Source organism: Pseudarthrobacter sp. R1, assembly GCF_024494415.1.
GTDB lineage: Bacteria > Actinomycetota > Actinomycetes > Actinomycetales > Micrococcaceae > Arthrobacter.
Genome location: NZ_JAMKFI010000005.1, coordinates 336,044 through 392,040, shown reverse-complemented (window position 1 = coordinate 392,040; position 55,997 = coordinate 336,044). Strand labels below are relative to the sequence as shown.

Sequence of the window (55,997 nt, the reverse complement as noted above, 5' to 3'; positions counted from 1 at the left end):
CCGTGGTGACCAGCACCGAGCCGCCGGTCTCCGCGGCGCGCTGTTCGGCTTCGGCCACGATGTCTGCAGCGGGGAGGTAGCCTTCGGGGCCGGCAATGCGGACGTGCATGCCGGCGGTAACCCCGGCCAGCAGGTAGGAGTTGGCCATGTTGTTGGCGGCGTCGCCCAGGTAGCTCATGGTGAGGCCCTTGAGGTCGCCCTTATGCTCCTTTATGGCCAGCAGGTCCGCGAGCAGCTGGCACGGGTGGTAGTCGTCGCACAGGGCGTTGATCACGGGGACACTGGAGTTTTCGGCCATCGCCACCAGGCCGGCATGCGGCCCGGTCCGCCACACGATGGTGGACACCATCCGCTCCAGGACCTTGGCGGTGTCCTCCACGGACTCCTTATGGCCGATCTGGGCTTCACCCGGGTTGATGATGAGGGCGTTGCCGCCCATGTCCGCGATGCCGGTGGCGAACGAGACCCGGGTCCGGGTGGACGTCTTGTCGAAAATCACGGCGACGGTCTTGCGGCTGTTGCCCTCTGCAGCGTAGGGCTGCACGCTGTAGGGCGCGGCCTTCATACGCGCGGCGAGCTCCAGGACCTCTGCCTGTTCGGCCGGGCTGAGGTCGGTGTCCTTGAGGAAATGCCGGGTGGCGTTTTTCTCAGGGGCTGCGCTGGTGTGAACTGCAGAAGTCACTGGGCGTCCTTAGCTGTCTGGAGGATGGCCGGGAAGGCGGCCAGGAAAGAGTCCGCCTGGGCGATGGTGAGGACCAGCGGCGGCGCCAGGCGGATGGTGCGGGGGCCGGGGCTGTTGACGATGTAGCCGGCGTCAAGGCCGGCCTGCACCACTGCCGGGGCAACGTCCGCGTCCAGGTCGAAACCGATCAGCAGGCCTTCGCCCCGGACCTCGGTGATGCCCGGGAGGGCGGCCAGTGCGGAGCGCAGGTGTTCCCCGACCTTTGCCACGTTGGCCAGGACGTCCTGGCTATCGATCGCGTGCAGTGTGGCGAGGGCGGCCGCCGTCGCCACTGGGTTGCCGCCGAACGTGGTGCCGTGCTGGCCCGCAGCCAACAACGACGACGTCCCCGCACCGAAGGTGACCAGGGCACCAATGGGGAAACCGCCGCCCAGGCCCTTGGCGAGCGTGACCGCATCGGGCATGATTCCGGCGTCCTCGCTGGCAAGCCACTTCCCGGTCCGGCCGATCCCGGTCTGCACCTCGTCCAGGATCAGCAGGGCGCCCACCCGGGCGGTCAGCTCCCGCGCTGCCCGAAGATAGCCGGGCGGCAGGGGACGAACGCCCGCTTCGCCCTGGATCGGCTCCAGGAAGACTGCAGACACAGTTTCGTCAACAGCGTCCTTAAGCGCCTCGACATCGCCGAACGGGATGTGCACCACACCGCCGGGCAGCGGCTCGAACGGCGCCCGGTAGGCTTCCTTTGCGGTCAGGGCCAGCGCGCCCATGGTGCGGCCGTGGAAGGCGCCTTCGAGGGCGATGATTTTAGTCCGCTTCGTCCCGCTGCCACCGGAATTGCGGCGGGCCAGCTTGAAGGCAGCCTCGTTGGCCTCGGTTCCGGAGTTGGTGAAAAACACCTTGGAACCGGCCGGCGCACTGGTGAGCTCAAGGAGCTTTTCGGCCAGCGCAATCTGTGTGGGGCTGGTGAAGAAGTTGGAGACGTGGCCGAGGGTGGCCAACTGGCTTGAGATGACCGACGTGACGAACGGGTTGGCATGGCCCAGCGCGTTGACGGCGATGCCGCCGAGCAGGTCCAGGTACTCCTTGCCGTCGGCGTCCCAGACCAGGCAGCCGGCGCCGCGGACCAGGACGCGCTGCGGCGTGCCGAATACCCCCATGAGCGAGGTGGAGTAGCGGGCAAGCCATTCGGAGCCACTCCCTACTCCAGTCATAACGGAAGCTTTGGCGTTCGGCCCGGCGATGGGGGCCAGGGCGTGGTCGGGCACCGCGAAGCGGGCGGGGCCCCCATCGCCGGCCGGACTCACGTCAACAGTTTCGTTCATCCGTCAATCTCCTCGTCCGGGACGACCTGCGTGCCAATGCCCGCCGTCGTGAATGTTTCAAGAAGCATGGAATGGGGCAGGCGCCCGTCCACGATGTGCGCGCGTTCCACTCCCTCATCGATGGCCTTGAGGCAGGCGGCCATCTTGGGGATCATGCCCGACTCGAGCCTGGGCAGCATGTCCCGAAGCTCCGAGGCCGTGAGGGAGGAGATCAGCGAGGACTTGTCCGGCCAGTTGGCGTACAGGCCTTCGACGTCGGTCAGGATCACCAGCTTGGAGGCGCCCAGTGCCGAGGCGACGGCCGCCGCCGCGGTGTCCGCGTTGACGTTCAGGACCTGGCCGGTGGGCTGGAAGCGTGCCGTGCTGGCCACGCCGTCTCCGCCGTCCACGATCTCGGGGGCAACCGTGGAGATCACGGGGATGCGGCCGGCCTCAAGGATGTCCACGATGCCGGCGGGGTCCACGCCCACCACTTCGCCAACCAGACCGAGGTCAACTTCTTCGCCGTCAACCACAGTCCCGGTCCTGACGGCGCGCAGCAGGCCGCCGTCTTCGCCGGACATACCCACCGCGTAGGGGCCGTGGGAGTTGATCAAGCCCACCAGTTCGCGTCCCACCTGGCCGGTGAGGACCATGCGGACCACGTCCATGGCCTCCGGCGTGGTGACCCGCAGTCCGCCCTTGAACTCGGACTCAATGCCCAGGCGACCCAGCATGGAGTTGATCTGGGGGCCGCCGCCGTGGACCACCACCGGGTGGATGCCCACGTGGTGGAGGAACACGATGTCCTCCGCAAAGGCGCGGCGGAGATCGTCGTTGACCATGGCGTTGCCGCCGTACTTGATCACCATGATGGTGCCGGCGAACCGCTGGATCCAGGGCAGGGCCTCAATCAGGGTTGCTGCCTTGTCCTGGGCGTCGGACATGCTGGTGGTTTCACGCGTCTGGGTGTTCATGCTGTCACTTTCCGCAACGATTTTTAGCCGGGGCGCGGGGCTCCTAGCTGGAGTACGCGCTGTTTTCGTGCACGTAGTCGTGGGTGAGGTCGTTCGTCCAGATGGTGGCCTCGGCGTCGCCGGCCTGCAGGTCGATTTCCACCAGCACATCACGCGGTTCCAGGTCCACCAGGCTGCGGTCGTCGCCGATGCTGCCGTTGCGGCAGATCTGGACTCCGTTGATGGCCACGTTCAACTGGTCCGGTTCGAACGCCGCGTCGGTGGTGCCGACGGCGGAAAGCACACGGCCCCAGTTGGGGTCCTTGCCGAAGATGGCCGCCTTGAACAGGTTGGACCGAGCCACTGAGCGGCTGACGGTTACGGCGTCGGCTTCGCTCGCGGCGTTGAAGGTGCGGATGGCGATGTCATGGCTGGCACCTTCGGCGTCCGCGATCAGCTTCCGTGCCAGTTCGGCGCACACCTGGGTGAGGCCGGCACCGAAAATTTCTGCGGACGGCACGGCACCGGAGGCGCCGGACGCCAGCAGGACCACCGTGTCATTGGTGGACATGCAGCCGTCGGAGTCGGCCCGGTCAAAGGTGACGCGGGTGGAGTCGCGGAGGACGACGTCGAGCATTTCCGGCTCCACCGCGGCGTCCGTGGTGAGGACCACCAGCATGGTGGCGAGGCCGGGTGCCAGCATGCCGGCGCCCTTCGCGATGCCGCCGATGCTGAATTCCTGGCCGTCTGCGTCAGTGCCGATAAACAGGGCTGCCTTGGGCACCGAATCGGTGGTCATGATGGCCGTGGCCGCAGCAGGTCCGCCATCGGTGCTGAGGGCTTTGGCGGCCGCCTCCACGCCGGGCAGGATCTTGTCCATGGGCAGCTGCTCCCCGATCAGCCCGGTGGAGCAGACAAAAACGTCGGTGGCAGAGATGCCGAGGACGTCAGCTACTTTTTCTGCCGTGCTGTGGGTGTTCTGGAAGCCGGTAGGGCCGGTGCAGGCGTTGGCCCCGCCGGAGTTGAGGACCACGGCATCCACCCGGCCGTCCGAAACCACCTGGCGGGACCAGTGGACGGGAGCAGCAGCCACGCGGTTGCTGGTGAACACGGCGGCGGCTGTTTTGGCAGGCCCGTCATTGACCACCAGGGCAAGGTCCGGGTTACCGGAAGCCTTGAGCCCGGCGGTAACGCCGGCGGCCCGGAATCCACGGGGTGCGGTAATGGTCACGGGGCTACTCCCTGCAGGTCAAGGCCGGCCGTTTCAGCCAGGCCGAGTGCGATGTTCATGGACTGGACGGCGCCGCCGGCGGTCCCCTTGGTGAGGTTGTCGATGGCGCAGGTGACGATCACCCGGCCGGTGTGGGGGTCAAAGGCAAGCTGCATGGCGGCGTGGTTGGACCCCTGCACTGACTTGGTGGCGGGCCACTGCCCCTCCGGAAGGACGTGGACAAAGGGCTCGTCGTCGTAGGCGTCGGTCCAGGCCTGCCGCAGCTGTTCTGCAGTAACTCCGGCCGCCACCTTGGCGGTTGCCGTTGTGAGGATCCCGCGGCTCATGGGTGCAAGCGTAGGCGTAAAGGAAACGGTCACCTGCTCCCCTGCCGCATTGGACAGGCCCTGTTCGATCTCGGGGGTGTGCCGGTGCCCGCCGCCTACGCCGTAGGGGCGCATGGAGCCCATCACCTCGGCACCGATCAGGTTGACTTTCGCTGCCTTGCCCGCACCCGAGGTGCCGGAGGCGGAAACGATGACGACGTCGTCGGGCTGGAGGAGGTTGGCGGCGAACCCGGGCGCCAGGGCCAGCAGGGCCGACGTCGGGTAGCAGCCCGGCACGGCGATCCGGCTGGCTCCCTTGAGGGCTTCCCGCTGGCCGGGCAGTTCGGGCAGACCGTAGGGCCAGGTGCCGGCATGCGCCGAACCATAGAATTTTTCCCACGCCGCGGGGTCCTGCAGGCGGTGGTCGGCGCCGGCGTCAATCACCACTGTCCCTTCCGGAAGCTGGGCAGCGATGTCCGCTGAGGCGCCGTGGGGCAATGCGAGGAAGACGACGTCGTGGCCGGAGAGGTTCTCCACGGTGGTGTCCTCAAGGATCCGGCTGGCAAGCCCGAGCAGGTGGGGCTGCAGCTCGCCCAGGCGCGACCCCGCGTTGCTGTGCGCGGTGATCGCTCCGATGGTGACGTCCGGGTGGCCCGCGAGCAGGCGAAGCACCTCTCCCCCGGCGTAGCCACTGGCGCCTGAGACTGCAACAGAAATAGTCATGGCCTCCACCTTACAGCAAACTTATTCACTATGGCCGATATTTATGCATAAGGATATTCGCCGCAGCGGACAGTGACGCACTGCTGCGGGAGGACGCCACCACTTCTTCCCTGAAGCCTAGATGATTAAGTCCTATTGGATTTAGTGGTCGTAGGCAATGAGTGAGCGCTTGCGGGGCGCGTTGATGCGCCAGTTGTGCCAGATGCCTGCGGCGAGGGCGAGGAGTCTGGCTGCCACCCGGGCGTCCAAATAGACGTAAAGTGTGGTCAGGAGAGTGTTTAGTTGCGAGTTCACAACCCCGGCTTAACACTCTCCGCCCTACTTTAAAAGCTCCCGCGCCCCGCCACGGCAATAGGACTTACTCATCTAGGATGGGTGGACCGGGCAAGGAAACTCCGGCCCGCGGAAGGAATCCATGACGCACGCCATTGTCGCCGGGCAAGCCGGTGGTCCCGAAGTCCTCTCTTATGTACCGGTTGAGCGCCCCGTTCCCGGTCCCGGACAACTGCTGGTCCAGGTAGCGGCAGCGGGGGTTAACTTCATCGATACATACAAGCGCAGCGGCGTATACAAGGTCCAGTATCCCTTCATTCCGGGATCTGAAGCTGCGGGTACGGTCGTGGGACTTGGCGAAGGGGTTACGGGGTTCGCCGAGGGAGACCGCATAGCCACCGCGGAGGGCCATGACTGCTACGCCGGCTATGCCCTCGTGGACGCGGATAAAGCGCTGCCCGTGCCGGAGGGACTTGACGATGCCACCGCAGCCGCCCTGCCGCTGCAGGGCCTGACGGCCCATTACCTGGTCAATTCCACCTTCAAGGTTCAAGCCGGCCATAACGTCCTGCTACACGCCGGCGCAGGCGGGGTGGGCCTGCTGCTCATCCAGCTCCTCAAGGCCAAGGGAGCACAGGTCATCACCACCGTGTCCACCGACGAGAAGGAAGACCTGGCGCTCGGAGCCGGGGCGGACCACGTTCTGCGGTATGACGGCTTCGACGACGCCGTGCGGGACCTCACCGGCGGCAAGGGCGTTGACGTGGTTTATGACGGGGTGGGCAAGGACACGTTTGACGGCTCGCTTCGCGCCCTTCGCGTACGGGGCATGCTTGCCCTGTTCGGCGCAGCCTCCGGCCCCGTCCCGCCCGTGGATCCGCAGCGCCTGAATGCAGGGGGTTCATTGTTCCTGACCAGGCCCACGATGGCCCACTATTTGCAGGATGCCGCGGAACGGCGCTGGCGCTCGGACGAAATTTTCGCGGCGGCTGCCGACGGCAGCCTCAAAGTCCGGGTGGGTGGCCAGTACCCGCTGGCGGAGGCCGCCCAGGCTCACCGCGACCTCGAAGGGCGCCGCACCACCGGTAAGGTCGTGCTGATTCCGTAGGCTCCTGCCCACACGAAAACAGGAGGTCCCGCAGCCACAACAAGGCTGCGGGACCTCCTGTTTGCAGAAGCTGCGGGCTAGCGCTGGACCGCGCCGAAACGCTCAGCCGCCAGTGCCACAGCGCCTTCCCGTGCGGCTGACGCCTCGTCCGCCGTGAGGGTACGGTCATCGGCCCGGAACCGGAGTCCGAAGGCCAGGGACTTCTTGCCCTCTTCAATGCCCTTGCCGGCGTAGACGTCGAACAGCGCTACGTCCTCCAGCAGTTCACCGGCACCTTCGCGGAGTGCGGCCAGCACGTCGTCGGCCGGTACCTCGGCAGGGACCACCAGCGCCACGTCCTGGGTGGCCACCGGGAACGTGGAGATGTGGCGCGCCACGATCACGTCCGGCGCGGCCTCAAACAACGCGTCCGCGTTGATCTCCAGGGCAACCGAGCGGGCTGGCATATCGGAAGCAGCGAGGAGTTTGGGGTGCAGTTCTCCCGCATAACCCACCACTTCCCCTGTCCGCAGGGACAGCTTCGCCGCGCGTCCGGGATGGAATGCCTGGTGGCTGCCTTGGCTGACCACTACCTCCACGCCCAGGACGTCCCCGGCAAGGCGTGCGATGTCCAGGGCGTCTGCCCAGTCCCACACCCGCGGTGCATGCGCAGCCGCGGCAGGGGAATCGTGTCCCGTAAGGACCACGGCAAGGTGGAACGGCTGGGCGGGAACGCCGTCGTACAGTCCGTCCAGTACCTCATCGGCAGGCTTCACCCCGAGCGGCGGGATGGAGTCCGTGCCCATCCCCTCGGCCGGCAGGAACACCAGGCCTGATTCGAAGAGTGCCAGGTCGCGGAACCCGCGCGAGTGGTTGCGCTTCGCCACCTCGATGAGTCCCGGCAGGATGGAGGTCCGCAGGAAGCCCTGCTCCTCGCTGATCGGGTTTGCCAGCTTGACGGCGCTGCGGGCGGCACCCTCTTCAGGCATACCGAAGGTGTCGTTGGCCGCCTTTGAGACAAACGGGTAGGACAGCACTTCGGTGAGGCCGGCGTCCGCCAGGGCTTGGATCAGGCGGCGGCGCTGCTGCTGCACACGCGTGAGGCCGCGGCCTGGAGGAGCCACCGGCAGCGTGGCGGGGATCTGGTCGTAACCCACCAGGCGGGCGATCTCCTCGGAGAGGTCCTCCTTGGTTTCCAGGTCATGCCGCCAGCTCGGGGCAGTAACGCTCCAGCCGCCGTCGTTCTTCACCACGGCTGCGCCAAGGTCCTCAAGGGACGTAACGATCTGCTCTTCAGTGAAATCGATGCCGATCCGGGCGGCAGCAAAGGCCGCCGGAAGTTCAATCGTGACAGAGTCAGGGGCGGTCCCCACGTCGGTTCCGGCCTCGTCCGCCGTGCCACCGGCCAGTTCCACCAGGAGGTCGACCACCCGCTGTGCGGCGATATCGGCGATATGCCAGTCCACGCCGCGTTCGAAACGCTTGGATGCCTCGGACGGCAGCTTGTGCCGGCGGCGGGAGCGGGCGATGGAAACTTCATCGAAGTGTGCGGCTTCAACGAGGATGTTCGACGTCGAATCGCCCACCTCGGTTGCCGCCCCGCCCATAACGCCGGCGATGCCGATGGGACCGGAAGCGTCGGTGATCAGGAGGTCCTCGGCATCGAGCGCGCGTTCCTTGTCATCCAGCGTGGTGATCTTCTCACCCGCCAGGGCCCGGCGCACCACAATGTCACCGGACAGCTTGTCCAGGTCGTAGCAGTGCGTGGGCTGGCCAAGCTCGAACATGACGTAGTTGGAGATATCCACCGGCAGCGAGATGGAACGGACGCCGGCCAGCCGGAGCCGGGAAACCATCCACGGCGGGGTGGGCCGGGTGGCATCCACGCCGCGCACGGTGCGCGCCACAAAGCGGTCGCAGCCGGGCTTGCCGTAGATGGGGGCGTCGTCGTTGATCTTGACGCCGTAGCCGCCCGAAAGTTCAGCCGGAGCGTTGACGCGGGACGCGGGATCGGTGAAGGAGGTACCGGTGGCGTGGGCGTACTCGCGGGCAACGCCACGAATGGAGAAGGCGTAGCCGCGGTCCGGGGTGACGTTGATTTCCGCGGCTTCATCGTAGAGGCCCAGGAGTTCCATGGCGTCGGTGCCGATTTCCGGATCCAGCCCGATGCGGGACAGCACCAGGATCCCGTCATGGTCCTCGCCGATGCCCAGTTCGCGGACTGAGGCGATCATGCCGGCGGAGAGGTGGCCGTAGGTCTTCCGGGCGGAGATGTGGAAATTTCCCGGCAGCACGGCACCCGGCAGCGTCACCACTACCTTGTCGCCCTCCACGAAGTTGTGGGCGCCGCAAATGATGCCCTGCACACCGGAGGGATCGATGCCCTTGCCGGTGAGGGTCTGTTCCTGCCCCTCGGGAACAACACGGACCTGGCACCAGTTGATGGTCTTGCCGTTGGTCTGCGGCTCTTTCACGAGGCTCAGGACCTGGCCCACAACGATGGGACCCTGCAGGGTGTCCGTGGGACGGTGGACGTCCTCTTCTTCGAAACCGACCTTGACCAGCTCGGTCATTACCTCTTCGGCCGTAGCTCCGGCCGGTACCTCTGCGCATTCACGCAGCCAGGAAAGTGGGATACGCACTGTTAGATCTCCATCCCGAAGTGCTCGCTGAAACGTACATCGCCTTCGATCATGTCGCGCATGTCCCCCACCTCGTTGCGGAACATCAGGGTGCGTTCGATGCCCATGCCGAAGGCAAAACCTGAATAAACGTCCGGATCGATGCCGGCGGCGCGGAGCACGTTGGGGTTGACCATGCCGCAGCCGCCCCACTCGATCCAGCGCGGGCCGCCCTTGGCGCCGGGGTGCCAGATGTCCAGCTCTGCGGACGGTTCGGTGAACGGGAAGTAGTTGGGGCGGAGCCGGATCTGGGCTTCCTCGCCGAACATCTGCCGGGCGAAGTGCTCCAGGGTGCCGCGCAGGTCAGCCATGCTGAGCTTCTTGTCGATGGCCAGGCCCTCAAACTGGTGGAACACCGGAGTGTGCGTGGCGTCCAGCTCGTCGGTACGGAACACCTTGCCCGGGCACAGCACGTAGATGGGCAGCTCGCGTTCCAGCATGGAGCGGACCTGCACCGGAGAAGTGTGCGTGCGCATCAGGAGGTGGGCCTCGGGCGGCTCCACAAAGAAGGTGTCCTGCATCTCGCGGGCAGGGTGGTCCGGCTTGAAGTTCAGGGCGTCGAAGTTGAACCATTCCGATTCAACTTCCGGTCCCTCCGCGATTTCCCAGCCCATGCCCACGAAGATGTCCGCGACGCGGTCCTGGAGGGTGGAGAGGGGGTGGCGGGCGCCGGCACGACGACGGCGCGGAGCGGCGGTGACGTCAACCGTCTCCTCGAGGAGGATGCGTGCGTCGTTTTCCGCTTCCAGCTCTGCCGTACGGTCCGCGAGCGCCTTGTTGACGCGTCCGCGGGATGCGCCCATCAGCTTTCCGGCGACGGCCTTCTGGTCCTTGGGCAGCTTGCCGATTTCGCGGTTGGCGAGGCTGAGCGGCGACTTCTCACAGGTGTGCGCGAGCCTCACCGCCTTCAGCTCGTCAAGGGTGGCCGCTCCGGCGATGGCGGCGGTGGCCTGGTCTACAGCGGCAGTAATGGCGGCTTCATCCGTGGGGTTCGGGATGGCGGCGCCCGGCAAAGTTTCAGTCATCTACTGTTCTTAGCTACGAGTCGTGGCTGCCGGTGAACGGGCAGCCTGCACGGTTTCCCGGCGGCTCGTCCGTCACTGGCAGGTCATGGATGAATGCCCTTAATTCACGTGCAAATCTCAGTTCATTCAATGACCAGGTCAGGGCATACCGGCAAAGCCGGCGGCCACTGCCCTCCAGTCTAATTGAACGGTCCGGCTACCATGTCCTCATGACACCACGGCAGCCTGCGGAGCTTCGGGCGCCCCTGACTGTGCCGCAGCGGCTGCGGCTGGCAGCCAATGTGATCAACGGCAGCACTGTCCTCGGACTCGCCGTGGCCACAGCGGCCAGGACGGAGCTCAGCAACGGCCCGCGGGGCCTGATTATTGCCGCCGGATACCGGTGGCGGCTGCCGTTCGCCGGCGCGTTCACAGTGGGGAACGTGGTCTTGTGCCGCTGCACCGCAGCCGACTTGGTGTCCCGGCCGGCGCTGTTGGGGCACGAGGAAAAGCACTGCTCCCAATACGCGTGGTGCCTGGGTATCCCATTCCTGCCGTTGTACTTCCTCGCCGCCGGCTGGTCCCTGATCCGTACCGGCAATCCGGGCACGGGCAACATCTTCGAACGCCATGCCGGACTGCAGGCGGGCGGCTACCCTGCCCTCGGGACCCGGCGCCGGCGCCCCGATCCATCTGAAGTGGAGGCCTGACCCATGCAGACGGAACCGGACCGCGATTCAGCACATGACGACGTCGGGCGTGACGGGTACCAGCCCGGCGGCAGCATGCAACCCGGCGGCGCTCAGCCCGGCGGTTCTGGATCCGGGAGGGCCCACTCCGCTGACACTGGCTCCGGCGGCACTGGCTCCGGCGGCGCACGATCCGTGGGAACGGTGAGTGTCACCGGGACCGGCTCGGCGGAGGCTGCCCCTGACCTGATGGTGGTTTCGATTGGTGTGGAGTGCCGTGCCGACTCGGTGGAGGCCGCCTACTCCCGGGCCGGCTCCAGTTCCGAAGCAGTCTCTTCCGCCTTCAGCCGGCACGGCGTTGAGGGGTCCGACATTCGCACTACTGGCCTTAACGTGCGCGCGGACCTCGCGTGGAAGGAAGGCGAAGGGCAGCGCGTCACGGGATACATTGCCGCCAGCACCCTCACCGTAAGGCTGCGGGCACTCGATGCCGCCTCGGCCGCAATCTCAGAGGCCGTCGGGGCGGGCGGCAACGAGGTCCGCCTGAACGGCCTTGAACTGACCTTCACCGACGACGCGGCGGTGCGGGCACGTGCGCGGGAGGCTGCGTGGCTGGACGCATTGGGGACCGCCCGGCAGTATGCCCAACTCGCCTCCGCCCGGCTGGGACGGGTGGCTTCGGTAGCGGACAACACGCCGGTCCAGGGTCCGGTGCCGCTGGCGCGGATGCAGCGGGCTGCTGCTGTGGAATCCCTCACCGTGGAGGCGGGGAACTCCGAAGTGGCCGCGGCCATCACTGTCGTGTGGGAGCTCCTGACCGGCCCCTAGCCAGGCTTTGATGAGCCGCCGGTGCCGCGCAACGCTTGACTTAAGTTCGAACATACATTCGAATAGACCCTATGAGATGGGATGCCCAAGCACTGCTGCCGCCGCCGGCAGAAACTCTTGCCGCTGGCGCGCCAACTGCGCTGCTTCCCCTCGCCGGCCTGGTCAGGTCTGTCACCACACCTGATTTCGCGGGCATCACGTTCCATGAGGTCACTGCCAAATCGGTGCTCAACAAAATTCCGGCCGGTTCACGGATGCCTTTTGAATGGACCATCAACCCCTACCGCGGCTGCAGCCACGCCTGCGTGTACTGCTTCGCCAGGAAGACCCACACCTACCTTGATTTCGACGCCGGGCTGGATTTTGACAGCCAGGTAGTGGTGAAAGTCAACGCGGCCGAAGTCCTGCGGAAAGAGCTGGCCAAACCTTCCTGGACCCGCCAGCAGGTGGCTCTGGGCACCAACACGGACCCGTACCAGCGCGCCGAGGGCCGCTATCAGCTGATGCCCGGGATCATCAGCGCCCTGGCCGACTCCGGCACTCCCTTGTCAATCCTGACGAAGGGAACACTGTTGGCCAGGGACATACCGCTGTTGAAGAGTGCGGCCACGCAGGTGCCTGTGGGCGTCGGCATTTCGCTCGCCATGACCGACGAAGCGCTGTCGGAAGCCGTCGAGCCTGGCACGCCGGGACCACGGGCGCGGCTGAAACTGGTGTCCCGGCTCCGTGACGCCGGGCTGCCGTGCGGGGTTATGGCCATGCCCATCCTGCCGTGGCTCTCGGACAGTGACGAAGCCCTGGATTCACTCTTCGCCTCCCTCGCTTCCGCCGGAGCCACCGGTGTAACGGCCGGTGCGCTGTACCTCAAGCCGGGCACCAGGGAATGGTTCATGAAGTGGATCGCCGCGAACCATCCCGGGCTCGCCGGCCACTACCGGCGGCTGTACGGAACCGGTTCCTACGCTTCAAAGGAATACCGCGCCTGGCTCGCCGGGAAAGGCCGCTACTTCAAAGCACGGCACGGCTTTTCCCATTCGTCCGGCTTCAGCCACCGGGACCTGGACGATCCCCGCGGCGAGGAAGCGGAGTACCCGGCAGGCATCATCCCGGCCATGGCGTCCGAGGGCGGCACCGGAACAACTCCGCCGGGAAAGCCCGATTCGCTGTCGTCAACCACGTCGAAGGCAGCATCGCGTCCTGCGGCATCCGGTGCCTTGCCCGGCACATCAGGCCCGGCCGGACAGGAAACCCTCTTCTAGGAGCGCCCTTTTCCTGCCGGCAGGGCCAGCTCCGCCAGCAAGGCACGCACGATGGGAAAGTCAGCAGGAATCCACGGCAGGCCAAGGACCTCGTCGTGGTTGTCCAGGGACACCCACCGCAGCTCATCGTGGTCTTCGAGGGGCTGCGGCTCACCCTGGACGATTTCCGCGAACCAGACCCGCATACTGGCCCGTTCGTTCAGCGGCCAGCCGTGGCGGGCTTCGGCCTGAAGCTCCCCGCCCAGACGCGCCCCGATTCCCAGTTCCTCGGACAGCTCGCGGCAGAGCGCTGCCTCCGGCTCTTCGCCCGGTTCCACCTTGCCACCCGGGAACTCCCAGAGCCCGGCCAGCTTCTCCGGCGCACTGCGGCGTGCCACGAGCAGCATGGTAGGTTCCCGGAGGCGGTCAACTACGGCTCCGCCCACCACCTGTATCAGTCCAGTCACCGGCCCATTCTATGGGGGACAATGGAAGGGCCCGGGGCACTGATTCCATGCCCGGGGAATACCTGTACGCCACCGGAGGTTTTCCCGGGGGTCCAGGCCTCATCCCAGCCCCACAGCCGTGGCTGCAGCCCAACCTTGTATCACCAGCACTTCGAAAAGCAGGCACATGAGCAGCGTCCTACAGTCGCCCACGGCAAAAAGCACCCCCTCCCCCAACATCGCCATGGCGATCCTCGCCCTGGCGATGGGAGGGGTGGGAATCGGCGTCACCGAGTTCACCATGATGGGCCTGCTCAAGGAGGTGGAACAGGGCCTGGGCATCAGCACGCCCGAAGCCGGGCACCTCATCTCCGCCTACGCGCTGGGAGTGGTGGTGGGCGCACCGCTGCTTGCCGCCGTCGGTGCAAAACTTCCGCGCAAGAACCTGGCACTCGGACTCATGCTCTTCTTTACCGTCGCCAACCTCACGTCCTTCCTGGCGCCGGACTACGGAACCATGCTGGTGTCACGTTTCGCGGCCGGGCTGCCGCATGGCGCATTCTTTGGTGTTGCCGCCGTCATCGCTGCCTCGCTCGTGCCGCCCACCCGCCGCGGCTGGGCGATCTCCATGGTGATGGCGGGCCTGAGCATTTCCAACGTCATCGGCGTTCCGGCGGCAACCTGGGTGGGGCAGACCTACGGCTGGCGGCTGCTGTTTATCCTGGTAGGCCTTCTCGGAATTCTGACCCTGGTCCTGATTTGGCGGTTTGTTCCGTTCCATGAGGCCCATCCTGATGCCAGCATCCGGCGTGAACTGGGGGCTCTGAAGCGGCTCCAGGTGTGGCTCGCCATCATGATCGGCATCGTCGGCTTCGGCGGTTTCTTTGCCACGTACACGTACATCTCCCACACGATGACCCACGTGGCCGGACTCCCGTCAGCTCTGATTCCGCTGGTAGTGGCCCTCTACGGACTGGGCATGGTGGCCGGCAACGTCGTCGGCGGCAGGATCGCCGACAAATCCGTGATGGGTACGCTCTACAGCGTGCTGCCTGCCATCGCGGTGGCCCTGGTGGTCTACGCGATCGCTGCCCAGTGGCCCTGGTCAGCCCTGGTGATGGTCTTCGTGGTGGGCGCCGCGGGCTCCATGCTCGTACCGGCGCTGCAGACCCGCCTGCTGGACGCCTCCCCGGACGCGCCGTCGCTGGCGTCGTCCCTGAACCACGCCGCCCTGAACGTGGCCAACGCGCTCGGCGCTTTCCTGGGCGGCCTGGTCATCGCCTGGGGATGGGGCTACGTTGCCCCCGCGCTGGTGGGCGCATGCCTGGCCGTCCTGGGCCTTGGCGTCGCCGTTGTAAGCGGCGTGCTGGAACGCAAAAGGCCGCTGACCGCCTGATTGCATGCACCAGCACCAAACCATAAGCATGCTGACATTGTGCAGGCCCCTATGTTAGCTTGATGCTCATCGGGAGGGTTTATCCCGGTCACTATAAGGAGGAGACATGGGTTTTCTTGCTTGGATTATTCTCGGCCTGATTGTTGGGGCCATCGTTAAAGCCGTGATGCCCGGCAGGGTAGGCGGCGGTTGGGTCACCAGCCTGGTTCTTGGCGTGGTAGGCGCAATTGTAGGCGGCTGGATCGGCAGCCTGCTCTTCAACAGGGGCGAACTCGCCTTCTTCGATCTCGGCACGTGGATTCTCGCCATCGTAGGCGGCCTGGTGGTCGCCGGCATCTACGGTGCCATCACCGGGCGCGGCAAAACCTCCCGCGCGCCCTGAGTTCCGGGTACACCAAAATTTCACAGAAGCGAGGGCTCCGGAGAAACCGGGGCCCTCGCTGTGTGTCAGGGTCTGCGTGTCAGGGGCTGTGTGTCAGGGTACGTACGAATAGCTACGCCGTCAGGGCGGCCGGCAGGTGCTGCGAACGCGCACTGGCGTAGAGGCACACGGTGGCTGCAGTGCCCAGGTTGAGGCTTTCTGCAGCACCGTAGACCGGGACCGCCACCCGGTGGTCCGCCAGGTCCAGCTCCTCCTGGGACAACCCCTGGGCCTCATTTCCGAACAGCCAGGCCGTGGGATTTTCCAGGTCGTACTCCGACGGGGCTCCGTCCCCGGTCAGCCGGCGCCGGGCGTTCTCGTCCTGCAGCGCATCCAGGTTGAGGGAGCCGTAGCCGTCAGCAGCCAGGATACCGATCCCCCGCGCCCGGCATGCCGCTGCCAGTCCGTTGACGTCGGCTCCCAGCACCACAGGAAGGTGGAACAGGGATCCGGCAGTGGAGCGGACCGCCTTGGGGTTGTAGATGTCAACGCTGGAGCCGGTGAGAACCACCGCGTCTGCTCCCGCCGAATCCGCCGCGCGGAGGACGGTTCCGGCATTACCCGGGTCGCGGACCTGGCACAGTACGGCAATCAGGCGCGGGCCGGCGTCGAGCACTTCTTCCAGCGTCACATCCAGGAAACGGCAGACGGCAATGATGCCTTGCGGGTTGACGGTGTCTGCCATGGCGGCCAGGACCTCGTCTGTGGCCAGCCGGGCGTTCGTGCCCTCAGTGACTTCCTCGAACTCCGGAAACCGGTCCAGGCAGGCTTCGCTGGCGAACACCTCGGTGACCACCCCGGGGGCTCCCTCGGCGAGGCGCTGCTGGTGAAGCTTCAGCGCTTCGCGGACTGCCTGGGGGCCTTCAGCCAGGAACTGCCCGCGCTTTAAACGCGCCGGGCGCCCGGCAAGTTTTGCCACATCCTTAACCCGATCTGCTCGGGGGTTGGAGAGTGGAAAATCCTGCGGGCGCCCGGTTTCGTTCATATAGGAAACTTTAGTGGCTAGGGCCACCAGTTCCTGAACTGCCCCTCGTGTGAGGGAAGGCAGGTGCTACTGTGCAGCGACAACCTTCTTGGCGGAGGTGTCGGCCGGCAGCGAGTCCTTGGCAACCTGGACCAGCGCAGCGAAGGCGTTGGCGTCCGAGACGGCCAGCTCGGCCAGCATACGGCGGTCAACCTCAACCTCAGCGGCCTTCAGGCCCTGGATGAGACGGTTGTAGGTGAGGCCATTGGCGCGGGAAGCAGCGTTGATGCGCTGGATCCACAGGCGGCGGAAGTCGCCCTTCTTCTTCTTGCGGTCGCCGTAGCTGTAGACAAATGAGTGCAGCAGCTGCTCTTTTGCCTTGCGGTACAGACGCGAACGCTGTCCACGGTAGCCCTTTGCGCGTTCAAGGATAACCCGGCGCTTCTTGTGGGCGTTGACCGCCCTCTTCACACGTGCCACGTGCGTACTCCTTCGAAAATTCTGCTCCCAAGCATCTACTGCCGGAGTTCCCCGGCGGCCTGAGAAGGCTTTTTGGTAGGTGACTTACACCAGGTGGTGGTCCGTCAAAGAACTTGGAAACTAGATGCCGAGCATCTTCCGGATGACCTTGGCGCGGCTCTTTTACACGATCTTGTCGCCGGCGAGGCGGCGGGTCAGCCTGGAGGACTTGTGCTCGAGGTAGTGGCGGCGGTTGGCCTGCTGGCGGCGCAGCTTGCCGCTGCCGGTCAGCTTGAAGCGCTTCTTAGCACCACTGTGGGTCTTCATCTTCGGCATGGGAACCGATCTCCTTACATGTCCGCAGGCTGGGCCTGCAGTTCTATCGCGCAGCTGCCCCTGGGGGCGGCGTGCTGGTTGCTGACTGCCGGAGGGCGACCTCCGGCAGCTGTGGACTAAGTGGTCTTCTTGCCAGCCGGCTTCGGCACTGCCTTGGGGGCAGGGCGTGTGGCAGGCTTGGGTGCGGCGGGCCTGGCCACCGGCTTCGGCGGAGCAGGAACTGCTGCGGGCTTCGGCGCCGCGGCTGCCGGCTTGGCAGCTTCGGGCTTTTCAGCAACTGGCTTGGGGGCCGGTGCAGCAGCCTTCGGTGCGGAGGCAGCGGCCCTCGGCGCGGGAGCCTTGGGAGCTTCCTTCCGGGGAGCCTCCTGCTTCGGAGCTTCCTTGACAGCCTCCTGCTTGGGAGCTTCCTTGACGGCCTCCTGCTTGGGAGCCTCCTGGACAGATTCCTTGGCAGGCGCGGCAGCCGCGGCAGGTTCGACGGCGGGAGCCGCCTCCTGCACGGGAGCTTCAGCTACTGCTTCCGGTTCCGTCGACACCGTGAATCCCTCGGGAAGCAGGTCCGCGAGGGACTGCGTCAAGGGTGCCTGGTCGCTGCCGGAAACGTCGACACGGCCGGTTGCCTTGGCTTCGTTCTGCGCTTTCGCTTCAGCCCGCTGCGTTGCGCGGCGTGCCTCAGCCTTGGCCTCAGCCTTGTTCTTCAACGGGCCAACCACCATGACCATGTTGCGGCCGTCGATCCGCGGGCTGGATTCAACCACGCCAACTTCAGCGACGTCGTCGGCAAAACGCTGCAACAGCCGGATGCCCATTTCCGGACGCTGCTGTTCGCGGCCTCGGAACTGGATCATGGCCTTGACCTTGTCCCCGGCGCCGAGGAAGCGCAGTGCATGCCCGCGCTTGGTCTCGTAGTCGTGGGTGTCAATCTTCAGGCGGAAACGGATTTCCTTCAGAACGGTGTTCGTCTGGTTCTTCCGTGCTTCACGTGCCTTGACCGCGGCCTCGTACTTGTACTTGCCGAAGTCCATCAGCTTGCACACCGGAGGCTTAGCCTGAGGTGCAACTTCAACGAGATCAAGGTCGGACTCGGCGGCCAGACGCAGGGCATCCTCAATACGGACGATTCCTACCTGTTCACCTGCAGGGCCGACCAGCCGCACCTCGGGGACGCGGATACGCTCATTGATTCTTGGCTCGCTAATGTTAAAGCTCCTGTGTTGTTGTGGGATCCCGGCAAATAGAGAAGGCCCCCAATTGCCGGAGCAATCGAAGGCCTCGAGGATTGGCTGTGCGCGTCCCGCTCAAGGGACTGCACGGATGGTTCCGGCCTGTGCCGGTTCCGCTGCCAACCAGTACCCGGCAACCTTGCGTTCCATGGATCCTGCGGAACTGCGGCTGACGCGGGTGGGAGAGAACTCCGCTTGCAAACTGCATGCCATCTTACAGAAAAAATTCCCGTCAACGCAGTGAAGCGCCGGTGGGAACCCTTGATCGTTTGGAACAATCTCTGAAATAACGACATCCAGTCGGTCTGTGTCAAGCTTACCAGTATGAGCACCCCAGACAGTAATTCATACGTTTTCGAGCCTGCGGACGCCGGTTCCGACGTCTCCCAGCAGATTCGCGACATTTCGGAAGTGCCGGCCATTGAGGTCATCACCACTGCAGCCGTTCACCTGATGAGTGCCGCTGCGGTCAAGCTTGGCCTGGCTGCCGAAGACAACGCCGAGGAGCTGAAGGACCTGGACGAGGCCCGGAAACTGATCACGGCCCTGGCCGGTTTGGTTACCGCGGCCGCCCCGGAGATCGGTTCCCAGCATGCAGGCCCGTTGCGCGACGGCCTGCGTTCACTTCAGCTGGCCTTCCGCGAGGAGTCGTTGATCCCCGATGCTCCGGGCAAGGGCCCGGGCGAAAAATACACCGGCGCGGTCAACTGAGGCCGTAACGCACTACGCAGTTCACGACGGCGGGCCTTTCCTCACGAGGGGAGGCCCGCCGTCGTGCTTCCCCTCGGAGTTTTTGTCCAGCTATGAATCCGCCGTCCCGGAAGTCCGCATAGCCGGACAAAAACTCTGTGCCTCAGGCTGTGATTTTGCTTCTGCGGCGGTGCTGGAGCACCAGTCCGATGAGGCACAGCACCACGCCGGCCGCGCCCACCGAAACAAAGCCCCCGGACGGCCCCACCTGGTCGATGAAGACGCCGGCCAGGGGTGCCCCGAGTGCAACCCCCGCGGTGAGGGCGGAGCCGTACCAGCCCATCGCCTCGCCGCGCCTCGCTTCGTCCACCAGGTCCGCCACCTTCTCGGAGGCTGACGAGAGTACCGGGGCGCACAGGAGCCCGGGAAGGATGGCAGCCAGGGCCAGCGTCCAGGTGTCATGGGCGAATCCCATGGGGATGGTCAGGGCTGCCATGCCGAGGAGCAGGACAATGGGCGGGACGGGCCGGTGCATGGCACCGTAAATGAGCCCACCCACGACCGAGGCTGCGCACCAGAACAGGAAAACAATACCGATCTCGGCCTGGTGGCCGCCGGTTTCCAGCGCTGCCACAATTCCCACATCCGTGCCGCTGAGGACCATTCCGGCGCCGGCGGCAACGGCGAAGAGGGCGGCCACGGTGGCGGTGAACCAGGTGAAGCTGCCCGCAACCTTCTCCTTCAGCCCGGTGCTGCGGGCATAAGGCGCCGCAGCCGGGGCCAGGTCCGCGGCGGCTTCCTGCAGGTGGGCCGGGGCTGTGGAGACCACGGCGGCCTCGGCCGCACGCTGCTGGTCCGCCTCGCAGTCGTCCCCGGAAGCAGCACTTCGTGTTGGCGGATTGAACCACATCAGGAACAGGCCGGCCAGCGACGTGCAGACGCCCACGATGGTCAGGCCCGCCACGCTGAAGCCGCTGGTGGCCACGATGGCGCCCGCGGCAGGCCCGATCATAAAGACCACTTCGGTTGTGATCGCGTCCAGCGCGAAGGCGGTCCGGCGCTGTTCGCCGTCGGCCAGTACGCCGAGGGACTGGCGTACCACGCTGAAGATGGGCAGCGTAAGCAGCCCACCGACAAACACCAGTGGAAGGAGCCACTGGTAGGAGACGTGCGGCACTATCGACCAGATGACCGTCTCGGACACCACAGAGGGAATCAGTGCCTTGCGCAGGCCTACAGTGTCCACCCGCCGGCCCCGCCACGGAGCACCAAGGGCGATGCCGATGGTCATCACGGCAGCGGCCGCACCCGCCGCCGCATACCCTTCGCCCAGGGTGAGGACGATGTGCAGGGTCAGCAGCACTCCGGCCGCCGAGTGCGGGATACGGGCGATCATGCCGACCAGAAGCAGCCGCCTGATGGGCTGGACGGCCAGCAACTCCCGGTAGAGAGCGAAATTCACGAAAGAATCCTTCGGTCTGCCGCAGCCGGCCGGGGATCCCCCTCCTGGCAGCAGCTAGTGGACAGCGCGCCGCAGTTTGATTTCCATGGAGTCGACCCGCTCACCAAACAATACATTCCGGGACCACTCAGCCTGCAGTCCGGCAACCAGTTGCTGCACCCCGGCGGCGTCCAGGCCGTCTTCCAGGTACAGCACCACCTGCAGCTCGGGACCGGCGCCGCCGCCGGCAAGGACTGCTCCGTCGGCGGTTTGGGCAGCCACTCCCCTGCCCGGGAGAAGTTCCAGGCCGCGCACCGCCGGGAAGCCCGCCGCGGCCCGGCGCATCTCGCCGGCCAGGACGTCATCGGTGTAGGACGGGAGCCAGTCGTGCTGCTGGGCCAGGGCCCACATGGCCGGCCTCCGGACAACAAACGTAACTGCCGCGCCGGGATCCAGGACCAGCAATTCAGCGCCCTCGGACACTGCGGAAAGGGCGGCCCTGGCTGCGTAGACGGCGACGGGCCTGGCTTCCGGGTGCCAGGCTGCCAAAGCCTTCGAGGACGTGAAGGCGGGCATGGCGGTCCTGCCATCGGCCGCCTTGAGCGTGACCAGGGCCATATCGGCCTGTTTGTCGGCCTGAAGGCCATCCTGGCCTTCGGCTTCCTCAGCGAGCTGGGCAACGATCGGAATAAAGACGCGGGCGGTGGCCAGCGAGGCGACCACAGCAGCCTCGTCCCCCCGCCCTGCCCGCAGGGCCGCGACGGCGGTGAGGTAGCCGGCGTCGGCCGTTCCGTCGTCGTCCTCGAAGTTATGGATCCTGGCGTCGTCCCCGGCGAGGCTGCGCCCGGCCCAGGGCTGCCCGGCAGAGTCGGCGGGGCCACCGGCCCCAGCCAATGCGGCGGCGATGTGGCCGGGAAGGTGGCGCTGCGGCGGGGTGCCGGGTTCGTTGCTGGCCATGGCGTCTACTGGTGCTCCATGCCGGCTGCCTAGCGGCGGCCGGCGACGTCCAAAGCCTCGGGCAGCGTGAATGCCCCGGCGTACAAGGCTTTGCCTACGATGGCACCTTCAACGCCCAGCGGTACCAGGGAACGCAGAACCTTGAGGTCATCCAGGCTCGAAATACCCCCCGATGCCACCACGGGCTTACCGGTCTTTTCGACCATTTGGCGGAGCAGCTCCACGTTCGGTCCCTGCAGGGTACCGTCCTTAGTCACGTCGGTGACCACGTACCGTGAGCACCCTGCTTCTTCGAGCCGGCCGAGGACGTCCCAGAGGTCCCCGCCTTCTTTGGTCCAGCCGCGGCCGGCCAGCGTGGTTCCGCGGACGTCGAGCCCGACGGCGATCTTGTCACCGAAGCGTTCGATGGCCCGGCGGGTCCATTCCGGGTTCTCCAGCGCTGCCGTCCCGAGGTTCACGCGGGCCACGCCCAGGTCCAGTGCCGCCTCAAGCGAGGCGTCGTCGCGGAGGCCGCCGGAGAGTTCAACCTTGATGTCCAGCCGGCCAACAACTTCCTTGAGGAGCCCAGCGTTGGAGCCACGGCCAAAGGCCGCGTCCAGGTCCACGAGGTGGACCCACTCCGCACCCTGCTGCTGCCAGTTCAGGGCCGCCTCGAGCGGGGTCCCGTAGCTGGTTTCGCTGCCTGCCTCACCCTGGACCAGGCGGACGGCCTGGCCGTTGACGACGTCGACGGCGGGAAGCAGTTCAAGTACCGGCAGGTCGGTAGCGGAGTTCATCGTGATCCTCAGTGTTAGGGGGCAGGGAGGTGCGGCGGACAACTGGCCGGCCGTTGGTTGTTCAGCAGCTAATTGGCGGGCAGCGTCAGCAGGTAGGCGGCGAGCAGCGCCATGCCCGCCAGGACGTAGAACGAGACCTGCGTCCAGAGGGGCTTATGCTGCTGCCGGAAGGACAGGGCGCCGCCGATCAGCAGGCCTGCGAGGCCCATCAGGATAACGGAAGACCACATTCAGGCGTCGCCCCTGGAAGGCGTTTCAACGGTTTCGCCCGGGTTACCTGCCACAGAAGGTTTGCGGAGGGCTTCCACCCAGTTGCGCAGGAGCCGGGCGCCGGCGTCACCGGACTTTTCCGGGTGGAACTGGGTGGCGCACAGCGGGCCGTTTTCGACCGCGGCGATGAAGGGGGCACCGTGCTCGGACCAGGTGACGAGGGGCGCGGCCATCCGCGGCTGGACAACGTCGAAATTCCACTCCTGCACGCCGTAAGAGTGCACAAAGTAGAACCGCTCGCTTTCGACGCCGGCGAAGAGCTTTGACCCTTCGGGCACCTTCACTGTGTTCCAGCCCATGTGCGGAACGACTTCCGCCGGCAGGAGTTCCACCTTGCCGGGCCATTCACCGATGCCTTCAGCTTCCGTACCATGTTCCACGCCGGCCTCGAAGAGCACCTGAAGGCCCACGCAGATACCCAGGACGGGGCGGCCGCCGGCGACGCGCCGGCCGATGAGGCGGATGCCGTCCACAGCCTTGAGCTCGCGCATAACGGTTTCAAAGGCGCCGACGCCGGGAACCACCAGGCCGTCGGCGTTCAGGACGTCCTCTGGCTTGGAGCTGAGGATTACCTCTGCCCCGGCGCGTTCGAGGGCGCGGACTGCCGAGCGGACGTTCCCGGAGCCATAGTCCAGCACGGTTACCGTGGGTTTGCCCTCGGGCGAGGGCAGCTTCTGTGCAGCTGAGGGATCGATGATGGCGCCGTCCCGCAGTACCTGGCCGCTCACAGCGCGCCCTTGGTTGAGGGGATGCCTTCAACGCGCGGATCGGGTTCAACAGCGGCGCGAAGGGCACGGGCGAAGGCTTTGAACTGGGCCTCAACGATGTGGTGCGGGTCGCGCCCGGCGATGACGTTCATGTGGAGGCAGATCCCTGCGTGCAGGGTGATCGCTTCAAAGACGTGGCGGGTGAGGGAACCAGTGAAGTGTCCACCGATCAGGTGGTACTCCTGGCCTGCGGGCTCACCCCCGTGGACGAGGTAGGGACGGCCGGACACGTCAACGACGGCGTGGGCCAGTGCCTCGTCCAGTGGAACGGTGGCCTCACCGAAGCGGCGGATCCCGGCCTTGTTGCCCAGGGCGGTGCGCAACACCTCGCCGAAGGTGATGGCAACGTCTTCCACCGTGTGGTGGACATCGATGTGGATATCTCCGGTGGCTTTTACTGTCAGGTCGATCAGCGAGTGCTTGCAGAGCGCTGTCAGCATGTGGTCGTAAAAGGGCACCGAGGTGTCGATGTCCGAAATGCCGGTACCGTCAAGGTTGATCTCCACGAGCACGGAGGATTCACTCGTGGCACGCTCCATGCGCGCGGTCCGGGCCGCGGCCGCATTGGATCCGGTGGAACTCATGGTCAAGTGTCCTTTGGGAAGAAGGAGTGGTTCAGGGCGTCCAGCGCCGGTACTTCAAGTCTAGGCCGGAAGCGTGCGCTGGCCGGCAAGGATGCTTTCCAGGGAGGTGAGGAACGCTGTGGTTTCCGTCTCAGTGCCTGCGGTCACCCGAAGGTGGCCGGGAATCCCGACGTCGCGGATCAGGACACCGGCGTCGAGCAGCTCCTGCCACACCTCGTGGGGATTTTCCAGGCCGCCAAAGAACACAAAGTTGGAATCGGAAGCGGCGGGCTTGAGGCCCATGCGGATCAGTTCAGCCACGATCCGGTCGCGCTGCTTTTTGATGTCTTCAACGTCGGCCAGCAGCGCCTCACGGTGCTGGAGTGCTGCGAGGGCAGTCGCCTGGGTTACGGCGGAGAGGTGGTAGGGCAGGCGCACCAGACGCAGTGCATCCGTCACCTCCGGAGCGGCCGCCATGTAACCGAGCCGCGCTCCGGCCAGCGCAAAGGCCTTGCTCATGGTTCGTGAGACGATCAGCCGCTCCCGGCCCGGCAGGAGGGTCAGGGCGCTGGGCGTTCCGTCGTGTGCGAACTCGTGGTAGGCCTCATCAACGATGACGATTGCCTGGCTGGCTTCGCCGGCCGAATACACTGCCTCCACCACGTCGAGCCCCAGGCCGGTTCCGGTGGGGTTGTTCGGCGAGCAGAGGAACACAATGTTGGGCTGCAGCTCCTTCACCTGGAGCGCCGCGGACTCTGCGCTGAGGCCGTAGCCGTCAGCCCGTTCGCCCACGATGTATTCGGTGTCCGTACCGCTGGCCAGCAGCGGGTACATGGAGTACGTGGGCGGGAAGCCCAGCGCCGTGCGGCCGGGGCCGCCGAATGCCTGGAGAATCTGCTGGAGGACTTCGTTGGAGCCGTTGGCCGCCCAGACGTTCGACTCGTCCAGCCCGTGGCCCAGGTATTCCGCCAGGGCCTTCCGCAGCTCACTGAACTCCCTGTCCGGGTAGCGGTTGAGGCCCGCGGCCGCCTCTGTCACTGCTGCGCTGATGGCGGCACGAACGTCCTGCGGCACACCGTGGGTGTTCTCGTTGACGTTAAGGAGGATGGGGACTTCCAGCTGGGGTGCGCCGTAGGGGGTAAGCCCACGGAGGTTGCTGCGGAGGGGTAGCCGGTTGAGGCGCTCTAGCTGGTCATTCACCTGAACAGTTTAGTGCCAGCGCCGGGCACCGGAAAATGTGACGGGCTCCTGTTCGCGCTCAGCGTGCCGCTGCAGCGAAGCCTGTGCAGGGGCTTTCCCGCCGCCCTTCCTGCCCGCCTTCCGGTCGACGCTTCCAGTCCCAGTGCGGCGTTTCCAGCGGACTTCGTGCGGTTACCGGGTGGGGACGTACAGCTGCTGCCCCGGCAGGACCGCGCCGGGGGTTAGATTGTTGAGCTGCACAATGTCTGCCACAACGTCCCGCGCGTCCCGCTCCGGTGCGACACTTCCTGCAATGGCCCACAGGGACTCCCCCGGCTGCACAGTGACGGTGACGGTTGGTGTCACAGCCAGGTCCTCAGGTGAGTCCGAGGCCTTGGCGGGCGAGTTGAAGAAGCCCGCCAGGGAGAGCAGCAAGGCGGCCAGCAGCACCAGCGGGATTCCGATCAGGACGATCTTTCCGCGCCGCGTCAGGCGCAGGGGCGGAAGGGGTGCAGGACGGGCAGCCTGCGGCTTGCCCCGCCCGGACATGAGGTGATGCACCGAGATTGAATCCTGTGAAGCAGATGTAGCTGACATGAATTAGCCCTCCTGGACCTTTACTGTGCTGCCCGATGTTCCGCTCCGGACCCGCGCTATCCGCGACCCGTTGGTTCGGGTCTTCGAATAGCTACGCTCCGAATAGAACACATATTCGAACTTTGCTTCTCCTGTTTTAGCACCTATCAACGAATAATGTCGAGACTCGCTAGAACAAATGTTTGAAAAAGCAATGTGGCTGGCCTAGCTTTGAAGACAGGAACTACCACCTCGACAGTTGATCAGCAGGGTCTGACAATGACGGCGTGAACTTCAGGTCCGGGCCAACGAGAGTCCGGGGCAACCGAAAGGCATTGGCGAATATGGCAGCAGCAGCCGCCGGGGGCAGGGCAACCTCCCAACCGAAGAAGACCGCCAAAGGCCTGACGCCGCGGCAGAAGAAAATCCTCGAGACCATCCAGCGCTCCGTGAATGACAACGGTTACCCGCCGTCAATGCGCGAAATCGGGGACACGGTAGGCCTCGCGAGCCTCTCCAGCGTCACGCACCAGCTTTCGCAGCTGGAGAAGCTGGGCTACCTCCGGCGTGACCCGAAGCGGCCGCGCGCCATGGAGGTGCTGATGCCCCTCACCCTGGACGGTGGTTCGCCCAAGCAGGCAGCCGAGCCTGCTTCGCTCCTGCCTGCCGGCACCGGCAACGTCACCGCGCTTCCAACCGCCATGGACACTGCCATGGTTCCCCTCGTAGGCCGGATCGCTGCCGGTGGTCCGATCCTGGCCGACCAGGTGGTGGAGGACGTCCTGGCGCTCCCCCGCCAGCTTGTCGGCCAGGGGGAACTCTTTATGCTCAAGGTTGCCGGCGATTCCATGGTGGACGCGGCCATCTGCGACGGTGACTGGGTGGTGGTCCGCCGCCAGGCTGATGCGGCCAACGGAGACATCGTCGCGGCGCTGCTGGACGACGAAGCCACGGTGAAAACCTTCCGCCAGCGCGACGGCCACACCTGGCTGCTGCCGCAGAACACGCAGTACGAGCCCATCCTGGGCGACCATGCCACCATCATGGGCAAGGTTGTTTCGGTGCTGCGCTCGCTCTAGCCTTTCAGGCGTTCTCCCTGGCCAGCCGTTCCAGCGCCGCGATGGCTGTCTTCCTGTCCGTGGTGGGCCAGAAGGGCGGCAGGGCGCCCCGGAGGAATCCTGCGTACCGTTCGGTGGCCAGCCTGGAGTCCAGCACTGCCACCACACCTTTGTCCCCCGTTGACCGGATGAGCCGTCCCGCGCCCTGAGCGAGCCGGATGGCGGCGTGAGTGGCCGAAACGGACATAAAGCCGTTGCCTCCGGCCTGCGCCACCGCCCGGGACCGCGCCGTCATCAGCGGATCGTCGGGCCGGGGAAAGGGAATCCGGTCGATGACCACGAGGCGGCATGACCCGCCGGGAACGTCCACCCCCTGCCACAGGGACATGGTGCCGAACAGGCAGGTATCGGGTTCGTCGGCAAACTGTTTCACCAGTGCCGTCATGGTGGAGTCACCCTGGCACAGGATGGTCAGGTCCAGCTTTGGCCGCAGCGCGTCGGCCGCTTCTTCTGCCGCGCGCCGGGACGAAAACAGGCAGAGCGCACCACCGTTGGAAGCCCGGATCAGGGCCTCCAGTTCGGCCAGCGCCTCAGGGGACGCCCCCCGGCCGGGCTTGGGCAGGTGCCCGGCCACGTACAGGATCCCCTGCTTCGGGTAGTCAAAGGGCGAGCCAACGTCAACGCCGGTCCAGCTCGGCGCACCCTCGCCCACCAGCCCCAGGCCGCCGGCTGCGGGCTCGAAGGCGGATCCGATGGCCAGGGTGGCGGAGGTCAGGACAACTGTGTGGCCCGCGAACAATCCCTCCCGCAGCCGTCCGGCGACGGAGAGCGGGGCAATATTGATCAGCGCGGGTGCAGTCTCGTCCGGCTGGGAATATCCCTGTTGGGGGTCGAAGGAGCTGGCGCGGGAAAACCACACCACTTCCCGGTTCTCCCGGGCGGCAAGGAGCCGTTCGCAGAGTTCCAGGATGAGCATCAGCCGGGAGCGCGCGAGCTGCCGCCCGCCGTCGGCCGTTGTACTGCTGTCCCCCTTGGAGTCGGACAAGGCAGCACGGCAGGCCTCGCGCAGCTGGTCCACGCAATCCAGCTGCTCATCGTTCAGTCCGTTGGGGAGCAACCCGTTGGGAACTCCCGCCAGGGCAACCTCAAGGTTGGCGGCAGCGGCGTTGAGCGCATCCACCGTGATGGCAGTGTGCTTTCGGGCGCCGGCGGCAGCTGCGTGGACCATAGCCACAGACAGCTGCCCCGAGACCGCACCCGTGACCCTGTCCTGGAGTTCGTGGGCCTCATCAACCACAACGACGTCGTACTCGGGCAGCACCGCCAGCCCTTCGAAAGCGCTGACGGCGAGCATGGCATGGTTGGTGACCACAACGTCGGCGTCGGCGGCGTCCTGCCGTGCGAGCTCGCTGAAGCACTCCGCGGCCATGGGGCACTTCTGCGCACCCAGGCATTCCATCGACGTGACGGAGACCTGCCGCCAGGCACGGTCGGTGACGCCGGGCAGGAGCTCGTCGCGGTCACCGGTGGTGGTTTTCTCCGCCCACTCCCGCAGGCGCACCACTTCCTTGCCCAGCTGTGAAGCAGGACCGCCCACAGCCGCAGCAAAGTGCGGGACGCTGGTGTCCTCGCCGAGGGAAAACAACTGACCCTCCGCCGGCTCCTCGGAGGGAAACCCGCCTTCAAGCTTGTGCAGGCAGACGTAATTCGAGCGGCCTTTGACCAGGGCCACCTTTACCGGCCGCTCCAGGGCCGGGGTAATGGTTTTCAGGAGCCGAGGAATGTCCCTGCCCACAATCTGTGTCTGCAAGGCAAGCGTCGCGGTGGACACCAGGGCAGGCTTGTCGCTCTCCAGGGCGTGGGCAATCAGCGGTATCAGATACGCCAGCGACTTGCCCGTACCTGTTCCCGCCTGGACCAGCAGGTGGTCGCCGGTTTCAATCGCCCGGGCCACCTGCCGGGCCATTTCGTGTTGTCCACTGCGGCTTTGCCCGCCCATGCCGGCAACGGCGCGGGCGAGCAGCTCGATCACGAACTGCTCGCCGGCCTTGCCTGTGGCTTCCTCAGCCACCAGGTCAGTCATTGCTGACGAATGATTCCAGTTCAGCCGCGAGGCCTTCCCGGACTTTAACAACTGCCCGGGTACCGGCTTCATCGTGGTCGACGCTGATGATCTCGGCGTCGGACTCATGCAGCTTGCTGACCAGGTCCCCGCGGTCGTACGGAATGAGCAGCTCAAGCTTGACCGACGGCCGCGGAATGGCCTCGCTGATCGCCTTCAGCAGCTCGGGGATGCCCTCCCCCGTGCGGGCCGACACCACAACGTGGCGCGGTTCGCGCTGCTTCAGCCGTTCCACTACAAACGGATCAGCGGCGTCAGCCTTATTGAGGACAATGATCTCCGGAACCTTGCGGGCATCCACTTCGCTGAAGACCTTACGGACTGCAGCGATCTGGCCCTCCGGGTCCGGGTGCGATACGTCCACGACGTGAAGGATCAGGTCCGAGTCCGCAACCTCCTCGAGGGTGGAGCGGAAGGCCTCCACCAGCTGGGTGGGCAGCGAACGGACAAAACCGACAGTATCGGCCAGCGTGTAACCGAGGCCGTCAGCGGTTTCGGCCTTCCGGACAGTGGGGTCCAGGGTGGCGAACAGCGCGTTCTCCACAAGCACTCCGGCGTCGGTCAGGCGGTTCAACAGCGAGGACTTCCCGGCGTTGGTGTACCCCGCGATTGCCACGGAGGGCACCTCATTACGACGACGATTGGCGCGTTTCGTCTCCCGGGCCGGCTTCATCGCGGCGATCTCGCGCCGCAGCTTGGCCATGCGGGTACGGATCCTTCGGCGGTCCAGTTCGATCTTCGTCTCACCGGGACCACGCGAACCCATGCCGGCCGCTGCGCCACCCACCTGGCCACCGGCCTGCCGGGACATCGATTCGCCCCAGCCGCGGAGGCGCGGCAGGAGGTACTCGAGCTGCGCGAGCTCCACCTGCGCCTTGCCTTCCCGGCTCTTGGCATGCTGGGCGAAGATGTCCAGGATCAGGCCAGTCCGGTCAATGACCTTGACCTTGACGATGTCTTCAAGGCCACGGCGCTGGGACGGAGCCAACTCGGCGTCCACCACGACGGTATCGGCACCGGTTGACATCACGATGTCCTTCAGTTCCAGCGCCTTGCCTGAACCCAGGAAGGTGCCCGGATCCGGCTTGTCACGGCGCTGCACGAGTCCGTCCAGGACCTCCGAACCTGCTGTTTCGGCAAGGGCGGCAAGTTCACGCAGCGAGTTTTCCGCGTCTGCGAGGGTTCCCTCCGACCAGATGCCGGCGAGGACCACGCGTTCCAGGCGAAGCTGGCGGTACTCGACTTCGGTGACGTCTTCCAGTTCCGTGGAAAGGCCAGCCGTGCGGCGCAGGGCGCGACGCTCCTCGAGGTCCTGCTGGTCGCCGTCGTACGTTGAATGTTCTTCATCCAGGCGGGATATGGCCTGGGCCTTGCCCAGCACACCCTTACCGTCGCCGCGGCTGGCATCGCCTGCCGTGCTGACGCTCTTGGCCGGTACGTCCTTGGAGAGAATCCGGTCGATCACGGCCTGGATTTCCTCAGGGCTCATGTCCTGGGCGGCTGGATCGGATCCGGTGTTGGGCTGGCTGGTCATGGTCTCCTTTGAAGATTCGGCAGTTCCAGAATAGTGCCGATTGCTGCTGGTTGGGGAAGTATTCGCGCTGGGCTGACGGCCTGCGGTCATGCAGTTCTCCTGTTTGGTTCGCCAGCCGGGAAAAGCGGCTGGCGGTGGCGGCCACATCGCGTGGAGGTGGCGGAAAGGGAAGGAGCCGGAGAATCGGCGAAAGAGAGAGCGGGAGGCTGACTTTCGAGTATTGTCCGGCGGCCGGAGGAAGCGCATCTGCGCGGGTCCGGTGCACTGAGCGGAAGGCATGGATACCTGCGTCGCTGTGGGACATGGCTGCGGGACGGGCAAGGCCCGTGCGGCTACTCGAAGATCAGGAACATGGCTTCAACAGTAGCAGAGGGCCAAAGGGCAGGGTTTCACTTTACGCTGCAAGGGGAACTAGTCTGGCGAGTTATGGAGTCCGCACACTATTTCAGCGCATCCCCCGCCGGCCCGTTCACGCGGAAGCTGCTCACGGTTGAACTCGCAGGGGAAACGCGCAGGCTGCAGACCTCCACGGGCATCTTCAGCCCTGACGGGATCGACAAGGGAACCGCCGTGCTCCTTGCCGAGGTGCCCGCGCCCTCGCCTACCGGAAACCTGCTGGACATCGGGTGCGGCTGGGGTCCGATTGCGCTCACCATGGCGCTGCGCGCCCCGCATTCGAAGGTTTATGCAGTAGACGTCAATGAGCGGTGCATCACGCTCACCAACGAGAACGCTGCTGCGCTGGGGCTGTCCAACGTGACGGCCAGCACGCCTGACGCTGTGGATCCGGAGGTGCGCTTCGACACCATTTGGTCGAATCCGCCCATCCGGATCGGCAAGGACGAACTGCATTCGCTCCTGAGGCTGTGGCTGCCGCGCCTGGCGCCGGGCGGAACCGCCTGGCTGGTGGTGCAGAAGAACCTGGGTGCGGACTCGCTTCAGCGTTGGCTGTCGGCGGAACTGGATGACTCCTTCAGCGTGAGCCGGGAATCAACCTCGAAGTCCTTCCGCATCCTGAAGGTCAGGAAAGCGTCCCTGTTGCCACAATAACGGCCGGGCCGCTGAGCTCCACGTGTTCGTGGCCGCCGGGGCCGGCGAAGAATTTCACTCCCACCACGCCTCCCGGAACATGCACCTGCCAGGTGTCCGGCGCTTCCGCTCCTGCCCAGTGCCTGGTTGCCACCGCTGCGGCGCAGGCTCCGGTTCCGCAGGACTGGGTCTCCCCTACTCCGCGTTCGTGCACGCGCATGGTGACCGACCCGACGCCGTCGTGGACCAGGGGTTCGGACGGAACCACGAACTCCACGTTGGTGCCGTTGGCCGGCACCGGGTCCACTACGGGTGCGGTGAAGAGGCGGGTCCCTGCAAGTTCGGAGAGCTCGGCGAGGGCAACCACAGTGTGGGGGTTGCCCATGCTGACGGACAACGCGGGACGGGGAACTTCCAGTCCGTCAGCCGTGACCAGTGAATCCATTGCCTTGGCGGTGGCCTCGCCGGGGAAAATGAACTCCCAGGGGCCCATGTCGACGGCGTAATCCTCACCGGTCCGGACGACGGTCCTGGCCCCGGCGCGGGTGCCGATGGTGAGCGCACCGCCGTCGGGCAGGTGAACCAGACCCTCGGTGCGGAGGAAATGGACGAAGACGCGGACGCCGTTGCCGCACATCTCGGACAACGAGCCATCGCCGTTGCGGTAATCCATGAACCATTCAGCGCCGGGGGTCGTGGCCAACAGTTCGCGGCCCTCGGGCAGGAAGCGGGACGGGACCGCGCGGATGAGCCCATCTCCGCCAATGCCGCGGTGGCGGTCACACAGGGCTGCCACCTGTTCTGCCCCTATGGTGTGTAGCCCCTCCGGGTCGGCAACCAGGACAAAGTCGTTGCCGGTGCCGTGCCCCTTGGAGAAGCGGAGCCCGCCCAACGTGCGGAAGGCGTGCTCTGTTGTCTCGGCAAGGGTTGCGTTCATGGTGTCAAGGTTACCGGTCGGGTGGAGCGTGCCTGAAACCTGAAGGTTTTGTCCGGATAGCGGCCTCCGGCCGCCGGAACACCCTCTGCTTGACCAAAACTCCGGGCTCCGCTGTAGAAGTGTCGCTTCAGCTGCAGAGGGCGGCCGCGCGGGCCACCAGCTGCGGATCCTGCCAGTCCAGCCACTGGATCCGGGGATCGGCACGGAACCACGTGAGCTGCCGCCGGGCGAACTGGCGGGTTGCCACGATGGTCTCCTCGGCCGCCTCGGGAACTGTTGTTAGACCGTCGAGTACCCGCAGGAACTGCGCGTAGCCCAGGGCGCGGGGGGCTGTTTTGCCCTGCCGCAGCCCCTGCGTTTCCAGCCGCTCCACCTCGGCGAGCAAGCCGCCGTCCACCATCCGGTGCACCCTGCGGGCCAGGCGGTCGCGGAGCCCGTCCCGGTCAACGGTGAGGCCGATCTGTACTGCGGGCTGGAAATACTCGCGCTGCGGCATAAAGGAGCTGAACGGCCGTCCGGTGAGCTGATGGACCTCCAGTGCCCGGATGATCCGCCGATCGTCGGAGAGCCTGCCGGCCGATACCGGGTCAACGGCCTGGAGCCGGGCCAGCAGTGCACCTGTGCCGTGCGCCGCCAGCTCTTCCTCTAGCCGCCGGCGCAGCCGCGGGTCCGTCCCCGGGAATTCAAGGACGTCAAGGGCGGCCCGCACATACAGTCCTGAGCCGCCGGCGAGGATGGCCCGTTTCCCCCGTGCGTGGATGTCCGTGATGATGGCGCGCGCCTGCTGCTGGAACTGGGAAACGCTGGCTTCCTCCGTGACGTCCAGGATGTCCAGGAGGTGGTGCGGCACGCCCCTGCGTTCAGCCATCGTGATTTTTGCGGTACCGATGTCCATGCCCCGGTAGAACTGCATGGCGTCGGCGTTGATGACTTCGCCGTCCAGCTCAAGGGCGAGGCTTACGGCCAAGTCGGATTTGCCGGAACCGGTGGGACCGACGACGGCGATAACCGGCGGGGAGCCCATGCGTTAGCGGCTGCGGCCAGGCAGGGCAGGCATCCCGAGGGAGACCCCGCTCCGGCCCTTGGCGGCACCTGGCGCGGGTGCTCCGCAGGAATCCGCCTGGGACCTGTCCCAGGCGTCGCCGGCACGGGACCTGCGCAGGCTGTAGTCCTCAAGGGTGGGGTCCGCCACGAGGTGGAAGGAAGCTGCCTCGGTGATGGTGACAGTGACAAGATCACCGGGGCGGGGCGCCGGCGCTCCCTCCGGTACGGAGAAATGCACCAGCCGCTGGTCCTGGGAGCGCCCGGACAGCCGGTGCGTCTCTTCGGCCTTGCGGCCTGACTGCGCGGTCACCATGACCTCTACCCGGCGGCCCAGCTGTTTCCGGTTCTCCTCCGCAGCAATCCGGTCCTGCAGCGCGGTGAGGCGTTCGAAGCGCTCCTGCACCACGGCCTTCGGCAGCTGGTCCGGCAGGTCCGCTGCCGGCGTGCCGGGGCGCTTGGAGTACTGGAAGGTGAAAGCGGTGGCGAAGCGGGACTGTTCCACCACATCCAGAGTTGCCTGGAAGTCTTCTTCGGTTTCGCCGGGGAAGCCCACAATGATGTCAGTGGAGATGGCGGCGTGGGGAATCTTTTCCCGGACCTTTTCGAGGATGCCGAGGAACTTGGTGGACCGGTAGGACCGCCTCATGTCACGCAGGACCTTGTCCGACCCGGACTGCAGCGGCATGTGCAGCTGCGGCATAACGTTGGGCGTTTCGGCCATGGCATCGATGACATCGTCAGTGAAGGCGGCTGGGTGCGGGCTGGTGAACCGGACCCGTTCCAGGCCCTCGATCTCCCCGCAGGCCCGCAGGAGTTTCGAAAAGGCCTGCCGGTCGCCGAACTCCACGCCGTAGGAATTGACGTTCTGGCCCAGGAGGGTCACTTCGATGGCGCCGTCGTCCACCAGGGCCTGGATCTCCGCGAGGATGTCCCCGGGCCGGCGGTCCTTCTCCTTGCCGCGCAGGGCGGGAACGATGCAGAAGGTGCAGGTGTTGTTGCAGCCGACCGAGATGGAGACCCAGCCCGAGTACACGGAGTCGCGCTTGGTGGGAAGCGTGGACGGAAAAACGTCCAGCGATTCCAGGATCTCCAACTGCGCCTCGTCGTTGTGCCGGGCGCGGTCCAGCAGCGCGGGCAAGGCGCCGACGTTGTGAGTGCCAAAAACGGCGTCCACCCAGGGCGCCTTTTTCAGGATTGTTTCCCGGTCCTTCTGTGCGAGGCAGCCGCCGACGGCGATCTGCATGCCGGGGTTTGATGCCTTCACCGGGGCAAGGATGCCGAGGTTTCCGTAGAGCTTGTTGTCAGCGTTTTCACGAACGGCGCAGGTATTGAACACCACCACGTCCGCCTGGCCGCCGTCTACCGGCACGTAGCCGGCGTTCTCCAGCATGCCCGCCATACGCTCGGAATCGTGCACGTTCATCTGGCAGCCAAAAGTCCGCACCTCATAGGTGCGGGGCTTTCCCGTGCCGGGTTCGGGAGCGGGGGCAGCCGGGGCCGCGGCGCTGGGCCCCGACGACGGGTTGGTGCCGGAAAGAGGGGAAGGAATGGTCAAACTCACCTGTTAAGGGTACCGGTTCGGTGGGTCGTCAGTGTCGGGAGCAGCGTGGGCCTCAAGGACCTCGCTGACGATGCGGAAAGCCTGGGACGGCTGGTAGCCCTTGCGGGCCAGCATGGACGCCAGCCGGCGCGTGGCTTTGTCGCGGTCCGCCCTGTCCCCAAGGTCAGTTCCGGGCCGCAGCTTCCGCTCCACCAGGCTTCGTGCGGCGGCTTCCTCGTCAGCGTCGGAGAGCTGCTCAAGGGCTGCGGCGGCGGTTTCCTGGTCGACCCCCTTTTCAGCGAGTTCCCGCCGGAGTGCGCCCTTGGCCAGCTTCCGGGACTGCGACCGGCTCCGCACCCACATGTCCGCGAATTCGGCGTCATCGATGAGCCGTGCCTCCTGGAACTTGTCCAGTACCGCCTCTGCGACGTGCTCCGGGATGTTCCGTTCGGCGAGTTTGCGGGCAAGCTGAAGCCGGCTTTTCGCCGATGCTGCCAGCTGCCGGTAAACGATGGCCTGGGCGACCGATACGGGATCCGGTTCGGCGTCACCGGCAACCGGCGAGTCTTGATCCGGACCGTTCTGGAAGTCAGCCGCATATGAAGCAGCGCGCCGCCCCCCGGTTGTGGCCCGGCGGGGACGCGCACTTTCAGTACTGGTCAACGGTTAGAACCCGTCAACGGCTTTCAGCTTCGGGGAGTCTTTGGACTCAGGCTCCGTCGGCTTCACGCCAACGCCGAGCTTCTCCTTGATCAGGCGCTCCAGCTCGGCCGCCAGCTCCGGGTTGTCCCGAAGGAACCGGCGGGAATTTTCCATGCCCTGGCCCAGCTGGTCGCCGTCATAGGTGAACCAGGAGCCGGACTTCTTGATGATGCCGTGCTCCACGCCCATGTCAATGATGCCGCCCTCGCGGGAGATGCCCTGGCCGTAGATGATGTCGAATTCGGCGACCTTGAAGGGCGGGGCCATCTTGTTCTTGACGATCTTGGCCTTGGTCCGGTTGCCGACCGAATCCGCGCCTTCCTTGAGGGTCTGGATGCGTCGCACGTCGATACGGATGGAGGCGTAGAACTTCAGCGCCTTGCCACCGGTGGTGGTTTCGGGGGAACCGAAGAAGACACCGATTTTTTCACGCAGCTGGTTGATGAAGATCGCCGTGGTTTTGGTTTGGCTCAGGCGTCCGGTGATTTTACGCAACGCCTGGCTCATGAGGCGTGCCTGGAGGCCTACGTGGCTGTCGCCCATGTCGCCTTCGATTTCAGCGCGGGGAACCAGGGCGGCGACGGAGTCGATAACGATGACGTCCAGCGAGCCTGAACCCACCAGCATGTCCATGATCTCCAGGGCCTGCTCGCCGGTGTCAGGCTGGGAGACCAGGAGGGCGTCCGTGTCCACGCCGAGCTTGGCGGCGTATTCCGGATCGAGGGCGTGCTCGGCGTCGATGAAGGCGGCAATGCCGCCCAGCCGCTGGGCGTTGGCAACGGCATGAAGGGCCACCGTGGTTTTACCGGAAGATTCCGGCCCGTAGATCTCCACGACGCGGCCACGGGGCAGGCCGCCAATTCCCAGGGCTACGTCCAGCGCAATGGAACCGGTGGGGATGACTTCGATCGGGGCCCGGACTTCGTCCCCGAGCCGCATGACTGAGCCCTTACCGAACTGCTTGTCGATCTGGGCCAGCGCTGCTTCGAGCGCTTTTGCACGATCCGGGGCTGCCGCCATGGTTCACACCTCTAATGCTTTCTCGCTTTGGAGTGGCCTCAGCGGCCGTTTATTGGTCATCTCTGACGCTAATGGGACCCACTGACATTCCGGCCGGATGAGGGCGGCTATGTGGAAAACCCGCTACGAAAAGCATAGCTTTACCCGAACAGGTATTCGAACAGCGGCGCGGCGTGTCAGGAGAAACTGCTCATTCCACGCGGGGTTTGATGTCCCTGCCCAGCCGCCGCTCAGGCGGAACGTCCTGGACATCACAGACTGCCAGCCACACTTTCCGCGGCTCCACGCCGGCGGCCAAAGCCTGGTCCGCGGTGCGCCCGCCCACCCCGGCAAGAACAAGGGTGCTGCTGAGGACCCGCGAGTACCCGGCGCCAAATTCGTCGTCCATGAGTCGCCAATAGTCGCTGATTCGCACCAGAAAAGTCTCTCACGATCCGCACCCTAGAATTGTTGCCATGAGCAACTCCCCCGCCATCCCGCCCGCGCACGGCCGCGAAGACGATGCCACCGTGGACGCCGCGCTGCAAAACGTGGAACACCAGATCAGTCTCTTCTGGCGGCGGGCACGGGCCATTTCCAACCAACTCTCCCGGCAGGTCCACCCGGACATGGAGCCTGCGGCCTATGGGCTGCTGACCGTCATCCGGCGCGAGGGCCCCATCCGGCTCACAGACTTGGCGATGAACATCGGTGTGGGCAAACCTTCCGTGAGCCGGCAGATTGCCTTCCTGGAAAGTATTGGCCTGGTATCAAAGGAGGCCGACCCGCTGGACGGGCGGGCCCAGGCCATCCGGCTGACCCCCAAAGGCGAGGAAAAAATGCACCTGGTCCAGGATGCCCGGCGGCAGGTCTTCCGGGAACGCCTGGGTGAATGGCCGGTGGAGGACCTGCAGGAGCTGGCCCGTTTTATGGCCAAGCTGAACTCCACCTATGAGCGCGACGGCTTCCCGCACGACGGTCCCCCGGCCCAGGCGGCCGGGGACAAGTAGGCGCCGGGGACAAACAGGCGGGGCAACCAGGCGCCGGGGGCAAGCAGGCGGGCCAAGTACGCGGAACAACCAGGGCGGGTCAGGCACGGAGAGCAGGCACGAAAGTGGCCGGACACAACTGAAGCCCCCGGCACACCGCCGAAGGCTTCATTGTGTTGCAGGGCCACCGGGTGGTGGATCAGCCCTTACCGGGCGCCGGAGAACAGGCCTGTTGAAAGTTCGTCGTTGAGTTCAGTGTTAAGGTCGCGATCGAGATCACGCCCGTAACGCTGGGAGAATTCCTGGGGTACGGTGTCCGGAACGGCAACGCCTTCGGCAACTGCCACACGGTCACTGACCTCACGAAGCATGCTGGACAACGGGACGTCCAGGGCCGTGCAGATCGAGGAAAGCAACTCGGAGGATGCTTCCTTCTGGCCGCGCTCCACTTCACTCAGGTAGCCCAAGGAGACACGGGCGCTGTGCGAAACTTCACGGAGCGTGCGCCCCTGACGCTGGCGAACATCGCGCAGGACATCACCGATTTCGTGACGAAGTACAACCATCTTGCGCTCCTTCTGTTCGCTCTTAGCCTGATCGGCGAGGCCCACATCCTTCCAGCGGACAACGCCGTTTACGGATACGGGCTGCTTTACCATCTGTATCGCCTTGCTCCTCTTAGTCGGTCCGCCGTAGAGCGAACCATGGTGGTGGTTTTATCCTAGGCGCCCCCGCTCTCCGGAAGCGACACAATGTAATAACTAATCGGTACCGGCTTTTGTTCCCACCAACTTTACAGGCGGGTAACATCAGGAAGCCAGTGCTTCCAGCAGCCTTTCCAGTGCAACGCCGCATGCTTGCCCTCGGATTTCGGACCGGTTGCCGGAAAAAACATACTCAAAGCCGGCGCTTCCCGCAGCCGTAGCAATGCCGATGTACACCGTTCCCACGGGCTTTCCATCATGGGCTTCCGGTCCGGCAACTCCGGTGGTAGAGATACCGATATCGGCGCCAAGGGCGGTCCGGGCGCCGGCGGCCATGGCGGCGGCAACAGCGCTGTCAACGGATCCGGCGTCGGCGAGCAATTCCGGGGAAACCCCCAGGACGTTCTCCTTCACCGAGTTCTGGTACGCCACCACGCCCCCCTGCAGCATCCCGGAGGCGCCCGGGGTGTCAGCGAGGACGGCTGAGACCATGCCGGCCGTCAGCGACTCGGCCGTGGCCACGGTGCGTCCCAGTTCCAGTGCCTTCCTGACGGCCTGTTCCGACAGATGGTGAAGGTTTGTCATGCCGGCTCCTGCCCGTTAACCGTTCCGTGCAGCTTTCCCTTAGACCGCAGCCGCATTGCCTCGACGACGTACTCGACGCCGGTCCATACGGTGATCAACACGGCCACCATCATCACGGCGAAAGCCGCCCATGACAGCCACGGCATAATCGCCGCCAGCGGCAGGAGGTACAGGAAGATGGCCGCCGTCTGGACGACCGTTTTGAGCTTGCCACCCCGTGACGCCGGGATGACACCGTAGCGGATCACGAAGAAACGCAGGGCGGTGATGCCCCACTCACGGACCAGGATCACCACCGTGACCCACCAGGGCAGTTCGCCGAGCACGGACAGCATGACCAGCGCGGACCCGATCAGCAGCTTGTCCGCAATCGGATCGGCAATCTTGCCAAAGTCGGTCACGAGGTTCCGGCTCCTGGCGATGTCGCCGTCGAGCTTGTCGGTATAGATTGCGACGGCGAACGCCGCCGCCGCTGCCCAGCGCCAAGGCCCAGCCTCACTCTGCAGGCCCGGCGCGTCAGCGATCAGGAACCAGACGAAGAACGGCACCAGCGCGATGCGGAGCATGGTCAGGACATTGGGAAGGTTCCAGACCCCGGCACGGCCTGGGCCGGCGGCGGTTGCATCGGTGCTAGTCACCTTCCTAGGCTACATTCTTTGGGCTAGCGCCCGGTCAGTGACCAGGCGTCTTCCGAGCCGTCTTCGTCGTCATACCCGCCGGGAGCGGAATCAGACCCGTCGTAATATTCGACGTTCTGCTTCCGCTGGTCCAGGTCCGCCGCCACCAGGTCCTCGGCGTAGCCGCCCTGGGCGATATTGGCGTTGGCGTTGTCGCTGAGTGCTGCCGTCTGCGCATCCGGTGCCTTCGGCGCCTCCTGGCCCTTCATGGCTGCGAGGACCGGCGCCAGGTCGTCCGGCTTCACCAGGACGTCGCGGGCTTTGGAACCCTCGGAGGGGCCCACCACTCCCCGTGATTCGAGCAGGTCCATCAGGCGGCCGGCCTTGGCGAAGCCGACCCGCAGCTTGCGCTGGAGCATGGATGTGGAGCCGAACTGCGTGGTAACCACCAGTTCGGTGGCCTGCAGCAGAACCTCGAGGTCGTCACCGATGTCGTCGTCGATCTGCTTCTTGGGCGCGTCGACAGCGACGTCGTCACGGTAGGCGGCCTGAAGCTGTCCCTTGACGTGCTCAACCACCTTGTGGATCTCGGACTCCGTGACCCAGGCACCCTGGACGCGCATGGCCTTTGAAGCACCCATGGGGAGGAAGAGGGCGTCACCCTGGCCAATGAGCTTCTCTGCGCCCGGCTGGTCGAGGACCACGCGTGAGTCGGTGACGGACGAGGTGGCAAACGCCATTCTCGAAGGAACGTTGGCCTTGATGAGGCCGGTGACCACGTCCACGGACGGCCGCTGCGTGGCCAGGACGAGGTGGATACCGGCGGCGCGGGCAAGTTGGGTGATGCGGACGATCGAGTCTTCCACATCACGCGGCGCCACCATCATGAGGTCGGCGAGCTCATCCACGATCACCAGCAGGTAGGGGTACGGGCGGATCACCCGCTTGGAATCGACCGGCGGCTGGACCTTGCCGGCACGGACCGCTTTGTTGAAGTCGTCAATATGCTTGAAGCCGTAATTCGCGAGGTCGTCGTACCTGGCGTCCATCTCGCGGACCACCCACTGGAGGGCCTCCGCCGCCTTCTTGGGGTTGGTGATGATGGGTGTAATGAGGTGCGGGACGCCTTCGTAGGCCGTGAGCTCCACCCGTTTGGGGTCCACCATGACCATCCGGACTTCGTCCGGGGTGGCGCGCATCAGGATGGACGTGATCATGGAGTTCACGAAGGACGACTTACCGGCACCGGTGGCGCCGGCCACCAGCAGGTGGGGCATCTTGGCGAGGTTGGCCACCACGTAGCCGCCCTCAACGTCCTTGCCCACGCCCATCACCATCGGATGGTCGGTGCGGCGGGCGTTCTGGCTGCGCAGCACGTCACCCAGCGAGACGGTCTCACGGTCAGTGTTGGGGATCTCGATGCCGATGGCGGACTTGCCCGGGATGGGGCTCAGGATCCGCACGTCGCTGGAGGCCACCGCATACGAGATGTTCTTCGACAGCGCGGTAACCCGCTCCACCTTGGTGCCCGGGGCCAGCTCGATCTCGTACCGGGTGACGGTGGGACCGCGGCTGAAGCCCGTCACGGTGGCATCCACGTTGAACTGCTGAAGCGTGTCGGTGAGGGCAGCGACGACGGCGTCATTGGCCTCCGTGCGCTCCTTCGGGATTGAGCCCGGGGTCAGGTAGTCCGAGGCAGGGAGGGTGTAGGTCACGTCACCGGCAAGCGACAACTGCTCGGTCCGCTGCGGGATGGGAACGGGCGGCGGTGCAGGAGCCACAGGGTTGGAAGGCACGGTGGGCGCCGCCGACCCCGCCTGGCCACCCGAGGCGGACATGCCCGGCGTGATCATGGGGATGGCTTCGGTGGCGTTCTCCCCCGGTTCAGCGGAAGCAGCAGCGCCGAGTCCCTGCGCCGCCTTAATCTTCTCGACGGCGATCTCGGCCTGAGTGGGGCGGCGGACCCCCGGAGCGGGGCGCGGCGGCTGCGGCTCGTCGTCGTCGATGACGGCGTGCTCGAACGCTTCGTCGCCCACATAGCCTTCCAGCCCGCCGTCGGCGTCCTCGTCCTTGCCGAACAGGCGGCGCTTCTTCTTTTTCGGTGCGGCGGGCGGGGTCCGCTCAAGGTAGCTGCGGTCGTGGCGATCGCCGTCCTCCTGGTCCAGCAGGTCGATGCCCATGAGGTGCTCATAGGCACCGCGAAGCCGCCGGGGAATGGCACCGAACGGCGTAGCGGTGATGATGAGCAGGGATACGAAGGCGAGCAGCCCGTAGAGCACCAGCGGCACGGCCGGATGGATCGCAGCCAGTGGCGACGCGCCCAGGAATCCCAGCATGCCGCCGGCCTGGCGCAACCCGTCAAAACCCTGGGCGACGGTGGGCTGGCCGCCCAGGACGTGCGCAAGGCCGCACCCTGCGAAGGTCATAATCAGGAAGCCGATGCCCACCCTGTTGTTGCCCCGGCCGTCCGAGGGCTGCCGGAACAGCCGGAAGGCGCACACAAAAAGCATCAGCGGGAGCAGCAGCGAGATCCAGCCGAACGTGCCGTTCACGACGCTGTAGACGGCGTCGGGGAACCAGCCGGTGAGCCCCCACCAGGCGAAGGTGGCGATGAAGACGCCCAGAGCCAGGTTGAAAAGGGCGGCACCGTCACGGCGCTCTTCCGCCGGAAGGTCGCTGACGTCATGGCCGATGCGCCGCACTCCCCCGCCCACGAGGTGGCCGATTCCCAGCCATGCTCCGCCCACTACCCGCAGCAGCCAGGGCTGGTGCTGTTCGACGGCGGGAAGCTGGCGGGTCCGCGCCGTGCCGGAGCTCCCGGTCCGCCCCGACTTGGACGCCGGGGATTTCGCTGCCGTGGAGCCGGAACCGCGGCCGCCGGAACCGCCGGATTTGCTGCCGGAGCTGGCCCTGCTTGAACCATTGGGCGCGGAAGTAGTACGAGTGGCCATAGTAGCCACGGTACCGGAACGGCTGTGGTTTTCCGGGGATTTGGGAGCCGGTGGATACCGGTTCTGAGGGCTTAAGCACGTCCGGCCCGCATTCCTGGACAGGACCAGGAGCACGGGCCGAAGCCGGCGGCGAGGAAGGCTACGCCTCAAGCACCACGGGAATGATCATGGGCTTGCGGCGGAGCTTACGGTTGACCCACGTGCCCACCACGCGGCGGACCACCTGCTGGAGCTGGTGGCTGGTGTGGTCCGCGTGGTTCAGGACGGCTTCCTCCAGCGCCGCGTTGATCTTGGGGATGATGTCGTCGAAGACGGAATCGTCCTCTGCCACGCCCCGGGCGTGGATCTCGGGTCCGGAGACCACCTTGCCGGTGGTCCGGTTGATAACCGTGATGATGGAGATGAACCCCTCATCGCCGAGGATCCGGCGGTCCTTGAGGTCGGCGTCGGTAATTTCCCCCACGCTGGAGCCGTCCACGTAGACGAAGCCCACTTCAACCTGGCCCACCACATCTGCGCGGTGGTCCTTGAGGTCGATCACCGTGCCGTTGTCCGCGAGGATCACGCTGGCTTCCGGCACGCCTGACTCAATGGCGATCTTGCCGTTGGCGATCAGGTGGCGGGTTTCACCGTGCACCGGCATCGCGTTGAGCGGCTCAAGGATGTTGTAGCAGTACAGGAGTTCGCCGGCGGCGGCGTGCCCGGAGACGTGGACCTTGGCATTGCCCTTGTGGATGACGTCGGCACCGAGCTTGAGCAGCCCGTTGATGATCCGGAAGACGGCGTTTTCGTTTCCGGGGATGAGGCTGGATGCGAGGATGACAGTGTCACCGTCGCCCACCACCACGCGGTGGTCGCCGTTTGCCATGCGGGACAGTGCGGCCATCGGTTCACCCTGGGAACCGGTGGACATCAGCACCACGCGGTTGTCCGGCAGGTTATCGATGTTCTTGATGTCGACGATCAGGCCCGGCGGGACGTCCAGGTAACCGAGCTTCTCGGCGATGGCCATGTTGCGGACCATGGAGCGGCCCACGAAGGCCACCTTGCGGTTGTGCTTCGCCGCGGCGTCCAGCACCTGCTGCACGCGGTGCACGTGGGAGGAGAAGGACGCGACAATGATGCGCTTGCTGGCCTGGCCGAAAAGCCGTTCCAGCGTGGGGCCGATTTCCTTTTCGGCGGTAGTAAAACCGGGGATGTCAGCATTGGTCGAGTCCGACATAAAGAGGTCAACGCCCTCTTCGCCGAGCTTGGCGAAGTGCCGCAGGTCGGTAATGCGGCCGTCAAGGGGAAGCTGGTCCATCTTGAAGTCGCCGGTGTGCAGGACCGTGCCGCCTGCAGTGCGGAGGAACACGGCCAGGGCGTCGGGGATGGAGTGGTTGACCGCTACGAACTCGCATTCGAAGGGGCCGAACTTCTCCACTTGGCCTTCCTCGACGGTGAGGGTGTAGGGCCGGATGCGGTGCTCCTGCAGCTTCGCCTCAATCAGGGCAAGGGTCAGTTGCGAACCGACCAGCGGGATGTCACCGCGGAGGCGCAGCAGGTACGGAACAGCGCCGATGTGGTCCTCGTGCCCGTGGGTGAGGACCACAGCCACGATGTCGTCCAGCCGGTTTTCGATGTAGGAGAAGTCAGGCAGGATCAGGTCGACGCCGGGCTGGGTTTCCTCGGGGAAGAGGACGCCGCAGTCCACGATCAGCAGCTTGCCGTCGATTTCGAACACGGCCATGTTCCGGCCGATCTCCCCCAGTCCGCCGAGCGGAACGATCCGCAGCGTGCCTTGCGGCAGGCGGGGAGGGGTGACAAGGCCGGTGAGGGCAGTTTGGGTCATATTGCACTACTTTCCAGGCGGAAGGGTGCTGGTCTTACTCCTCAGGAAAAGACCAGCCCCGCTTCCGCCAAATCCCCGCGGATGGTTTCGATCTCGGCTTCGTCCGGCTCCACGAGGGGCAAACGGACAATCGAGTTGGGCAGGACTCCCTGCCATTTAAGAATCTGTTTGGCCGCAACGGCCCCCTGGACCCGGGTCATGGTGGCGCGGACCACGGGCTGAAGCTCAAAGTTGATCTTCCGCGCGGTTTCGAGGTCGTTGGCGTTGACCGCATCGATGAGGTCGCGGAACTGGCGGGTGGCCACATGCGTGGTGACGCCGACGAGGCCCACGGCACCCAGCGCCATCCAGGGCAGGGTCAGTCCGTCGTCGCCGGAGTAGAAGAGCAGGTCCGTTTCGGCCATAACGCGGGTGGCCGCAACGAAATCGGCCTTGGCGTCCTTGACGGCCACAATATTGGGGTGCTGCGCCAGGCGGATCATGGTCTCGGGTTCGATGGCGATCGAGGACCGGCCAGGGATGTCGTACAGCATAACGGGCACGTCCGCGGCGGAGGCGATGGTTTCGAAGTGTGCGCGCAGGCCGGACTGGCTGGGCTTGTTGTAGTAGGGGGTCACCAGCAGGATGCCGTCGACGCCGAGGGCCGCTGCCTGCTGGGAGAGGTGCACTGAGTGTGCGGTGTCGTTGGTGCCGGTGCCGGCAATGATGGCCGCCCGGCCTCCGACCGCTTCCTTGACGGCCCGGAACATGCCCAGGTTCTCTTCATCCGTGAGGGTGGAAGTTTCGCCCGTGGTTCCGGTGACCACCAGGCCGTCGCAGCCGTCGTCCACCAGCTTGCTGGCCAGTTCCGCGGCCTGCTGATAGTCCACTGCGCCGTCCTTCGTGAACGGCGTGACCATGGCGGTCAGGAGGGTGCCAAGGGCAGGGATGCGCGCGGAAGTGTCAGCCATGGAAAAAACGTTACCCTGTCCCCGGCCGGTTAGGACAATAGGGGCGGCGTGATGAACGTCAAACAGCCGCCCCGCCGGAGGGGCCGCCGGTGTGCTTGCGGTATTTTGCGAGGCGGCTTCGCTGCAGGATGCAGGGAACAACTTCGGTGCCGGTTCCTGCGGCTTGCTTCAGTGCAAAGCCGTCAGGACCCCATAAGCCGCTCAAGCCGCACGATTCACCCAAGGGGCTCCTGCCGCCGAGGTTGGCGAGCAGCGTGAACATCCTGTTGTCCATGGCCCGCGCTCCAAGGTGGAGGGCCAGCCGGTGTTCCTCGTCCCTGGTGTAGAGAGCGGACACGCAATGCACGTCAGCTCCGGCTGCAGCGGCGTCGGTTGCGTGAGCCGGTACGGAGGTATCGAAGCAGAGAGCCAGTGCAATGGTCCACCCGTCTACCATGATCAGGGTGGCGCCCTCCCCCGGCGTGAACAGCTCTTGCTCCTGGCCGTGGAGGTGCGTCTTGAACGCCGTTTCCGTGCTGCCGTCCGGATGAATGGCTACTGATGCCAACCGCGCCGCACCATCACTTTCGCGGAGGGCAGCGCCCACAACAGCCGTAATCCCGGTCCTGCGGCAGATCTCCCGGACATCGCCGAGGCGTTCATCATCCGGCATCAGCCAAGAGTCGGAGTCCGTAAGGAGATCCAGCCGGTAGCCGGTGAGGGACAGTTCCGGGAAGACCACCAGGCGGGCGCCGTGGTCATCGGCATCCTCGATGAGGCGCACATGCTCGGCAGCGTTTGCGGTGATTCCTCCGTCCAGGGGCTGGTACTGGATGGCGGCGACGGGGAGGGTGTCTGTCACGCCTCCATCCTAGGCAACTGCCTCGACGCCCACCTCAGCAGCGGTCCTTTTGGGCGCGAGGCGGTTCACCAGGACCAGGCTGGCAGTACCTGCCGACTGCCGCCTGCCTCAGCCCTTCCGCCCACGCCGCCAGCCGCTGCGCTGCCCGGACGTAGTGGAACAGTTCGACCGGAGTCAGGGCGTCGAGATCCGTCTCGCCGAGCCGGCGCGCGAGCTCCGCCCCCTCCGGCTGCGCCGACAGGCTGATGCCCTCCTGCTCCCACTGGATATCCTCGGAGCATTTTCCAGTCACCAACTGGCGGAAGAGGTAGTCAACAACACCCGGGCTCATTGCCTTCAGAGGCCCGGCCTGCTGTGACTCCGAAGCGGGGATTTCGGGTGATGGAGTTTGCATGCGGTCCATCTTATTCGAACATATATTCGAACACAAGGAGTGTTTGTTGACAGCTCCGGTACAGGCAGGTGTGAGACGATCTGGGCATGACCTCCCGTAACGCCGCCACCTCTTCCAGGACGGCCGCCAGCCGGTCCGTGCCCGGCCGGCTGCATGGCATTGACGCGGCGCGCGGGCTGGCCCTGCTGGGGATGATGGCCACCCATCTGCTTCCCACGTTCGAGTCGAACGCCGATCTGACCCCCACCTGGATCGGCCTGACCTTTTCGGGCCGGGCATCCGCACTGTTCGCAGTGCTGGCAGGCGTTGGCCTTGCCTTGTCCACGGGTAAGCACAGGCCGCTGGATGGCCCGGACCTGTCGGCAGCCCGGCGCGGCGTTGCCTTGCGCGCCCTGGTGATTGCCGCCGTCGGACTCAGCTTGGGTGGCCTCGAAGTGAACCTGGCCATCATCCTGGTCCACTACGCAGTGCTGTTCCTGTGCGTCCTGCCGTTCCTGGGCATGAAGCTGAAGCCGCTCGTCGGATGGGCCGCCGGTTGGATCCTTGCCTCACCGGTTTTGGCGTACCTGCTGCGCCCCTGGCTGCTGGCTGCGAACCCGCCGCTAAGGCTCGGCCACAACCCCTCCTGGGAGGATCTGTCCACCCCTGCCAGGCTCCTGGCGGACCTCTTTTTCACCGGCTATTACCCCGTCTTCCAGTGGCTGGCCTACCTGCTGGTGGGGCTCGTCGTCGGCCGCCTGATGCTCAACAAGGCCCTCGTCCCGTGGGTGCTCCTGATCGGCGGCACCATCGTTGCTGTCCTGGCCAAAGCCCTGGGAACCGCGGCGATGGAAAGCTGGGGCGGCCGGGCTGCCTTGGAAAAGTTGCTTGATTCCCCGGGCTATCCCTTGCACAGCGTGCTGCAGGTAAACCTGACGGGCATCCCGCAGGAGGGGTCCTGGTGGTGGCTGGCCTCGGCGGCGCCCCATTCGGCCACGCCGCTTGACCTGCTGCATACGTCCGCCGTGGCAGCGGCGGTAATCGGGGCCTTCCTCCTGCTGGGCAGGCTGGCCGAGTGGGTGGCCCTGGACCTGTTGCTGCCGCTTCGCGGTGCAGGGGCCATAACCCTGACCCTCTACTCCGTCCACGTGTGGGTGGTTTCGGGCTTCTACCTCAAGCCACTCCCGGCCGGGTGGACTGAGGACGCGATGTACTTCGCCCACGCCGCCACAGCAGTGATTGTGGGCATAGTGTTCGTGCTGCTGAAGTGGCGCGGGCCCCTGGAATGGCTGGGGCACGCGGCAAACCAGGTGGGCCGCGGCAACGCTAAGTCACTGCGCTAAATGCACCGCCGTTAGATGCGCCGCTGTTAAATGCGCCGCTCCAGGGAGCGGGAGGGCAGGACCGGTCGCCGAAGCGCTAGGCCGGAACCTGGCCGCGGAAGAGCTTGACGGCGTCACGCATGGAGGCGCGGGCGCGCTTGCGGTCGCCGGCAGCGTCGTAGGCGCAGCTCAACCGGAACCAGGAACGCCAGTCCTCCGGTGCCGCTTCAGCCTCCGCCCGGTACTTCTCGAACTCCGCATCCGCTGCGGAACGGACAATCCGCCCCGCCGGGGTCCTGGGCAGCTCGTCCACGGGAAGGCCGCCCTCGGCTTCGAGGACCTTCGCCATCTGCTCGGTGAGGGCTCCGAACATGAGTTCCCGGACGAGCGCCCAGGCACCAATCACCGGCAGCACGAGGTAGGCGGCTCCGATGGCGACGGCCGCAGGGTTGCTGTCCGTCAGCAGCAGGACGGAGCGCTGGAAGGACACCACCAGGTAGAAGACCAGGAGGAGCGTGACTGCCCCCACCCAGATTTTGGTGCGGTTCTTCCGGAAGCCCGCACCCAGCCCGCCCACGGCTACAGCCCCAGGTCCAGGTAGCCGTCCAGGCCCACCGTGAGCCCGGGATGTGCGGCGACGCCGCGCAGGCCAAGCAGTACGCCCGGCATAAAGGAGGCGCGGTCGAAGGAGTCATGGCGCAGGGTCAACTGTTCACCGGCGCTGCCGAGCAAGACTTCCTGGTGGGCGACGAGGCCGCGGAGCCGTACGCTGTGGACGCGAATGCCGTCCACCGCGCAGCCGCGTGCCCCGGCGAGTTCGCTGGTGGTGGCATCGGGGCTGGGCGGCACCTGCGCGGCGCTGCGTTCGGCGGCGATGAGCTGGGCCGTCCGGACTGCCGTGCCCGACGGCGCGTCCACCTTGTCCGGGTGGTGCAGCTCGATGATTTCGACCGACTCGAAGTATTTGGATGCCTTCGCGGCGAAGGCGGAGGCCAGCACCGAGCCAAGGGCGAAATTGGGGGCGATCAGCACACCGGTCCCGGGCCGGCTTGCCAGCAGGTCCTTCAACCCGGACAGCTTGCCGGCGTCCCAGCCGGTGGTGCCCACGACGGCGTGGATGCCATGTTCGACGGCGAAGCGCACGTTCGCTTCAGTGCTTTCGGGAACCGTCAGGTCCACCACGAAGCGTGCACCCGCAACGGTGAGCTGGTCCAGCGAATCTCCCCGGCCCAATGCGGCGACGAGCTTCATGTCAGGGGCGGCTTCAATGGCTTTTACGGCTTCGGCGCCCATGCGCCCATTCGCGCCCAGCACGGCAACGGGCATGGGAGCAGAGTGTTGTTCGATCATGGCGTTAACCCTACCGGTGGCCCTGCGGCGCACGGGAACCGCGGAGTGTGCGTTACCTCGCAGGAGCCTGCGGGAGCAATGGTGAGGCAGGAAGGCTGAACAGCAGGATCAGCTGCCCGCGCCTACCCATTCCACGGTGCCGTCGGCGAAGAACTGTTCCTTCCAGATGGGCACCTGCTCCTTGATCCTGTCCACGAGCTCCGAGCACACAGCAAAGGCCTGGCCGCGGTGGGCTGCAGAGACGGCGCACACGAGCGCAGGATCCCCGATGTCGAGCATGCCGATCCGGTGGGCTGCCCAGATCCGCACGGGCTGGGAGGCAGCACCACCTTCGGCCTGCTGCGCTGATGCCCCTTGTGCCTCTGCGGTTTGTTCCGCTGCCAGGCGGGCAACCACGTCGGCCATCACCTGGTGGGCCGTGGGATGCGCGCTGTAGCTGAGGCGGTTGACCGCCTTGCCGCCGTCGTGATTGCGCACCACGCCGCTGAAGCTGACCACCGCCCCCGCGGTGTCACTTTCCACTGCCGCAATGGCCTGGTCGACGGAGATGGGCTCCGCGCTCAGGACCGCGCTGACCACCTCGAATGCTGTTTCAGTGCCCATGTCCGCCTTCCAACTGGTCGCAAAGGTGCCCGATCACCGGATCCAGGACGGCGAGTCCGTCCATCACCCCTTTGGGTGACCCGGGCAGGTTAATGATGAACGTGCTTCCGGCGGCACCCGCGTAACCGCGGCTGAGTGCCGCAAGCGGCGTCTTCGCGGCGCCGGCGCGTCGGATGGCTTCCATGATGCCCGGGATCTCGCGGTCCAGCAGCGGCAGCGTGACGTCCGGTGTCCGGTCGTCCGGGCTGAGGCCCGTGCCTCCGCTGGTAATGACGACGGTGGGGCGCTGGGTCAGGAGGGCGCGGATGGCTGCGCCTACGGGTTCGCCGTCAGGAACCACCATGGCGGGGAACACGTCAAAGCCGTGTTCTGTCAGCCAGTCAGTGATCACTGGGCCTGTTTCGTCGTCGTAGATTCCGGCGGCGGCCCGGGTGGAAGCGATGACGACGCCGGCCTTCCGGCCTTGGACGTCACCGTGGCGGTGGGGTTCGGGGACATTCAGCGTGCTGGGGCTGCTCACAGTGTCCAGTCCCCGCTCTTGCCGCCGCTCTTGGCAAGCACTTTGATGTCATTCAGAACGGCGTGTTTGTCCACTGCCTTGATCATGTCGTACACGCTCAGGGCCGCGACGGAGGCTGCCGTGAGGGCTTCCATTTCCACGCCGGTGACGCCGCGGGTCTTGACCGTTGCGAGGATGGCGACGGACTCCGTGCCAAGCTCAAAGTCCACGGTGACCTTGGACAGCGGAAGCGGATGGCACAGTGGAATCAGTTCCGGGGTCTTTTTGGCGGCCATGATTCCGGCAACGCGTGCCACGGCCAGGGCGTCCCCCTTGGGCAGGCCGCCTGAGCCGAGCAGGGCCATGACCTCTGCCGTGGTGTGGACCGTGGCGGTGGCGGTGGCCTCGCGGGTTGTTTCGGCTTTGGCGGAGACGTCCACCATCTGGGCGCTGCCGTCCTGGCGCAGGTGCGTCAGTGAGGCCGGGGGTTGTTGTGCATTCACAGCATCCATACTTCCACCTCCGCCCCTGCCGCGAGCGCGGCCACTCCAACCGGGACATGAACCAGCACGTTCGAACCGGCGAGCGCGTGCATCAAGTGCGAGCTTTCCCCGCCCTGCAGCTCCACCGTCCCGTTGGGCTGCAGGCTGCCGCGGCGGACCTGGTGCTTGTGTTCAGGAGACGTGAGGGACTGGCTGAGGCGGGCACGGAGGGGCAGGCGCGGCGCTGGTGAGCCGAGCAGCCCGGCCAGGACGGGGCGGAGGAACATTTCAAAGGACACCAGGCAGCTGACCGGGTTTCCCGGGAAGCCCAGGAACGGGCGTCCCTCGAAGGTACCGATCCCCTGCGGACCACCTGGCTGCATGGCCACGTGCAGGAACTCCACGGGCTGGTCCTCCATCGCCTGCCGAACCACCTCGTACGCGCCCTTGCTGACCCCGCCGGTGGTGACGATCAGGTCCACTGCGTCGCGCTCGGCGCGCAGCAGCGTGCGAAGCCGGTCCGGGTTGTCGGTGACGATGCCTGTGCGGCGGACGTTCAGTCCCGCCTGCTTCATGGCTGCTTCCAGGAGGGTGGCGTTGGAGTCGTAGATCTTGCCGGCGGGCAGCTCCTGGCCGGGCTCCACCACTTCGTCCCCGGTGGTGACCAGCAGGACAGTCACTGCTTTGAAGACCGTAACCTCCGGAATCCCCAGCGCCGCGAGCAGCCCCAGCTGGGCAGGGCCAAGGAAGGTTCCGGCGGCCAAGGCCGTCCTGCCCGCCTCCACGTCGCTGCCTGCTGCCCGCACATAGGTGCCGGGCGCGGCTGGAGGCAGCCGTACTGTGGCCTCCCCAGTGTGCGGCAGGAAACGGTCCGGAATGGCCCGCTCAATGGGGACGACGGCGTCGGCCCCCTCCGGGATCATCGCGCCCGTCATGACCGGAACGGCCATCCCGGGGTGGAGGGGGGCAGGGCTTGCTCCGGCTGGAACGGGAGGCATAACGCGCAACTCCGCTCCGCCGTCGGGCACGTCAACTGAACGGATGGCGTAGCCATCCATCTGGGAGTTGGCGAAGGACGGCAGGCTGATGGGAGCGCGAACCTCGCGGACCAGGCCCCGGCCCAGCGCCTCGTGCAGGGGCACCAGTTCCGCCCGTTCCGGTGCCCGCAGATGCTGCAGCAGTTCAGCGACGGCGGCGGCATGGTCAGCCACGGACCGTGCCTGGTGCCCGCCCTGATGACGCCGGTGTGTCCCTTGGGCGCCGGGCTGGTGTTCCTGCTGGTGCGGGGCTTGCCCTACTGACGTTCCATGGTGTTGCGGGCTGGTCATGGTTCCGCCTTCGGTAGCCGTCAGGGTTTCACATCCACTCTAATCGTGTGGAACCCGGTAGCCCCGTCCGGGGCGACAGGCCGTCTCTCCTCGTCCTGGGCCTTGCCGGCCAGGTCCGTGGCGCGGACTTGGATTTCGTACTGGCCTTCCGGAAGTTCCAGGCCCAGTTTCCATTGGTACCAGGTGTCAAGCGAGATGCCTTCGGCCAGCTCCGCCTGCTGCCACGGGCCACGGTTCACGCGGAGCTCCACCTTGCCGATGCCGGTGTGCTGGGCCCAGGCGATGCCGCCGACCATCACCATGCCCGCCTTCACCGGCCGGCCATCCCGTGGCACATCGATTCTTGAGGACGTTTTGATCGGGCCCCGCTCCGACCAGCCCCGGGGAGTCCAGTAGGCGACGTCGTCCGCGAACCGGGTGACCTTGAGCCCGGTGACCCATTTGGTGGCCGACACGTACCCGTACAACCCTGGCACCACCAGCCGCACCGGAAATCCGTGCTCAAGGGGCAGCGGTTCACCATTCATTCCTACGGCCAGCAGGGCGTCCCTGCCATCGCTGAGCACCTCAAGGGGGGTGCCCGCGGTCCAGCCGTCCACGCTTCGTGAGAGCACCATGTCTGCGCCGGGCTTCGGGCCTGCGAGGTTGAGCAGTTCGCGGACCGGCCAGCCCAGCCAACGGGCGTTGCCAATAAGGTCTCCGCCCACATTGTTGGACACGCAGGCGATGGTTATGTGGCGTTCCACCATGGGCTTGGCCAGGAGCTCGGCGAAGGTCAACTCCATCTCCTTGTCCACCATGCCCGTGACCTTCAGGACCCACGTGTCCGGGTCGACGGCGGGAACCGCCAGCGCGGTGTCGATGCGGTAGAAGTCGGCGTTGGGGGTGACCAGTGGTTGCATGCCGTCGACTTTCGCCTCCGCGGTTGGCGGTATGGGCGGCGCCAGTGATGCGGGGACGGGCAGCGCCACGCGGCTCCGGGCTTCACTGGCGACGGCGGCGGCGCCGCGCCACACTCCCGCCAACGCTCCGCCGATGACAGTGAACGCAGCTCCCCTGCCACGGCCTGCAGGAAGCGACGGCGGGCCGGCGCTTCCAGGGACGCTGGTTCCGCTCCCGCGCTCCCCCACTCCTGCAGGCGGCGAATCAGGAACCTAAGCAGCACTCCGGCGGCGACAGCGGTGAGTACTGGCAGCACCATCGCGTTAAGGGTGACCTGGGCGCGGGTCAGGACGGCCACCAGGCCAACGAGCCCAAAGACGGCGACCACTGCGGCGCCCATAAAGCGGCGGCGATACTCCACCACCCCGGCCAATGCAGCCAGGGTCGCCATGACCAGAGCCATCCCGGCCAGGAGAGCCACTTTATCGGCAGTACCGAACAGCGCAACGGCCCAGTCCTTGACGCCGGGAGGAACAGCATCGATGACGGCGCCGCCAACAGCGGTCAGCGGCGACAATGACGGACTGAAAATACCCGCCAACAACTCCCCCAGCACCACGGCGCTGCCCACCGCGACTGCCCCTGCAGCCGCTGCCCACCGCCCCTTCAGGCGTGCCGTTGACTGGTGCGGCAGTGAAGGATGCGCGGGCTCACGCAGCCCGGCCCCGCCGTCGTGCGTTGCCTGCCTTGGCTGGGAGCTGTCCACACCTCCAGCATAGGTTCGCGGAGTACGGGTGGCGCCGGCCCTGCCATGAATTCCGCCGGGTATTCTGCTGCCGCCATTCGCGCTGTCACAGGTGTGATGCACAGCCCAACGTGGCGTAGCCTGAATTCATGAGCATCCAGCTAGGCATGCCCCAGCCGCGGGAGGAAGCAGCGTCCCTGCCGTCGGCTCCGGCTGCCCGCCCCGCTGATGCTCCGGCTGGACTGGCAGACCGCTATGGACGCCGCGCCACGGACATGAGGCTGTCCCTGACGGACAAATGCAACCTGCGCTGCACCTACTGCATGCCTGCCGAAGGCCTGGAGTGGCTGGCGAAGCAGGCGGTCATGTCGGCGGAGGAAATCGTCCGGATTGTCCGCATTGGCGTGGAGCAGTTGGGAGTCCGGGAACTGCGGCTAACGGGCGGCGAACCGCTGGTGCGGCACGACTTGGTGGACATCATCGCCGCACTGCGCAGCAACCACCCCGGCCTGCCCATCTCCATGACCACCAACGGCGTAGGCCTGGCGAAAAAAGCGGCGCCGCTGAAGGCGGCAGGGTTGACCCGCATCAACGTGTCACTTGATTCCCTGCATGAGGAAACCTTCACCCAACTGACGCGCAGGCCGTTCCTGAACCAGGTACTGGCCGGGGTGGACGCAGCCTGGGCAGCCGGCTTGGGCCCGGTCAAGCTCAACGCGGTACTGATGCGCGGCATCAACGACGCCGAGGCGCCATCGCTGCTCGCCTGGGCACTTGGACGCGGCTACGAACTGCGTTTCATTGAGCAGATGCCGCTGGACGCGGACCATGGCTGGACGCGGCGGAACATGATCACGGCCGCCGAAATCCGCGAGTTGCTCTCCACTGATTTTCTCCTCAGCGCTGATCCCCGCGCGCGTGACGGCGCACCGGCGGAGCGCTTCGAAGTACGACGCCGGGTGGCTGGCTCCGCTGATGGCGCTGCCGGCCCTGTGCTGGGAACCGTGGGGATTATCGCCTCGGTCACCGAGCCGTTCTGCTCAGACTGCCGCAGGACGCGGATTACGGCAGAGGGCAAAATCATGAGCTGCCTGTTCTCGCGGGAAGAGTTCGACCTGCTGGGCCTCCTGCGTTCCGGGGCCAGCGACGAGGTCCTTGCCCAGCGGTGGCAGGATGCGATGTGGATCAAACCTAAGGCTCACGGAATGGACCACGTGGGACTTGATGCTCCGGACTTCGTCCAGCCGGACCGCAGCATGAGCGCCATCGGGGGCTGAATCTTTTGAACGTACGATACTTCGCTGCCGCGCGCGCTGCGGCAGGAGTGGAGGAGGAGCGCTTCGACCTGGCGCCGGGCTCCACGGTTGCTGACCTGCTGGAGACCGTTCGGTCGGTGGAGCGCCCCGAGCCTCCTGCCGGCACTCCTCCGCTGCCCCGCATCCTGTCCCGAAGCAGCTTCCTGCTGAATGAAGTCGCCGTGCGGGACCATTCCGTTGTCCTGAACACCGACGACGTGGTGGATGTGTTGCCTCCCTTCGCCGGGGGCTAGGAGTAGCTTTCCTGCAGCGTGGCAGGCCGCCCGCGATCGGTTCGTCAGCGCGGAAGTGCCTGTGCCCGCAACGCTGTTTCCTGCCCGCTGACCGCTCGGGTCCGCCCTTCAACCGCACTCCCTCAGAATGTCAGTGCGTCGCTGGATGATGTTCATATGGATATTCACCCGACAGCCCAGGCGGATGGTGCGGCAACGCTGTTTCCTGCCGCTTTGGCTGCTGGGGTCCGCTCTTCAACCGCACCCGGACCTGGACCAATTGTCGGTGCCTCCGTAGATGATGTTCATATGGGACACGGTTTGGATGGGACAGCAGCAATGGAGGGCATTCAGGCCTCTGTTGATGTCCTCCAGGCGCTGTTCCTTGAGGATGCGTCCTTGGAGGATGCAGCGGCAGCCGCTGCCGGGGTTGACGTGCTGCAGCGCGGGTACGAGCTCCGTTTGGACCGGTTGGCGGCCGTGGCGCGGCTGGAAGCACAGCTCGCTGCGCTCAAGGCCCGCGACGTCGCCGAGTGCATCGACATCCAACACGCCATGACCCCGCCCGAAGCGCCCGTGCACGAGCGGACCTATGCCGAGATGTCCGCGGTGGAGGAAATCGCTGCCGTCCTGACCATCAGCTCCGCCGCAGCCGGGGCGCTCGTCACCCAATCCCGTCAGCTCTGCTCCCTGCCGCTGGCACCGGCCCTGGACGCCCTCTCCGTCGGGACCATCTCCTGGCAGCACGCGAAGATCATCGCCGACGAAACCGACAGCCTGGGCCCCGCCGGCACCGCCAACCTGGTCGCCCATTTCCTGGACCCGGACGCCCCCAACCCTGCCCGCGGAACCGCCGCCGGTAAACTGGTCCCCTCCCGGTTCCGGACCAAAGTCCGCAACTGGCGCGAACGCCACCACCCCGAATCCCTCGAAAAACGCCACACCAAAAGCGTCGCCGACCGGAGAGTAGAGCACAGCCCAGACCGCGAC

At 65.9% G+C, this 55,997-nt stretch carries 55 protein-coding genes and 3 pseudogenes (1 of these 58 cut by a window edge); 14 read left to right on the top strand and 44 right to left on the bottom strand.

The genetic code is table 11. From position 1 onward, the window contains the following. From argF to M8J71_RS06020, 6 genes and pseudogenes are all read right to left on the bottom strand, one after another. Positions 1–682, bottom strand: the 5' portion of a protein-coding gene (gene argF / locus M8J71_RS06045; RefSeq protein ID WP_256247042.1) for an ornithine carbamoyltransferase. The gene continues 353 nt to the left of window position 1, outside the view; the window shows 682 of its 1,035 coding nt (coding positions 1–682); it begins with the start codon at positions 680–682; its stop codon lies off the left edge, out of view. After that, positions 679–1,893: an acetylornithine transaminase gene (locus M8J71_RS06040; protein ID WP_256247074.1), complete on the bottom strand. Its 1,215-nt coding sequence runs from the start codon at positions 1,891–1,893 to the stop codon at positions 679–681. The genes argF and M8J71_RS06040 overlap by 4 nt, the downstream gene beginning before the upstream one ends. A gap of 107 nt (positions 1,894–2,000) precedes the next feature. Further along, a complete protein-coding gene (gene argB / locus M8J71_RS06035; protein WP_256247041.1) occupies positions 2,001–2,960 on the bottom strand; it encodes an acetylglutamate kinase in 960 nt (319 codons plus the stop codon). A gap of 43 nt (positions 2,961–3,003) precedes the next feature. Continuing rightward, positions 3,004–4,170 (bottom strand): bifunctional glutamate N-acetyltransferase/amino-acid acetyltransferase ArgJ, encoded by a 1,167-nt coding sequence (gene argJ / locus M8J71_RS06030; RefSeq protein WP_256247040.1) that lies wholly within the window; start codon positions 4,168–4,170, stop codon positions 3,004–3,006. Beyond that, positions 4,167–5,198 carry an N-acetyl-gamma-glutamyl-phosphate reductase gene (gene argC / locus M8J71_RS06025; RefSeq protein ID WP_256247039.1) on the bottom strand — a complete coding sequence of 344 codons (1,032 nt, stop codon included), beginning with the start codon at positions 5,196–5,198 and terminating at the stop codon, positions 4,167–4,169. The genes argJ and argC overlap by 4 nt, the downstream gene beginning before the upstream one ends. Before the next feature lie 141 nt (positions 5,199–5,339). After that, a pseudogene (locus tag M8J71_RS06020) lies at positions 5,340–5,441 on the bottom strand (IS982 family transposase); the annotation flags it as partial. 172 nt (positions 5,442–5,613) lie between these two features. On the opposite strand from M8J71_RS06020, the gene M8J71_RS06015 reads away from it, so the two are divergent. Further along, entirely contained in the window at positions 5,614–6,579 is a 966-nt protein-coding gene (locus M8J71_RS06015) for a quinone oxidoreductase family protein (RefSeq protein WP_256247038.1), read from the top strand. A 77-nt stretch (positions 6,580–6,656) separates the two neighbouring features. On the opposite strand, the gene pheT is transcribed toward M8J71_RS06015, so the two are convergent. Continuing rightward, a complete protein-coding gene (pheT, locus tag M8J71_RS06010) occupies positions 6,657–9,200 on the bottom strand; it encodes a phenylalanine--tRNA ligase subunit beta (protein ID WP_256247037.1) in 2,544 nt (847 codons plus the stop codon). Positions 9,201–9,202: 2 nt separating this feature from the next. Then, a complete protein-coding gene (pheS, locus tag M8J71_RS06005; protein WP_256247036.1) occupies positions 9,203–10,264 on the bottom strand; it encodes a phenylalanine--tRNA ligase subunit alpha in 1,062 nt (353 codons plus the stop codon). Between the two features lie 209 nt (positions 10,265–10,473). Between pheS and M8J71_RS06000 the strand changes: the two genes are divergently transcribed. From M8J71_RS06000 to M8J71_RS05990, 3 genes are all read left to right on the top strand, one after another. After that, positions 10,474–10,953, top strand: a complete 480-nt coding sequence (locus tag M8J71_RS06000) for a hypothetical protein (RefSeq protein ID WP_256247035.1) — start codon at positions 10,474–10,476, stop codon at positions 10,951–10,953. A gap of 3 nt (positions 10,954–10,956) precedes the next feature. Next, on the top strand, positions 10,957–11,760 hold the full coding sequence (locus M8J71_RS05995) for an SIMPL domain-containing protein (protein ID WP_305478536.1): 804 nt from the start codon (positions 10,957–10,959) through the stop codon (positions 11,758–11,760). A 71-nt stretch (positions 11,761–11,831) separates the two neighbouring features. Further along, the gene (locus tag M8J71_RS05990) at positions 11,832–13,019 is read left to right on the top strand and encodes an Rv2578c family radical SAM protein (RefSeq protein ID WP_256247034.1); all 1,188 of its coding nucleotides are present in this window, start codon (positions 11,832–11,834) and stop codon (positions 13,017–13,019) included. Here the strand turns inward: M8J71_RS05990 and M8J71_RS05985 are convergent. Next, a complete protein-coding gene (locus M8J71_RS05985) occupies positions 13,016–13,465 on the bottom strand; it encodes a (deoxy)nucleoside triphosphate pyrophosphohydrolase (protein ID WP_256247033.1) in 450 nt (149 codons plus the stop codon). The two genes, M8J71_RS05990 and M8J71_RS05985, sit on opposite strands and share 4 nt — an antisense overlap. A gap of 166 nt (positions 13,466–13,631) precedes the next feature. Here M8J71_RS05985 and M8J71_RS05980 point away from each other — a divergent pair, with 166 nt between their 5' ends. Continuing rightward, entirely contained in the window at positions 13,632–14,840 is a 1,209-nt protein-coding gene (locus M8J71_RS05980; RefSeq protein ID WP_256247032.1) for an MFS transporter, read from the top strand. Between the two features lie 106 nt (positions 14,841–14,946). Continuing rightward, positions 14,947–15,222: a GlsB/YeaQ/YmgE family stress response membrane protein gene (locus M8J71_RS05975; RefSeq protein ID WP_256247031.1), complete on the top strand. Its 276-nt coding sequence runs from the start codon at positions 14,947–14,949 to the stop codon at positions 15,220–15,222. Positions 15,223–15,334: 112 nt separating this feature from the next. On the opposite strand, the gene M8J71_RS05970 is transcribed toward M8J71_RS05975, so the two are convergent. The 4 genes from M8J71_RS05970 to infC form a co-directional block, all read right to left on the bottom strand. Continuing rightward, a complete protein-coding gene (locus M8J71_RS05970; protein ID WP_256247030.1) occupies positions 15,335–16,246 on the bottom strand; it encodes a TrmH family RNA methyltransferase in 912 nt (303 codons plus the stop codon). Between the two features lie 66 nt (positions 16,247–16,312). Continuing rightward, on the bottom strand, positions 16,313–16,705 hold the full coding sequence (gene rplT / locus M8J71_RS05965; RefSeq protein ID WP_163164571.1) for a 50S ribosomal protein L20: 393 nt from the start codon (positions 16,703–16,705) through the stop codon (positions 16,313–16,315). 162 nt (positions 16,706–16,867) lie between these two features. Further along, positions 16,868–17,020: a 50S ribosomal protein L35 gene (gene rpmI, locus M8J71_RS05960; RefSeq protein WP_256247029.1), complete on the bottom strand. Its 153-nt coding sequence runs from the start codon at positions 17,018–17,020 to the stop codon at positions 16,868–16,870. 116 nt (positions 17,021–17,136) lie between these two features. Continuing rightward, entirely contained in the window at positions 17,137–18,177 is a 1,041-nt protein-coding gene (gene infC / locus M8J71_RS05955) for a translation initiation factor IF-3 (protein ID WP_374114814.1), read from the bottom strand. Positions 18,178–18,567: 390 nt separating this feature from the next. On the opposite strand from infC, the gene M8J71_RS05950 reads away from it, so the two are divergent. Further along, positions 18,568–18,954 carry a DUF1844 domain-containing protein gene (locus tag M8J71_RS05950; protein WP_104042762.1) on the top strand — a complete coding sequence of 129 codons (387 nt, stop codon included), beginning with the start codon at positions 18,568–18,570 and terminating at the stop codon, positions 18,952–18,954. Positions 18,955–19,096: 142 nt separating this feature from the next. Here M8J71_RS05950 and M8J71_RS05945 read toward each other — a convergent pair whose 3' ends face one another. The 8 genes from M8J71_RS05945 to M8J71_RS05910 all read right to left on the bottom strand — a co-directional run bounded on the left by M8J71_RS05945 (position 19,097) and on the right by M8J71_RS05910 (position 25,435). Beyond that, entirely contained in the window at positions 19,097–20,395 is a 1,299-nt protein-coding gene (locus M8J71_RS05945) for an MFS transporter (RefSeq protein WP_256247028.1), read from the bottom strand. A 54-nt stretch (positions 20,396–20,449) separates the two neighbouring features. Beyond that, entirely contained in the window at positions 20,450–21,331 is an 882-nt protein-coding gene (locus M8J71_RS05940) for an SseB family protein (protein WP_256247027.1), read from the bottom strand. A 29-nt stretch (positions 21,332–21,360) separates the two neighbouring features. Further along, positions 21,361–22,107, bottom strand: coding sequence for a bifunctional 1-(5-phosphoribosyl)-5-((5-phosphoribosylamino)methylideneamino)imidazole-4-carboxamide isomerase/phosphoribosylanthranilate isomerase PriA (gene priA / locus M8J71_RS05935; protein WP_256247026.1), 747 nt, complete (start codon positions 22,105–22,107; stop codon positions 21,361–21,363). 68 nt (positions 22,108–22,175) lie between these two features. After that, the gene (locus tag M8J71_RS05930) at positions 22,176–22,337 is read right to left on the bottom strand and encodes a hypothetical protein (protein ID WP_256247025.1); all 162 of its coding nucleotides are present in this window, start codon (positions 22,335–22,337) and stop codon (positions 22,176–22,178) included. Beyond that, positions 22,338–23,105: an imidazole glycerol phosphate synthase subunit HisH gene (gene hisH / locus M8J71_RS05925; protein ID WP_256247024.1), complete on the bottom strand. Its 768-nt coding sequence runs from the start codon at positions 23,103–23,105 to the stop codon at positions 22,338–22,340. It lies immediately after the preceding gene. After that, on the bottom strand, positions 23,102–23,728 hold the full coding sequence (gene hisB / locus M8J71_RS05920; protein ID WP_256247023.1) for an imidazoleglycerol-phosphate dehydratase HisB: 627 nt from the start codon (positions 23,726–23,728) through the stop codon (positions 23,102–23,104). Before hisB ends, hisH begins: the two co-directional genes overlap by 4 nt. Positions 23,729–23,788: 60 nt before the next feature. Further along, a complete protein-coding gene (locus M8J71_RS05915; RefSeq protein ID WP_256247022.1) occupies positions 23,789–24,907 on the bottom strand; it encodes a histidinol-phosphate transaminase in 1,119 nt (372 codons plus the stop codon). 171 nt (positions 24,908–25,078) lie between these two features. Then, positions 25,079–25,435 carry a LysM peptidoglycan-binding domain-containing protein gene (locus tag M8J71_RS05910; RefSeq protein ID WP_256247071.1) on the bottom strand — a complete coding sequence of 119 codons (357 nt, stop codon included), beginning with the start codon at positions 25,433–25,435 and terminating at the stop codon, positions 25,079–25,081. A 371-nt stretch (positions 25,436–25,806) separates the two neighbouring features. On the opposite strand from M8J71_RS05910, the gene lexA reads away from it, so the two are divergent. Further along, positions 25,807–26,541: a transcriptional repressor LexA gene (gene lexA / locus M8J71_RS05905; protein WP_163164557.1), complete on the top strand. Its 735-nt coding sequence runs from the start codon at positions 25,807–25,809 to the stop codon at positions 26,539–26,541. Between the two features lie 4 nt (positions 26,542–26,545). Here the strand turns inward: lexA and M8J71_RS05900 are convergent, their stop codons facing one another. Further along, positions 26,546–28,603: an ATP-dependent DNA helicase gene (locus M8J71_RS05900; RefSeq protein WP_256247021.1), complete on the bottom strand. Its 2,058-nt coding sequence runs from the start codon at positions 28,601–28,603 to the stop codon at positions 26,546–26,548. Further along, a complete protein-coding gene (hflX, locus tag M8J71_RS05895) occupies positions 28,596–30,176 on the bottom strand; it encodes a GTPase HflX (protein ID WP_256247020.1) in 1,581 nt (526 codons plus the stop codon). Before hflX ends, M8J71_RS05900 begins: the two co-directional genes overlap by 8 nt. Positions 30,177–30,602: 426 nt before the next feature. On the opposite strand from hflX, the gene M8J71_RS05890 reads away from it, so the two are divergent. Further along, the gene (locus M8J71_RS05890; protein WP_256247019.1) at positions 30,603–31,226 is read left to right on the top strand and encodes a class I SAM-dependent methyltransferase; all 624 of its coding nucleotides are present in this window, start codon (positions 30,603–30,605) and stop codon (positions 31,224–31,226) included. Here the strand turns inward: M8J71_RS05890 and dapF are convergent. From dapF to M8J71_RS05860, 6 genes are all read right to left on the bottom strand, one after another. Continuing rightward, positions 31,198–32,142 carry a diaminopimelate epimerase gene (dapF, locus tag M8J71_RS05885; protein ID WP_256247018.1) on the bottom strand — a complete coding sequence of 315 codons (945 nt, stop codon included), beginning with the start codon at positions 32,140–32,142 and terminating at the stop codon, positions 31,198–31,200. The genes M8J71_RS05890 and dapF overlap by 29 nt on opposite strands. 127 nt (positions 32,143–32,269) lie before the next feature. Next, complete coding sequence (gene miaA, locus M8J71_RS05880) at positions 32,270–33,166, bottom strand: tRNA (adenosine(37)-N6)-dimethylallyltransferase MiaA (RefSeq protein ID WP_256247017.1); 897 nt, start codon at positions 33,164–33,166, stop codon at positions 32,270–32,272. 3 nt (positions 33,167–33,169) lie between these two features. Further along, entirely contained in the window at positions 33,170–34,747 is a 1,578-nt protein-coding gene (gene miaB / locus M8J71_RS05875) for a tRNA (N6-isopentenyl adenosine(37)-C2)-methylthiotransferase MiaB (protein WP_256247016.1), read from the bottom strand. A gap of 3 nt (positions 34,748–34,750) precedes the next feature. Further along, entirely contained in the window at positions 34,751–35,389 is a 639-nt protein-coding gene (locus M8J71_RS05870; protein WP_374114813.1) for a regulatory protein RecX, read from the bottom strand. A 3-nt stretch (positions 35,390–35,392) separates the two neighbouring features. Beyond that, complete coding sequence (gene recA, locus M8J71_RS05865) at positions 35,393–36,448, bottom strand: recombinase RecA (RefSeq protein WP_256247015.1); 1,056 nt, start codon at positions 36,446–36,448, stop codon at positions 35,393–35,395. Positions 36,449–36,638: 190 nt separating this feature from the next. Continuing rightward, positions 36,639–36,863 (bottom strand): DUF3046 domain-containing protein, encoded by a 225-nt coding sequence (locus M8J71_RS05860; RefSeq protein WP_163164541.1) that lies wholly within the window; start codon positions 36,861–36,863, stop codon positions 36,639–36,641. A gap of 40 nt (positions 36,864–36,903) precedes the next feature. Between M8J71_RS05860 and M8J71_RS05855 the strand changes: the two genes are divergently transcribed. Next, complete coding sequence (locus tag M8J71_RS05855) at positions 36,904–37,437, top strand: MarR family winged helix-turn-helix transcriptional regulator (protein ID WP_256247014.1); 534 nt, start codon at positions 36,904–36,906, stop codon at positions 37,435–37,437. A gap of 185 nt (positions 37,438–37,622) precedes the next feature. Here M8J71_RS05855 and M8J71_RS05850 read toward each other — a convergent pair whose 3' ends face one another. From M8J71_RS05850 to M8J71_RS05815, 8 genes are all read right to left on the bottom strand, one after another. Then, positions 37,623–38,075, bottom strand: a complete 453-nt coding sequence (locus M8J71_RS05850; RefSeq protein ID WP_163164537.1) for a helix-turn-helix domain-containing protein — start codon at positions 38,073–38,075, stop codon at positions 37,623–37,625. Between the two features lie 150 nt (positions 38,076–38,225). After that, positions 38,226–38,705, bottom strand: a complete 480-nt coding sequence (locus M8J71_RS05845; RefSeq protein ID WP_163164534.1) for a CinA family protein — start codon at positions 38,703–38,705, stop codon at positions 38,226–38,228. Then, on the bottom strand, positions 38,702–39,343 hold the full coding sequence (pgsA, locus tag M8J71_RS05840; RefSeq protein ID WP_256247013.1) for a CDP-diacylglycerol--glycerol-3-phosphate 3-phosphatidyltransferase: 642 nt from the start codon (positions 39,341–39,343) through the stop codon (positions 38,702–38,704). The genes M8J71_RS05845 and pgsA overlap by 4 nt, the downstream gene beginning before the upstream one ends. Positions 39,344–39,366: 23 nt before the next feature. Then, complete coding sequence (locus tag M8J71_RS05835; RefSeq protein WP_256247012.1) at positions 39,367–42,273, bottom strand: FtsK/SpoIIIE family DNA translocase; 2,907 nt, start codon at positions 42,271–42,273, stop codon at positions 39,367–39,369. Positions 42,274–42,412: 139 nt separating this feature from the next. Next, the gene (locus tag M8J71_RS05830; protein ID WP_256247011.1) at positions 42,413–44,104 is read right to left on the bottom strand and encodes a ribonuclease J; all 1,692 of its coding nucleotides are present in this window, start codon (positions 44,102–44,104) and stop codon (positions 42,413–42,415) included. A 41-nt stretch (positions 44,105–44,145) separates the two neighbouring features. Next, a complete protein-coding gene (dapA, locus tag M8J71_RS05825) occupies positions 44,146–45,054 on the bottom strand; it encodes a 4-hydroxy-tetrahydrodipicolinate synthase (protein ID WP_256247010.1) in 909 nt (302 codons plus the stop codon). A gap of 58 nt (positions 45,055–45,112) precedes the next feature. Then, the gene (locus tag M8J71_RS05820; protein ID WP_256247009.1) at positions 45,113–45,895 is read right to left on the bottom strand and encodes a carbon-nitrogen hydrolase family protein; all 783 of its coding nucleotides are present in this window, start codon (positions 45,893–45,895) and stop codon (positions 45,113–45,115) included. A 34-nt stretch (positions 45,896–45,929) separates the two neighbouring features. Next, complete coding sequence (locus M8J71_RS05815) at positions 45,930–46,289, bottom strand: hypothetical protein (protein WP_374114812.1); 360 nt, start codon at positions 46,287–46,289, stop codon at positions 45,930–45,932. An 86-nt stretch (positions 46,290–46,375) separates the two neighbouring features. Here M8J71_RS05815 and M8J71_RS05810 point away from each other — a divergent pair, with 86 nt between their 5' ends. Beyond that, positions 46,376–47,611 carry a heparan-alpha-glucosaminide N-acetyltransferase domain-containing protein gene (locus tag M8J71_RS05810; protein WP_256247008.1) on the top strand — a complete coding sequence of 412 codons (1,236 nt, stop codon included), beginning with the start codon at positions 46,376–46,378 and terminating at the stop codon, positions 47,609–47,611. Between the two features lie 76 nt (positions 47,612–47,687). Here M8J71_RS05810 and M8J71_RS05805 read toward each other — a convergent pair whose 3' ends face one another. The 7 genes and pseudogenes from M8J71_RS05805 to M8J71_RS05775 all read right to left on the bottom strand — a co-directional run bounded on the left by M8J71_RS05805 (position 47,688) and on the right by M8J71_RS05775 (position 53,353). After that, positions 47,688–48,167: a hypothetical protein gene (locus tag M8J71_RS05805; RefSeq protein WP_256247007.1), complete on the bottom strand. Its 480-nt coding sequence runs from the start codon at positions 48,165–48,167 to the stop codon at positions 47,688–47,690. A 2-nt stretch (positions 48,168–48,169) separates the two neighbouring features. Next, positions 48,170–48,940, bottom strand: a complete 771-nt coding sequence (gene dapB / locus M8J71_RS05800) for a 4-hydroxy-tetrahydrodipicolinate reductase (RefSeq protein ID WP_256247006.1) — start codon at positions 48,938–48,940, stop codon at positions 48,170–48,172. 108 nt (positions 48,941–49,048) lie between these two features. Continuing rightward, the gene (locus M8J71_RS05795; RefSeq protein ID WP_256247005.1) at positions 49,049–49,543 is read right to left on the bottom strand and encodes a molybdenum cofactor biosynthesis protein MoaE; all 495 of its coding nucleotides are present in this window, start codon (positions 49,541–49,543) and stop codon (positions 49,049–49,051) included. Then, positions 49,533–50,063: a MogA/MoaB family molybdenum cofactor biosynthesis protein gene (locus M8J71_RS05790; protein ID WP_256247004.1), complete on the bottom strand. Its 531-nt coding sequence runs from the start codon at positions 50,061–50,063 to the stop codon at positions 49,533–49,535. The genes M8J71_RS05795 and M8J71_RS05790 overlap by 11 nt, the downstream gene beginning before the upstream one ends. Further along, entirely contained in the window at positions 50,060–50,554 is a 495-nt protein-coding gene (gene moaC, locus M8J71_RS05785; RefSeq protein ID WP_256247003.1) for a cyclic pyranopterin monophosphate synthase MoaC, read from the bottom strand. Before moaC ends, M8J71_RS05790 begins: the two co-directional genes overlap by 4 nt. Next, on the bottom strand, positions 50,542–51,852 hold the full coding sequence (locus M8J71_RS05780) for a molybdopterin molybdotransferase MoeA (RefSeq protein WP_256247002.1): 1,311 nt from the start codon (positions 51,850–51,852) through the stop codon (positions 50,542–50,544). The genes moaC and M8J71_RS05780 overlap by 13 nt, the downstream gene beginning before the upstream one ends. A 20-nt stretch (positions 51,853–51,872) precedes the next feature. Further along, a pseudogene (locus M8J71_RS05775) lies at positions 51,873–53,353 on the bottom strand (molybdopterin-dependent oxidoreductase). A 275-nt stretch (positions 53,354–53,628) separates the two neighbouring features. Between M8J71_RS05775 and moaA the strand changes: the two are divergent. From moaA to M8J71_RS05760, 3 genes and pseudogenes are all read left to right on the top strand, one after another. Beyond that, a complete protein-coding gene (gene moaA / locus M8J71_RS05770) occupies positions 53,629–54,756 on the top strand; it encodes a GTP 3',8-cyclase MoaA (protein ID WP_256247001.1) in 1,128 nt (375 codons plus the stop codon). Positions 54,757–54,761: 5 nt separating this feature from the next. Then, the gene (locus tag M8J71_RS05765) at positions 54,762–55,028 is read left to right on the top strand and encodes a MoaD/ThiS family protein (RefSeq protein ID WP_256247000.1); all 267 of its coding nucleotides are present in this window, start codon (positions 54,762–54,764) and stop codon (positions 55,026–55,028) included. Positions 55,029–55,346: 318 nt separating this feature from the next. Next, a pseudogene (locus tag M8J71_RS05760) lies at positions 55,347–55,997 on the top strand (13E12 repeat family protein); the annotation flags it as partial.

Excerpts from the sequence above, each read along its gene's own strand:
- M8J71_RS06040 (WP_256247074.1), bottom strand. The coding sequence starts at position 1,893 with ATGACTGGAGTAGGGAGTGGCTCCGAATGGCTTGCCCGCTACTCCACC.
- argB (WP_256247041.1), bottom strand. The coding sequence starts at position 2,960 with ATGAACACCCAGACGCGTGAAACCACCAGCATGTCCGACGCCCAGGAC.
- argC (WP_256247039.1), bottom strand. The coding sequence starts at position 5,198 with ATGACTATTTCTGTTGCAGTCTCAGGCGCCAGTGGCTACGCCGGGGGA.
- M8J71_RS06015 (WP_256247038.1), top strand. The coding sequence starts at position 5,614 with ATGACGCACGCCATTGTCGCCGGGCAAGCCGGTGGTCCCGAAGTCCTC.
- pheS (WP_256247036.1), bottom strand. The coding sequence starts at position 10,264 with ATGACTGAAACTTTGCCGGGCGCCGCCATCCCGAACCCCACGGATGAA.
- M8J71_RS06000 (WP_256247035.1), top strand. The coding sequence starts at position 10,474 with ATGACACCACGGCAGCCTGCGGAGCTTCGGGCGCCCCTGACTGTGCCG.
- M8J71_RS05995 (WP_305478536.1), top strand. The coding sequence starts at position 10,957 with ATGCAGACGGAACCGGACCGCGATTCAGCACATGACGACGTCGGGCGT.
- M8J71_RS05990 (WP_256247034.1), top strand. The coding sequence starts at position 11,832 with ATGAGATGGGATGCCCAAGCACTGCTGCCGCCGCCGGCAGAAACTCTT.
- M8J71_RS05980 (WP_256247032.1), top strand. The coding sequence starts at position 13,632 with ATGAGCAGCGTCCTACAGTCGCCCACGGCAAAAAGCACCCCCTCCCCC.
- M8J71_RS05975 (WP_256247031.1), top strand. The coding sequence starts at position 14,947 with ATGGGTTTTCTTGCTTGGATTATTCTCGGCCTGATTGTTGGGGCCATC.
- M8J71_RS05970 (WP_256247030.1), bottom strand. The coding sequence starts at position 16,246 with ATGAACGAAACCGGGCGCCCGCAGGATTTTCCACTCTCCAACCCCCGA.
- rpmI (WP_256247029.1), bottom strand. The coding sequence starts at position 17,020 with ATGCCGAAGATGAAGACCCACAGTGGTGCTAAGAAGCGCTTCAAGCTG.
- M8J71_RS05950 (WP_104042762.1), top strand. The coding sequence starts at position 18,568 with ATGAGCACCCCAGACAGTAATTCATACGTTTTCGAGCCTGCGGACGCC.
- M8J71_RS05940 (WP_256247027.1), bottom strand. The coding sequence starts at position 21,331 with ATGGCCAGCAACGAACCCGGCACCCCGCCGCAGCGCCACCTTCCCGGC.
- priA (WP_256247026.1), bottom strand. The coding sequence starts at position 22,107 with ATGAACTCCGCTACCGACCTGCCGGTACTTGAACTGCTTCCCGCCGTC.
- M8J71_RS05930 (WP_256247025.1), bottom strand. The coding sequence starts at position 22,337 with ATGTGGTCTTCCGTTATCCTGATGGGCCTCGCAGGCCTGCTGATCGGC.
- hisB (WP_256247023.1), bottom strand. The coding sequence starts at position 23,728 with ATGAGTTCCACCGGATCCAATGCGGCCGCGGCCCGGACCGCGCGCATG.
- M8J71_RS05910 (WP_256247071.1), bottom strand. The coding sequence starts at position 25,435 with ATGTCCGGGCGGGGCAAGCCGCAGGCTGCCCGTCCTGCACCCCTTCCG.
- lexA (WP_163164557.1), top strand. The coding sequence starts at position 25,807 with ATGGCAGCAGCAGCCGCCGGGGGCAGGGCAACCTCCCAACCGAAGAAG.
- M8J71_RS05900 (WP_256247021.1), bottom strand. The coding sequence starts at position 28,603 with ATGACTGACCTGGTGGCTGAGGAAGCCACAGGCAAGGCCGGCGAGCAG.
- hflX (WP_256247020.1), bottom strand. The coding sequence starts at position 30,176 with ATGACCAGCCAGCCCAACACCGGATCCGATCCAGCCGCCCAGGACATG.
- M8J71_RS05890 (WP_256247019.1), top strand. The coding sequence starts at position 30,603 with ATGGAGTCCGCACACTATTTCAGCGCATCCCCCGCCGGCCCGTTCACG.
- dapF (WP_256247018.1), bottom strand. The coding sequence starts at position 32,142 with ATGAACGCAACCCTTGCCGAGACAACAGAGCACGCCTTCCGCACGTTG.
- miaA (WP_256247017.1), bottom strand. The coding sequence starts at position 33,166 with ATGGGCTCCCCGCCGGTTATCGCCGTCGTCGGTCCCACCGGTTCCGGC.
- recA (WP_256247015.1), bottom strand. The coding sequence starts at position 36,448 with ATGGCGGCAGCCCCGGATCGTGCAAAAGCGCTCGAAGCAGCGCTGGCC.
- M8J71_RS05855 (WP_256247014.1), top strand. The coding sequence starts at position 36,904 with ATGAGCAACTCCCCCGCCATCCCGCCCGCGCACGGCCGCGAAGACGAT.
- M8J71_RS05850 (WP_163164537.1), bottom strand. The coding sequence starts at position 38,075 with ATGGTAAAGCAGCCCGTATCCGTAAACGGCGTTGTCCGCTGGAAGGAT.
- M8J71_RS05845 (WP_163164534.1), bottom strand. The coding sequence starts at position 38,705 with ATGACAAACCTTCACCATCTGTCGGAACAGGCCGTCAGGAAGGCACTG.
- M8J71_RS05835 (WP_256247012.1), bottom strand. The coding sequence starts at position 42,273 with ATGGCCACTCGTACTACTTCCGCGCCCAATGGTTCAAGCAGGGCCAGC.
- M8J71_RS05830 (WP_256247011.1), bottom strand. The coding sequence starts at position 44,104 with ATGACCCAAACTGCCCTCACCGGCCTTGTCACCCCTCCCCGCCTGCCG.
- dapA (WP_256247010.1), bottom strand. The coding sequence starts at position 45,054 with ATGGCTGACACTTCCGCGCGCATCCCTGCCCTTGGCACCCTCCTGACC.
- M8J71_RS05815 (WP_374114812.1), bottom strand. The coding sequence starts at position 46,289 with ATGCAAACTCCATCACCCGAAATCCCCGCTTCGGAGTCACAGCAGGCC.
- M8J71_RS05810 (WP_256247008.1), top strand. The coding sequence starts at position 46,376 with ATGACCTCCCGTAACGCCGCCACCTCTTCCAGGACGGCCGCCAGCCGG.
- dapB (WP_256247006.1), bottom strand. The coding sequence starts at position 48,940 with ATGATCGAACAACACTCTGCTCCCATGCCCGTTGCCGTGCTGGGCGCG.
- M8J71_RS05795 (WP_256247005.1), bottom strand. The coding sequence starts at position 49,543 with ATGGGCACTGAAACAGCATTCGAGGTGGTCAGCGCGGTCCTGAGCGCG.
- moaC (WP_256247003.1), bottom strand. The coding sequence starts at position 50,554 with ATGGATGCTGTGAATGCACAACAACCCCCGGCCTCACTGACGCACCTG.
- M8J71_RS05780 (WP_256247002.1), bottom strand. The coding sequence starts at position 51,852 with ATGACCAGCCCGCAACACCATGGAACGTCAGTAGGGCAAGCCCCGCAC.
- moaA (WP_256247001.1), top strand. The coding sequence starts at position 53,629 with ATGAGCATCCAGCTAGGCATGCCCCAGCCGCGGGAGGAAGCAGCGTCC.